This window comes from Streptomyces sp. NPDC085596 (genome assembly GCF_044541565.1).
In the GTDB taxonomy this organism is placed as follows: domain Bacteria; phylum Actinomycetota; class Actinomycetes; order Streptomycetales; family Streptomycetaceae; genus Streptomyces.
This window is the reverse complement of record NZ_JBITTC010000010.1, coordinates 1-55,851: the sequence shown is the minus strand read 5'-3', so window position 1 is coordinate 55,851 and position 55,851 is coordinate 1. Positions and strand designations below refer to the sequence as shown.

The window sequence follows — 55,851 nt, the reverse complement described above, 5'->3', positions numbered from 1 at the left end:
GCCGCTCCGTGAAGAGGTCAGGAAGCCTGGCTCGGCGCCTCGGCCGCGTCCTCCTGGCTGCGGCTGGCTTCCAGGTTGGCCTTCATACGGTCCACCCGGCCGACGACCTGGACGGAGGCCCGCTCACGCTCCTTGCGCAGCACCACCCAGCTGATCGGCGCCGAGAGCACCATGGCGAGCAGTACCACCCAGAAGAAGTTGGAGGCGCCGAAACCGCGCGGGAAGATCCCGGAGTAGACGGCTCCCCAGGCGACCACGAGGCAGCCGGCGAAGACGCCGAGGCGCATCAGCGTGTAGCGGAGCATCTCAATCCACTCTTCCGTGTCGGAGGGGGCGTACGGGGAGTTACGGTCCCGAATCCCATGACGTGCACCGTCCAGTGAAGCACGCGTCCCACCCGATCTTGACGGGGGGTGAGCGGGCTCAGCCGAGGTCCAGCAGCATCGTGATGTCGTCCCGGAACTCGCCCGGTCCGACCCGGATGGCGCCCGGTACCCGGCCCACCTCGCGGTAGCCGCAGGAGGCGTAGAAGCGCTCCAGGCCGAGACCGCCCCGGCAGCCGAGCCGGATCGACTCGATGCCGTCGAAGCCGCGCGCGGCGTCGGCGGCGGCCGCGAGCAGCTCGCGGCCGTACCCCCGGCCCTGGTGCTTGGGGTGGACCATCACCGTGTAGAGCCACAGCCAGTGGGTCATCAGCCGGTGGCTGTTGAAGGTGAGGAACGCGGTCGCCGCGACCCGGCCCTCCTCGTCGTGCCCGACCAGCAGTCTGCCGCTGCCCCGCGCGAACCGGGCCAGCGAGCCGACCAGCTCGGGCCGTACGTCCTCGCGCGTGACGGGCGGCACGAAGCCGACGGCGCCGCCCGCGTTGGTGACGTCCGCCCACAGGTCGAGCAGTCCGTCCCGCAGGTCGGGGGTGACGGCGGGGTCCAGGGTAAAGGTAAGAGCCACGGGGCCAAGGTAATCCTTACCTTGGCCCCGGCTCAACGGTGAATCCGGTCGATCAGACCCGCATCGCCTGCGGGGACTCGCGGCGCAGCGGGTCCGGGCCCTCGTACTCGCGGATGATCTCGTAGCGCGTGTTGCGCTCCATCGGGCGGAAGCCCGCGTCGCGGATCAGGTCGAGCAGGTCCTCGCGGGTCAGCTTGTTCGGCGTGCCGTAGTTGTCCGCGTCGTGCGTGATCTTGTACTCGACGACCGAGCCGTCCATGTCGTCCGCGCCGTGCTGGAGGGCGAGCTGGGCGGTCTGCACGCCGTGCATCACCCAGAACACCTTCACGTGCGGGACGTTGTCGAACAGCAGCCGGGAGACGGCGAACGTCTTCAGCGCCTCGGCGCCGGTCGCCATCTGGGTGCGCGCCTGGAGGCGGTTGCGGACCTTGCCGTCCTTCATGTCCACGAAGTCGTGCTGGTAGCGCAGCGGGATGAAGACCTGGAACCCGCCGGTCTCGTCCTGGAGTTCACGCAGCCGCAGCACGTGGTCCACACGGTGACGGGGCTCCTCGATGTGCCCGTACAGCATGGTGCACGGGGTCTTCAGACCCTTCTCGTGCGCCAGGCGGTGGATACGGGACCAGTCCTCCCAGTGGGTGCGGTGGTCCACGATGTGCTGCCGGACCTCCCAGTCGAAGATCTCGGCACCGCCGCCGGTCAGCGACTCCAGGCCCGCGTCGATGAGTTCGTCGAGGATCTCGCTCGCGCTCAGCCCCGAGATCGTCTCGAAGTGGTGGATCTCGGTGGCCGTGAACGCCTTCAGCGAGACGTTCGGCAGCGCGGCCTTCAGTTCCTTCAGCGAGCGCGGGTAGTAGCGCCACGGCAGGTTCGGGTGCAGGCCGTTGACGATGTGCAGCTCGGTCAGATTCTCCGACTCCATCGCCTTGGCCAGCTTCACGGCCTCCTCGATGCGCATCGTGTACGCGTCCTTCTCGCCCGGCTTGCGCTGGAACGAGCAGTAGGCGCAGGACGCCGTGCACACGTTGGTCATGTTGAGGTGCCGGTTGACGTTGAAGTGCACAACGTCGCCGTTCTTGCGCGTACGCACCTCGTGGGCGAGGCCGCCGAGCCACGCCAGGTCGTCCGACTCGTAGAGCGCGATGCCGTCCTCACGGGTCAGCCGCTCACCGGAGCGGACCTTGTCCTCCAGCTCGCGCTTGAGTCCGACGTCCATACCAACACCTTTCCACGACAACCTGACCAACCGTACTCCCCCGAACCCCCTGACCCGCTGTCACACCTCTTCGGGCAGCTCCCCGACCCTGTTCTCCCACTTCGTGGAGAGCACGATGGTGGTGCGGGTGCGGGAGACGCCCTTGGTGCCGCTCAGCCGGCGGATCGTCTTCTCCAGACCGTCCACGTCGGAGGAGCGGACCTTCAGCATGAAGGAGTCGTCGCCGGCGATGAACCAGCAGTCCTCGATCTCGGTGAGGTCCTTCAGCCGGCGGGCCACGTCCTCGTGGTCGGCGGCGTCGGACAGCGAGATGCCGATCAGCGCGGTGACCCCGAGGCCCAGCGAGGCCGCGTCCACCGTGGCGCGGTAGCCGGTGATGACACCGGCCGCCTCCAGCCGGTTGATGCGGTCGGTGACGCTGGGTCCCGACAGGCCGACGAGGCGCCCCAGCTCCGCGTACGAGGCCCGGCCGTTCTCCCTCAGGGCCTGGATGAGCTGCCTGTCCACCGCGTCCATGCGATCGAAGCCTTCCGGTGTGAAATTTGCCTACGTGAGATGAGAGGTACCGCTACTTGTCCTGCGCGCCTACTTGTCCTGCGCGCCGCCGCCCAGCTCGCCCTTCCAGCGCCGGTACAGGCCGTGCGTCACGCCCGCCGCGTCCAGCACCCGTCCGGCGACGAAGTCCACCAGGTCCTGGATGTGGGTGGCGCCCGCGTAGAAGGCCGGTGAGGCGGGGACCACGCTCGCCCCGGCCTCGTCCAGCGCGACGAGCTGCCTCAGGGTCTGCCCGTTCAGCGGGGTCTCGCGCACCGCCACCACCAGCGGCCTGCGCTCCTTCAGCGTCACGCTCGCCGCCCGCTGGAGCAGGTCCTTGGACAGCCCGAGGGCCACCCCCGCGACGCACGCCGTGGAGGCCGGCACGATCAGCATGCCCTTGACCGGGTACGACCCCGAGGACGGTCCCGCCGCGAGGTCGCCCGCGTTCCAGTACCGCACCCGGCCGAGGTCCGGCTCATAGGTGTCCGGTTTGCCGTCGGCGCCGCGCGCCAGCCAGTCCCGCAGGTCCTCGCGCCAGTGGGCGTCCCGGAACGAGATCCCCGTCTCGTCCAGCAGCGTCAGCCGCGAGGCCCGGCTGACCACCAGGTCGACGTCCTCCCCGGCGTCCAGCAGCGCCCGCAGCACCGCCGCCGCGTACGGCGTCCCGGAAGCTCCCGAAACCCCCACGATCCAAGGCACGCGCTGCGTTTCTCCTGCGTTCACACCTTGAGAGTACCGGCGTGACGCCCCGTGTTCAGGGCGGGTGCGCCTTGGTCAGACCGTCAGCCCCCGGACGAGCAGATCAAGCAGCGCACACACGAACAAGGCGATCCCGATGAAGCCGTTGACACTGAAGAACGCCCGGTTCAGGCGGGACAGGTCGTGAGGTCGCACGATGCGGTGTTCGTAGATGAAGGCCGAACCCACGATCGCCAGGCCCAGCCAGAAGAACGGGCCCGCGTGGGTGAGGAGGGCGTACCAGACGAACAGGGCCATTGTGATGGCGTGGCAGACCCGCGCGCCCCAGATCGCGGCCGGAATGCCGAAGCGGGCCGGGACCGACAGGACACCGGTCTCGCGGTCGGTCTCCACGTCCTGGCAGGCGTAGATCAGGTCGAAGCCGCCGATCCAGATGCCGACCGCGAGGCCGAGGATCACCGCGTCCCAGGACCAGGTGCCGGAGATGGCGAGCCAGCCGCCGACCGGGCCCATCGCCTGGGCCAGGGCGAGGATGGCCTGCGGGAAGTTGGTGAACCGCTTGCCGTACGGATAGACCACCATGGGGATCACCGCGACCGGCGCCAGCGCCAGGCAGAGCGGGTTCAGCAGGGCGGCCGAGCCGAGGAAGACCACGAGCGCGATCAGCGCGCCGGTCCACGCGTGCCGTACCGACATCGCGCCGGTGACCAGCTCGCGGTGGGCGGTGCGCGGGTTCCGGGCGTCGATCTCGCGGTCGATGATCCGGTTGACCGCCATGGCGAAGGTACGCAGGCCGACCATACAGATGGTGACCAGCAGCAGCCGCGCCCAGTGGATGTTCCTGTCCCACTGGTACATGGCGGTGAGCGAGGCGATGTACGCGAAGGGCAGCGCGAAGACCGAGTGCTCGATCATCACCAGGCGCAGGAAAGCCGGAACACCCCCGCGTCTGCGGGGACCATGCTTCGCACTGCCCCCTCCAAGAATGACGTCACCGCTCACAGTCCGTACTCCTTCCAGCGCCGCGTCACCCGTTCGGCCGTATCCGGGTCCGACAGGACCATGTCCGGCCAGCCCCCGTCCCTGGTGTAGCCCTCCTCGGGCAGCTTCTTCGTCGCGTCGATGCCCGCCTTGCCGCCCCAGAACTGCTGGTAGGAGGCGTGGTCGAGATGGTCGACGGGGCCCTCGGCGACCACCAGGTCACGGGCGTAGTCGGTGTTGCCCAGCGCCCGCCAGGCGACCTCGTGCAGATCGTGCACATCGCAGTCGGAGTCGACGACCACGATCAGCTTGGTCAGGGACATCATGTGTGCCCCCCAGATCGCGGACATCACCTTCTGCGCGTGCTTCGGGTACTTCTTGTCGATCGAGACGATCGCGCAGTTGTGGAAGCCGCCCGCCTCGGGGAGGTGGTAGTCCACGATGTCCGGGACGATGATCTTCAGCAGCGGCAGGAAGAACCGTTCCGTGGCGCGGCCGAGCGGCCCGTCCTCGGTCGGCGGGCGGCCGACGACGATCGACTGGAGCAGCGGCCGCTTCCGCATCGTCACGCAGTCGATCTTCAGCGCGGGGAACGGTTCCTGCGGGGTGTAGAAGCCGGTGTGGTCGCCGAAGGGGCCCTCGGGGAGCATCTCACCGGGCTCCAGCCAGCCCTCGATGACGACCTCGGCGTTGGCCGGGACCTGGAGCGGCACGGTCTTGCAGTCGACCATCTCGATCCGCTTGCCGGCGATGAACCCGGCGAACAGGTACTCGTCGATGTCGCCGGGCAGCGGGGCCGTGGAGGCGTACGACACGGCGGGCGGGCAGCCGAAGGCGATGGCGACCGGCAGGCGCTCACCGCGGCGGGCGGCGACCTGGTAGTGGTTGCGGCTGTCCTTGTGGATCTGCCAGTGCATGCCGATGGTGCGCTTGTCGTGCCGCTGGAGCCGGTAGAGGCCGAGGTTGCGGACGCCGGACTCGGGGTCCTTGGTGTGGGTGAGCCCGAGGTTGAAGAAGGAGCCGCCGTCCTTCGGCCAGGTGAACAGGGCCGGGAGCGCGTCCAGGTCCACGTCGTCACCGGTGAGGACGACCTCCTGGACGGGTGCGTTGTCGCCCTTGACCTTCTTCGGCGGTACGTGCGCCATCGCGCCGAGCTTGCCGAACGCCTCGCGGACGCCGACGAAGCCGTGCGGCAGCTCGGGCCGCAGCAGTCCGCCGATCTTGTCGGAGATCTCCGCGTACGACTTCAGCCCGAGCGCCTTGAGCAGGCGGCGGTCGGTGCCGAAGACGTTCATCGCCAGGGGCATCGCGGAGCCCTTGACGTTCTCGAAGAGCAGCGCCGGTCCGCCGGCCTTCTGTACCCGGTCGACGATCTCACCGACCTCCAGGTATGGGTCGACCTCGGCCTTGATGCGCTTGAGGTCTCCCTCGCGCTCCAGCGCCCGCAGGAGGGAGCGAAGATCGTCGTAAGCCATGTGTCCCAGTATCGGCCACCGGATACGCTGGCTCGGTCACCGGGGCCGTCCACACCGTGGGGAGATCGCGCGACCATGCTCAGGTATCTGCCGTTCCTGCTGGTCCTGGCCCTGTGGATCTACGCGTTCGTGGACTGTCTGAACACCCCCGAGGACGAGGTCCGTCATCTGCCGAAGGTGGCCTGGGTGTTCATCGTCCTGCTCTTCGGCGAGGTCCTGATCGGCCCCCTGGCCTGGCTGATCACCGGCAAGAGCCGCCATCCGTCGCCGTCCGCCCCGACCTGGGTGGCCCCGGACGACAACCCGGACTTCCTCCGCTCCCTGAAGAAGGACGAGCCGGACACCGAGTGACGCGTTTGCCCGCCCTCCCCGCCCGGGGACAGTGCCCCCATGGATCTGGAGCAGGCGCGGGGCTGGCTGCGTACCGCTGTCGCGGAGGCGCGGGCCGGCCAGGCGGAGGGGGGCGTCCCGATCGGGGCCGCTCTCTGCGGGCCCGACGGCGAGGTGCTCGGGCGCGGGCGTAATCGGCGGGTGCAGGACGGGGACCCGGCCACGCATGCCGAGACGGCGGCCTTCCGGGACGCGGGGCGGCGGCGGTCGTACCGGGGGACGACCATGGTGACCACGCTCTCGCCGTGCTGGTACTGCTCGGGGCTGGTGCGGCAGTTCGGGATCTCGCGGGTCGTGGTCGGGGAGGCGGGGACCTTCAGCGGCGGGCACGAGTGGCTGGCCGCGCACGGGGTGGAGGTCGTGCTGCTGGACGATCCCGAGTGCGCCGCGCTGATGCGGGACTTCGTCGCGAAGAACCCCGAGCTGTGGAACGAGGACATCGGAGTCATCGGGGACATCGGGGTCTGAGGGGCCCGGGCGCTCCGCGCGGGCGCACGGTCACGCGTTCGGCCCGCCATCCGTTCCGCTGAAAAGCCCCGCGCGGGCATGTCTCCACCGCGTGCGACGGCATTCCCTTGACGGGGGCCCCACCACACCGGGGTCCCCTTCTGCGATCGGAGACGCGTGCGAATCACTGACATCCAGCGCTGCGAGGTCCGCCCGGGGCGGCTCGTGGAGTGGACGCTGAGTCCGGCGACCGTCGCCACGGCGCACGGGCTGCCGGAGGACTCCCGGCCGCCCGCCTACATCCAGGAGTCGCACATCCGGACGGCCCGGCACGTCCGCGAGGACGGCCTGTTCGTGCCGACCTGGCTCGGCACCTCCTTCGACCTGGCGGGACCGGTCGACCTCGATGTGCTGCAGGAGTCCCTGCGGGCCTGGACGGTCCGGCACGAGACGCTGCGCAGCGGCTTCCGCTGGGCGGGCGAGGACGGCGAGGAGCTGCGCCGCTTCACCCTGGACGCCGACGACGTGACCCTGCACCGGGAGACGGCCGGCGACTTCACGGACGCGGCCGCGCTGACCGCGTATCTCCAGTCCCGGTTCGACACGGTCGCGGACGCGCTGCGCTGGCCGAACCTGATCTACGCGGCCGTGGTCCGGGAGGACTCGGCCACCGTCTTCCTCGCCTTCGACCACAGCAATGTGGACGCCTACTCGCTGCACGGCATCCCGGCCGAGATCGAGGAGCTGTACACGGCCGGCCGTCAGGGGCGCGGGCCGGTGGTGCGTACCCCGGCGGCCAGTTACGTGGACTTCTGCGAGATCGAGCGGGCGGACGCCGACCGGCTGGACGGCGGGCACGAGACGGTGGCCCGCTGGCGGGAGTTCATCCGGCGCTGCGACGGCACGCTGCCCTCGTTCCCGGTCGAGCTGGGGGTGGAGCCCGGGGGCCCGCTGCCGCGACAGCGGATGATCTGCGAGCCGCTGGTGGACGCTGAGGCGGCGGCCGCGTTCGAGGCGTACTGCCGGCCGTACGGGGGCAGTCTGGTCGGGCTCCTGGCGGCGACCGCGCTGATCGTGCAGGAGCTGGGCGAGCAGTCGGTGTACCGGACGGTGGTGCCGTTCCACACCCGGGTGAAGTCCCAGTGGAACGACTCGGTGGGGTGGTTCGTCGGTGGCGCCCCCATCGAGGTGCCGCTCGGCCACTCGCCCGACCTGGCCTCGACGCTGCGGGCGGTGCGCGCGGAGCTCCAGGCGAACCGGACGCTGGCCCGGATGCCGCTGGCCCGGGTGCTGAGCCTGCTGGGCGCGGACTTCCGGCCGACGTCGCCGGACCTGTACTCGATCGTCTCGTTCGTCGACACCCGCGGTATCCCCGGCGCGTCCCGCTGGGCGGAACAGAACGCGCACGCCCTGCTGCGGGTGTCGTACGGCGATCAGGTGTGCGTGTGGGTCAACCGGCTGCACGACGGTCTGTGGCTGGCCAGCCGCCACCCGGACACGGACGTGGCGGCGAAGAACATGGGCCTGTACGTGGAGCGGCTACGGGACCTGCTCACGGCCCCGCTCGGCTGAGCCCCAGTAACCGATCAGCCGTTCGAATCGGACGCGCCACTCGGCCTCCGAAGCGCCCTCGCCCTGGTACTCGTGGGTGAAGCGCAGGGTGCTGCCGTCCTCGCCGTCGCGTTCGAGGTGGAACCGCAGCCTGTCGCCGCCCTCGACGGTGTACTCCGCGACCCGGTCCACGTCCCAGGCGGTGACCCGCCCGGCGCCCAGGTCGCGCAGCGCGACCGTGCCGTCGAGGCGGGGTTCGAGCACGTCGACCGGGGTGCACCAGGCGGACAGGCCCTCGGCGGCGGCCACCGCGGGCCAGACCTCCTCCATGGACCTCGGCAGCCGCACCAGGAAGTGCCGTATGTGCGTGTTCCCGTGGGTCTGGCTCATGCTGGGCCCGATGGGTTCGATGGAACCGCTCATGGCTCCAGTGTCGCCGAACGGGCGCTCAGACGCCCGCGTACGAGTGCTTGCCGCTGACGAAGATGTTGACGCCGTAGTAGTTGAACAGCCAGCAGCCGAAGGCGATCAGCGCCAGGTAGGCGGCCTTGCGGCCCTTCCAGCCGGCCGTGGCGCGAGCGTGCAGGTAGCAGGCGTAGGCGACCCAGGTGATGAAGGACCAGGTCTCCTTGGGGTCCCAGTTCCAGTACCGGCCCCAGGCGTCGCCCGCCCAGATCGCGCCCGCGATGATCGTGAACGTCCACAGCGGGAAGACGGCTGCGTTGACCCGGTAGGCGAACTTGTCCAGCGAGGCGGAGGCGGGCAGTCGCTCCAGCACCGAGCGGGCGAAGGTGCCCGGCGTGCCGCCGCTCTCCAGCTTGCTCTCGTAGGAGTCCTTGAAGAGGTACAGGATCGTGGCGACCGCGCCGACGTAGAACACCGCGCCGCAGAAGATGGCGGTGGAGACGTGGATGTACAGCCAGTACGAGTGCAGCGCCGGGACGAGCTGGTCGCTGGCGGTGTAGAGCACGGTGACGGCGAGGCCGAGGTCCAGCAGGACCGTGGTGATCAGGAACAGGCCGAGCCAGCGCACGTTCTTCTTACCTGCGAGCAGGCCCAGGTACACGCCGACCGCGACGGTGGAGAAGGTCAGGTTGAACTCGTACATGTTGCCCCAGGGGGCGCGCTGCACGGAGGCCGCGCGGGCGACCACACCGGCCAGCTCCACCAGGAAGGCGAGCACGGTGAGGGAGACAGCGATCCGGCCGTACATGTCGCCCTGGACGTCGCCGCCGTGGGCGCCGGGTCCGTCCGGCACGTCACGGGCGCCGGCGGCGGAGCGTACGACGACCTGCGGGCGCTCCAGCACGGTGGTGCCGCCCGCCTGCTTCACGGTGACGGCCGGGCCGCCGCTCTTGGCGGTCCTGGTGCCGTCCGTGAGCGCGGCGGCCGTGCGGCCCACCTTGCTGCGGCTGCCGAAGAGCCACTCGGCGATGTAGGCGAAGAAGGCCAGCGTGTACACGGCCATCGAGGAGTAGATCAGCGTGTTGCTGACGCTCGCCAGATGCTCGTTGGTCGCGGCGGCGAGGTCGGTTGCGGCGGCGAGAGTCACTTCACATGCCCTTCGGCGGGTACGGCGTGGGATGCGTCTTCGTGGGTGTCGGTGGCGCCGGGCGCCCGGTCGTAGAGGATTCCGGCGAGGTCGCCCAGTTCCTCGGGGACCTTGGCGGACTCGCTGCGGCCGAGGCCGGCCATCTCGACCACCGTGACCCCGTCGGCGCCGCGCACGGCCCGCACCCAGACCCGGCGGCGCTGGATGAAGAGGGACGCGGCGAGGCCGAAGATGGCGGCGAGGGCGCCGCCCAGCGCCCAGGCGCCGCCCGGCTCCTGGACGATCTGGAAGCCCGCCCACTCCTTGACGTCCTTCTCGAAGGTGACGGTCCCGGCTCCGTCGGGAAGCTTCATGGTCTGCCCCGGCTTGAGGTTGACCCGCAGCTGCTTGCCCTTGGTGTCCTTGAAGCCCTTCATGTGCTTCTTGTCGAGCTGGTACACGCTCTGCGGCATCGCGTCGACGCCGAGGTCGCCGTGGTACGGCTCCAGGTTGAGCACCGGGTTCAGCAGCGCCGGGAACTGGGAGAGGACGGAGGCGCCGCCGCCGTAGGTCGGCAGGAAGAAGGCCCGGATGCCGAGCTGCTCCTTGGTGCCCTTGGCGTCGTGGTAGCCGTCCATGACCTTGACGACGCCCTGCGAGGTGACGTTGCCGTCCAGCGGAAGCAGCGGCACGGCGTCCTGGTAGACCACCTTGCCCTTGCCGTCGCGGACGGTGATGACGGGCGCGTAGCCGTGGCTGACCAGGTAGACCTTGGCGTCGTCGATCTTCAGCGGCTGGTTGACCTGGACGAGCTTGGAGCGCGTCCTGCCGTAAGCGCCCTCGCTGTAGTCGATCTTCGCCTCGAAGGTGCGCGGGGTGCCGCGGCTGGGGCCGGTCAGCTCGTAGGTGCCCTTGAAGTCCAACAGGTCGAAGCTGAAGGGGACCAGGTCGTCGTTGTGGAACAGGCTGCCGGACTTGAAGTCGTCGTACATCGGCAGCGCGTTGGAGAAGCCGTCGCCCTCGACCACCAGCTTGGTGCCGTCGGACTTGAACAGCTGGCCGGAGGCGAAGGCGACCAGCAGCACGATCAGCGAGATGTGGAAGGCCAGGTTGCCCAGCTCGCGCACGTACCCCTTCTCGGCGGCGACCGCGTCACCCGCGGTGTGGGCGCGGAAGCGGCGCTTCTTCAGCAGGGCGAGCGCGTCCTCGCGGACCTGCTCGGGCTCGGCGGTGGTGCGCCAGGTGGTGTACGCGGGCAGCCGGTCCAGGCGGCGCGGGGCACCCGGCGGGCGGCCGCGGAGCTGGCCGATGAACTGCCAGGTGCGCGGGACGATGCAGCCGATGAGGGAGACGAACAGCAGGATGTAGATCGCGGAGAACCACACCGAGCTGTAGACGTGGAACAGCCCGAGCTTGTCGTAGACGGGCGCGAGCGTGGTGTGGGTCGCGCGGAACGCCTCGACCTTGCTCGCGTCGGCGCCGGTCTGCGGGATCAGTGAGCCGGGGATCGCGCCGAGGGAGAGCAGCAGGAGCAGCAGCAGCGCGACCCGCATGGAGGTCAGCTGCCGCCAGAACCAGCGGGTCCAGCCGATGACGCCGAGGCCCGGCAGGGCGGTCGTGTCCTCCTGGGGCGCGGTGGACAGCTGTGAGCCGGCCGCGCCCAGTCCTTCCTGGTCCTGGCTCTTGTCGGTTTCGGTGTCGCTCATCGTTCAGATCCCCACAGAGAAGCCGTCGGACCAGGTCTGCATCTCCTGCACCAGGCTGTCCCAGGCGCCGGTCAGCAGCAGCACGCCGGTCACGATCATCATCGTGCCGCCGGCGCGCATCACCCAGACATAGTGGCGTTTGACCCAGCCGAAGGCGCCCAGGGCCTTGCGGAAGGCGATCGCGGTGAGCACGAAGGGCACGCCGAGCCCGAGGCAGTACGCGACGGTCAGTATCGCGCCCCGGCCCGCGCTCGCCTGCTGGGAGGAGAGGGCGACGACGGAGGCGAGGGTCGGGCCGATGCAGGGCGTCCAGCCGATCCCGAAGAGGGCGCCGAGCACCGGCGCGCCGATCAGTCCGGTCGCGGGGCGCTTGTGGAAGCGGAACTCGCGCTGGGTCAGCCAGGGCATCAGGCCCATGAAGAAGATGCCGAGCAGGATCATCAGGACGCCGAGGACATGCGTGAGCACGTCCTTGTAGCCCTGGAGCGTCTGCCCGAAGTAGCCGAACAGGGCGCCGCCGGAGACGAAGACCACGGTGAAGCCGAGCACGAACAGGATGGCGCCGGTGGCCATCCGGCCGCGCCGGGCGTCGGCGAGGTCGGTGCCGGTGACGCCGGTCACGTAGGAGAGGTAGCCGGGGACCAGCGGGAGCACGCAGGGCGAGAAGAAGGAGACCAGCCCGCCGAGCACCGCGACGGGCAGGGCGAGCAGCAGGGCGCCGTTGAGCACGGTCTCGTTACGGCTCGTCACGGCGGCGAGCGTCAGCAGGGCGCTCACGTCACTTCTCCGCGAGGACCGGCTTGAGCAGCTTCAGCAGGGCCGTGTCGTCGAGCGCCTCCAGCGCCCGTGCGGCGACCTTCCCGTCCCGGTCGAGGATCAGCGTGGAGGGGATCAGCTGCGGGTTGAGCGTCCCCTTCTGGAAGCGGAGCATCAGCTTGCCGGTCGGGTCGTACAGGCTCGGGTACGCGATGTCGTTGGCCTTCTCGAAGGCGAGGGCCGGGGTGGTGCTGGTGTCGCGGGTGTTGATCCCGACGAACTGCACACCCTTGCCGGCGTACGCCTTGGAGACCTTGGAGAAGTACTTGGCCTCCTCCCGGCACGGTCCGCACCAGGAGCCCCAGACGTTGAGGACGACGACCTTGCCCTTGTAGTCGGCGACATCGAGGGTCTTGCCGTCGATCGTCCTGCCGGACAGATCGGGGGCGTTGGCGCGCTCGCCCTTGGCGGCGGTGTCCATGCCGTTGTCGCCGGTGACGAAGTTGGTGTCGCCGCCACCGCCGGAGGTCCCGCCGCTGCCGCACGCGGACAGGGTCAGGGCCGCGGCGGCGGCCACGGCACCGAGCAGGGCGGCGCGGCTACGGGTACTCATGTGAAAAGTTTCGCATGGCGGTTCCGGCGGTTTCGCCCGCCCCCCTGCCGGGCCGAAAAGTACCTTTCAAGGGGCATTTACACGGGACATTACGGACGTATCGTCACGCGGCGTCGGGGTCGGCGCTCTTGCCGCCCGCGCTGCTGCCGCCCTCCGCCAGGAACTCCTTCCAGCCCCCGGCCGGCTTCTGGCCGACCTCCAGGGTGCGCAGCTTCTCCAGCACCTCGGGCCGCTGGACGTCCAGCCAGTCCGTGAACTGCCGGAAGGAGACCAGCCGCACGTCGGCGCCCCTCTCCTTCTCGCGCGCGATGTGCTTGAACGCCTCCTCGACGGAGTCCATGTAGATGCCGCCGTTCCACTCCTCGAAGTGGTTGCCGACGAAGAACGGCGCCCGGTTGGTCTCGTACGCCCGCTGGAAGCCGCTGATGTACGCCTGCGCCGACTGCTTGCGCCAGCCCGGATAGTTGTAGGAGGGGGCCTTGGTCGAGTTGACCGACTGGTTGGCGAGCATGTTGTAGTCCATGGACAGCACCTCGAAGGAGTGTCCGGGGAAAGGTATCTGCTGCAGAGGCAGGTCCCACAGGCCCTGGCGCTTGACCGGCCAGGTCTGGCGGCCGCCGGGCGAGGAGGCGTCGTAGCGCCAGCCCAGCTCGCGGGCGGTGGGCAGCAGGTTGTCCTGGCCGAGCAGACAGGGGGTGCGGCCGCCGGCCAGTTCCTTGTCGTAGTCGAAGGGCAGCGCGGGCAGGTCGGTCCAGCCGGTGTTGGTGCGCCACTCCTTGACGAAGGACTTGGCCTGGTCGATCTCGCTGCGCCACTGGGCGGCCGTCCAGTTGCCGACCGTGCCGGAGCCGCCGCAGAAGTGCCCGTTGAAGTGGGTGCCGATCTCGTGGCCCTCGAGCCAGGCCCGGCGCACGTTGGTCAGCGTGGCCTTGACGTGCTCGTCGGTGAGGTAGCCGATGTCGGAGGCGCCGCGGGGGTTGTTCGGCGGGTTGTAGAGCCGCTTCTTCGACTCGGGCAGCAGATACAGCCCGGAGAGGAAGAAGGTCATGCTCGCGCCGTGCTCCTTGGCCAGGTCCAGGAAGCGCGGGAAGAGACCGTTGCCGACCTCGCCGGCGCCGTCCCAGGAGAAGACCACGAACTGCGGCGGGGTCTGACCCGGCTCCAGCGGCTCGGGGCGGGCGGGCTGGTGGGGCTGCTTGCCGGTGAAGGCGGTGGAGCCGTCGCCGATGGGGCGGGCCTTGGGGCGGGCGCTGCCGCTGGGCGAGGGCTTGCCGTTCTTGCCGGGCTTGCCGGAACCGCCCGGGTGCTTGCCGCCGTCCACGGATGCGGAGGTGCCGCAGCCGACGAGGCCGGCCGCCGCCGCCCCCGCGCCGAGGCCGAGGATTCCCCTCCGGGTGATGGTCTGCATGAAGCTCCCCGATTCGTCACGCCCACTGGTGTCACCCAGTCAGATGATGTGATGAACAGGGAGGTTCCTCGATCTGCCGCTCTTTCGCGGCGGACACGGCAAAGTCACACGAAGCACACCGAATGTGCGGATTCCGGGGCCGCTTCAGGGCGGCCCCGGACCCATGGTTTCAGGCGCCGAACGCCTTCCCCTGCGCTTCGGCGCCCTTCTGCGGCTTGGCACCGGCCCGCAGATGCGCCGGGACCAGGTCGATCGCGGGCTCGCTGTAGCCGACGGAGACGATCTTGTCACCGAGGTAGGTGAAGGACGTCAGCGAGGCCAGCGTGCACTGCCGCTTGCGCGGGTCGTGCCAGAGCCGGCGCCGCTCGACGTACGAGCGCACGATCCAGATCGGCAGCTGATGGCTCACCAGCACCGCCTCGTGCCCACGCGCCGCGTCCTTGGCCGCGTTCAGCGCGCCCATCATCCGCACCACCTGGTCGATGTACGGCTCGCCCCAGGACGGCTTGAACGGGTTGACCAGGTGCTTCCAGTTGTCCGGGTTGCGCAGCGCGCCGTCCCCGACTCCGAAGGTCTTGCCCTGGAAGACGTTGTCGGCCTCGATGAGCCGCGCGTCCGTGGCGAGGTCGAGCCCGTGCGCCTTGGCGATCGGGGTGGCCGTCTCCTGCGCCCGCTCCAGCGGGGAGGCGACGGCGTACGTGATGTCGCGCGGGGCCAGGTGCTCGGCGACCCGCTCGGCCATCTTCCGGCCCAGGTCGGAGAGGTGGTAGCCGGGCAGCCGCCCGTACAGCAGGCCGTCGGGGTTGTGCACCTCGCCGTGGCGCATCAGGTGGACGACGGTGACGTCCTTGGCGCCGGCGGCGTCGGCCTTGTTCTCGCTGGGGGTGGTCACGCGGTCGCCTCCGCGGCGGCTCGGGCCGCCGCCGGGAGGGCGTCGGCGATCTTCTGGATGGCCCGCTCGTCATGGGCCGTGGACACGAACCAGGACTCGAAGGACGACGGCGGGAGGTACACGCCGTTCGCCAGCAGCGAGTGGAAGAACGCGGTGAAGCGGAACGACTCCTGCCGCTTGGCGTCCTCGTAGGTGCGCACCTGACGGTCGGTGAAGAACACCGAGAACATGTTGGAGGCGTTCTGCAGCCGGTGGGCCACGCCCTCCTTGGTCAGCGCCTCGGTGACCAGCGACTGGATCTGCGCGGACACCGCGTCGACCTTGTCGTACGCCGCGTCGTCCAGCAGCCGCAGCTGCGCGAGACCGGCGGCGGTGGCGACCGGGTTACCGGACAGGGTGCCCGCCTGGTAGACCGGCCCGGCGGGGGCGAGGTGCGCCATGACGTCGGCACGACCGCCGAACGCGGCCGCGGGGAAGCCGCCGCCCATCACCTTGCCGAAGGTCATCAGGTCGGGCTTGACCCCGTCGACGCCGTACCAGCCGGCGCGGCTCGTACGGAAGCCCGTCATCACCTCGTCGGAGATGTACAGCGCGCCGTTCTTGGCGCAGGCGTCCTTCAGGCCCTGGTTGAAACCGGGCTCCGGCGGGACGACGCCCATGTTGCCCGGCGACGCCTCGGTGATCACGCAGGCGATCTCGCCGGGGTGCCGGTGGAACGCCTCCTGCACGGCTTCGAGGTCGTTGTACGGCAGCACGATGGTGTCGCCGGCCTGCGCGCCGGTGACACCGGGGGTGTCGGGCAGCGCGAAGGTGGCGAGGCCCGAACCGGCGGCGGCCAGCAGGGAGTCGACGTGGCCGTGGTAGCAGCCCGCGAACTTGATCACCTTGGCGCGGCGGGTGAAGCCGCGGGCCAGCCGGATCGCCGACATGGTGGCCTCGGTGCCGCTGCTGACGAGCCGGACCTGCTCCACGGGCTCGACGCGGGCGACGATCTCCTCGGCGAGCGCGACCTCGCCCTCACCGGGCGTACCGAAGGACGTGCCCCGCGCGACCGCCTCCTGGACGGCGGCGATGACCTCGGGGTGCGAGTGCCCGAGGATCATCGGACCCCAGGAGCACACCAGGTCGACGTACTCCCGCCCGTCGGCGTCGGTCAGGTACGGCCCGCTGCCCGAGACCATGAACCGGGGCGTGCCGCCGACCGCGCGGAAGGCGCGCACCGGGGAGTTCACGCCGCCCGGCGTGACGACGGAGGCTCGGTCGAAGAGCGCCTGCGAGGCGGGCGCGTCGTAGGGGTAGGGCGTTTCGCTCATGGCGTGCGGCTTCTCCGACTTCTCGGACTCCGGTTGGCTGGTGACCCCCTCAGGGTAGGCGGAGCCGCCCGGCGACGGCGCCGTGGCCCGTCCGGGCGGGGCGGCCACCGCGTTCCCCGGGCTCGTGGACCCGATCCGGCCGACCTTCCTGGCCGGTCTTTCACCATCTGCGAGACTGACACCTGATACACACACCTCATACGGCACGTACTGATCAGAGACCGGGAAGATCCCGCGGACTTCGGTTTCACCGCACGTTTCGGCGAGCGGCCGTGGGGGAGGTCACTGACACGATGATCGGGTTGCGCGGCGGGGGCCACGCGTCCTAGAAAAGCACTCGGGTGGAGATATGCATCGCGGTGGCGGACTGGGCGAGGGGACTGATGACCTGGGTCCTCGGCGAGCCCGGCGGGGAAGGCACCGGCGCGAGGCGGAGGAAGCGACCGAAACACGTCAGGCCGACGCACGTCAGGCACCGGGTCCACCGAGTGAGCCCGAGCGGGGCGACCGGCGGCTCGACCGGCAGCTGGACCTCCCGGACCACGGTCCGGACCTGTCGGCCGACCTCTCGTCCGACGGCAAGGCCGCCCGCCTCGGGGCGGGGAGCAGAAATGGTGGTCGGGTGGGGGTGACGTACAAATACTTCGGTGCGCCGGACGGCGCGACCGCGGCCCGCGTCCCCATCTCGATGCGTCCCGAGGAACTCGGCGGCGACGAGCTGGGCATGAACGGCATGTTCACCAAGATCAAGCCGGAGACGATGGCCGCGATGGTGCTGACCGGCATCGAGGGCGTGCCCCTGCACAAGGTGCCGCCGCTCGAACTGGTCGTCCTGCACCCCGACTACGCGGTCGTCAAGCTCCCCATGACCGTGGTGGACCCCCTCCGTGACATCGGCGAGGAAGCGGTGGGCGCGGCAGCCTTCATCTGGTCCACGGTCCCGGACCGCGGCGGCCCCCGCGACGCCTTCAACGTCTACCAACTCCTGCACGAGTGGCAGGACTTCAGCCACCGCCTGCACGAGGCGGGGCACCAGCCCTACTGCCTCGTCTGGCCTTGAGCCGACACCGCCGGCTCGACCAGGGCCCGGCGGCCGGGATCACCCGTGCCCCCACCTCCGCCGCCGCCGCGAGTCCGGGGTAGGTCGCCCCGGCGGACGCCTCCACGTTCAGGCCCTCGGCCGTGGCGACGACGCAGCGGGAGAGGGCCGCGCAGTCCGTGGCCGGGGGGAGGTCGCCGTCGGTGACGGCCTGGGTCAGGCGGTCGTGCAGGGCCTGGCGGGTGCGGGCGCGGCTGGTGGCGAGGAGTTCGACGATCTCGGAGTCCTCCGCACCGCAGGCGAGGCCGCCCTGCACGGTCAGGCAGCCCGCGGGGCGGCCGGGGAGGGTGGCGGCCTCGGCGGTTCCGGTCAGGAACCTCAGCTCCGCCCGCCATCTGGCCGCGCGCGGAGCACAGGTGACCGTCGTCGGCCGGGAGGCCGAGCGCGGCGCCGCCGTCGTACGGCGGATCATCGACGCCGGGGGCACCGCCGTCTGACGGCTCAGCTCGCCCCGTCCGCCCCGAGAAAGTCCACCACCGCCAGCGCGAACAGCAGTGCCAGCGCCAGCCCGAGTACGACCCACCCCGTGGGATGCGGCCACAGGACGTACGCGACGACCGCCCCCGCCACCAGCAGCCAGCCGAGCCAGACGCGGTGGCGGTGGATGAAGGGACCCACCGGGCCGGTGCGCAGGCCGAGGCGGTCGGTCTGGGACCGGGCCGCGGTGATGCCCGCGTGCCAGATCTGGCGGACCGCGCGGGCGTGGCGGCCGGGGCCGGTGAGCCAGGCGGCCAGGGCGAGGACGACACCGAGGGCGATGACCGCCCGTACCGCCGTGCGCAGGAAGCGGGTCAGGGTGTCGTAGACGGCGCCGGCGGCGGGCTGGGACACCCCGGAGGGCAGCGCGTCGAGGTAGAAGGCGCGGAAGACGGTGAGGCCCAGGCCGAGGAGCAGGGCGGTGACGGCGAAGCCGAGCGCGGCCGCGACCAGCGCGCGGCGGCGGCGTACGGCGAGCAGCACCCCGCCCGCCAGGAGCAGCGCGGCGACGACGGGCAGCCAGACCCCGGCCAGTTGCAGCAGCCGGAAGTACGACTGGAGGTCGGCGACCTTCTCGGTGCGCAGGACCGTGAAGTCGGTGTGCACGTCCGGGATCTTCGCGGCGGCCTTCAGCCCGGAGTCCTCCAGCCGGGACTTGACCTGTTCGATGACGGGTGCCAGGTCGACGGTGACCGCGTCGCCCTCGATCCGCACCGCTCCCCCGCCGCTGCCGGTCAGCGCCTTGTCCACGGTGGTGTGGAGCCGCCGGTTGGCGTCGGTCCAGAACCGGGCGAAGGTCTCGGAGGCGACGACCTCGCGCGCCTTGTCCCGTACGAAGCCGGACACCGCGTCGTCGAGCGAGCCCCCGAGCGCGCCGAGGGCCTTCTCCAGCCGGGGGCGGTCGGCGGGGGCTGCTTCCTTCAGCAGGTCGGACAGGTCGAGGTACTGCATCAGGGCGCCGGTGATCCGGTCGGCGGCGGCGTCCTGGACGGCCGGGTCGCCGGCGAGGGGCGCGACGGTGGCGACGTAGCGGTCGGTGTCGTCCGCCAGGTCGGCCGTCCAGGTGGCGACCAGGGCCAGCGGGGCGAGCAGACACCCGAGGACGATCAGCACGAAGGCGCACACCGAGCGCGTCCGGTGCCGTACGGGCGCCGGGCGGTCCTCCAGCGCGTCGACCCGCTCCCGCAGCCGGGCCAGCTCGTCGCCCGGCTCCCGCTCCGCCATGCCGGTCCACCTCCGCCTTCGCCCTGTGTGCCGTAGAAGCAGCAGATCCCGCGCCCGGCGCCCGCGCGAGCGACGGTGGGCCGTTCAGGTGTCCACCCCCCACTCCCGCCCCACCCGGCGTGCGGAGGCGGGTGACCGCGCCTTCACTGGAGGGCAGCGGAGCCGAATTCAGGAGGCTGGCATGGCTGGGTGCGGGACACGGCGGGCGGCGGGTACGGCCCTGGTGATGGCGCTCGGGGTCGCGGTGACCGGCTGCTCGGACGGCTCCAGCCCGTCCGGCCAGGCCAGCAAGGCCGCCTCGGCCGCCTCCTCCCTCGCCTCGCGCGCCTCCGGCACGGTGGCCTCGGCCACGGCGGAGGCCAAGCGGAAGCTGGACAAGGTCAAGGGCGGGGTGAACGCCAAGAAGGACGTTTCGGTGGGAAAGGTCACCACCGGCAAGGACGGCGTACCCGCGACCGAGGTGTCCGCGAAGAACACCACCGGCGACGGGAAGTCCTTCGTCGTCCAGGTCAACTTCCGCGACGCCAAGGGCGACCTGGAGGACACGGTGGTCGTGAACGTCGACGACGTGGCGGCGGGCGCCACCGGCCGGGCCACCGCCCGCAGCCACCGCAAGCTGACCGGCGACATACGGGTGGACGTGGGGACGGCGCTGCGGCACTGACCCGTCGGCCATGATGGAGGGGGCCGCCCGCGCGGCCTCGCTCGCCAGTCCGGACGCCAGAGCCGTCGCCCGGAGCGGCCGGCCGTCGTTGTCCACACCCAGGGAGCAACCGCACGGCAATCACGCCCGCACCGGGCCGACCCTACGTATCGTAGGTTTTCAACCGCCCCCAGCCACAAGCCAGTTCATCGGGGAGACATGCACCAGACACGATCCGAGACCGAACCGGCGGGGACCGCGTCGACGCCGGTCGTCGATGCGCGCGACCTCACTCCTACGCTGACGCTGCTCTTCGTCAGCCTCGCCATCGCGGCCGTCGGGGTCTACGAACTGTGCGGCTTCGGACTGCACAGCCTCGACCAGCGCCCGCATCTGTTCAGCGACGGCCTGACCACCGGCGGGGTGATCGTCGCCGTGGTGGCGGCCGGAGCGGCGGTCGGCAACCTGGCCTGGACCCTCTCGGCGGCCCGCAGAGGCCCCGAGGACGAGCGCTCCTAGGCCGAGTCCCCCACGACTCCCCCGCCCACCGTGAACCCGATCACCGCGCCCCCGCCCTCCCTGCGGTAGGCGAACGGGGCGCCGCCGTGGGACATGGCGATCTCCCGGACGATGGACAGGCCCAGCCCCGAGCCGGGCTGGGAGCGGGCGTCGGCGGCCCGGTAGAAGCGGTCGAAGACGCGCAGCAGGTCGCCCTCGGCGATACCGGGCCCCCGGTCCAGCACCTCCACCCGGACCGTGCCCGCCCGCGCCGCACCGGCGACCCGGACCTCGATGGGCGCGGTGCCCTCCCGGTCGAACTTGGCCGCGTTCTCCACCAGGTTCGACAACGCCCGCTGGAGCAGCCCAGGACGGCCCTCCGCGTACGTGTCCCCGCTCACCGTGAGCACGATCTCCCGGCCGGTACGGCGCCCGGCCAGCCCCACCACGTCCTCCGCGATGTCCGCGAGGTCCACCCGCTGCGGCGGCTCCGAGTCCGACTGCCCGGCGGCCAGGTCCACCAGCTCGTTGACCAGGTCGGTCAGCTCCCGCGCCTCCAGCGTGAGGTCCGCCACCAGGTCCTCCCGCGTCGCCGGCGGCAGCTCGTCGATCCGGCGCAGCAGCGAGATGTTCGTACGCAGCGAGGTCAGCGGAGTACGCAGCTCGTGCCCCGCGTCCTGCACCAGCCGTCGCTGGTCCTCCTCGGACTGGGCGAGCCGGCCCAGCATCCGGTCGAAGGCGCGGCCCAGGCGCCCCACCTCGTCCGGCCCCGTCACCGGCACCTGGATGCCCAGGCGGCGGGTGCGGGCCACGCCCTCGGCGGCGGAGGTCAGCAGCACCAGGCGCCGGGTGATCCGGCGGGCCAGCCACCAGCCGAACAGCCCGGCACCGACCACCACGGCCGCCATCAGGATCAGCGTGCGCTGCTGGAGGGTGCGCAGCAGGTCCTCGGTGTCGCTGAACTCCTGCGCCACCTGCACCGCGCCCGCACCCCGGCCCAGCGAGACGGTGGTGACCCGGAACAGGTCCTCCCCGACCCGTACGTCCTTGTGCTCGGCCAGCTTCCCCGCGCTCCGCGCCCCGGCCACCTCCCGGTCGCGGGCGGTGACGGGCAGGCCGGGGCTGCCGTGGTCCACGACCTCCCCGCGCGCCCCGAGCACCTGCACATCGGTACGGGCGGGCCGCACCAGGTCATGCCCGGGCCGGGCGGAGGAGAAGTCGTCCGGGGTCATCGCGTGCTGCCGCACCTCGGCCCGCACATCCCGCACGACCTGCGTGAACACCGACTGCTGGTCGACCCGGACCAGCCGCGCGGCCGAGCCGTACGACAGGATGCCGACCAGGATCGTGACGGCGGCGGTGACGGCCGCGAACGACACCGCGAACGTGGTGCGCAGCGAGCGCAGCCCGGTCCGGGACCCGCCCGGCACCCGCCAGGTACGGCCCACTACTCCTCCCGCAGCACGTATCCCACACCGCGCACGGTGTGGATGAGCTGCGGGGCGCCGGGCGCGTCCAGCTTGCGGCGCAGATAGCCGACGTAGACGGCCAGGTTCTTCGAGCCGGGGCCGAAGTCGTAGCCCCAGATGCGGTCGTAGATGGTGGCGTGGTCGAGCACGATGCCCGCGTTGCGCACCAGCAGCTCCAGCAGCTCGAACTCGGTGCGGGTCAGCTCCAGTTCGCGGCCGGCGCGCCAGGCACGGCGGGCCTGGAGGTCCATACGGATGCCCGCGCCCTCGATCTGCCGGTCGGAGAGCCGGCCCTCACGGGCCGGGCCGGGCTCGCCCGCGGGCGCCGGGGTGGTGCGGCGCAGCAGGGCCCGCAGCCGGGCGAAGACCTCCTCGACGTCGAAGGGCTTGACCACGTAGTCGTCGGCGCCCGCGTCCAGGCCGGCGATCCGGTCGGCGGTCTCCACCAGCGCGGTGAGCATCAGGATGGGGGTGCGGTCGCCCTCGGCGCGCAGTACCCGGCAGACCTGGAGGCCGTCGATGCCGGGCATCATCACGTCCAGCAGCAGCACGTCCGGCGGGGTGCGGTGGGCCTGCGCCAGCGCCTCGACGCCGTCGGCGACCGCCGTCACCGCGTAGCCCTCCAGGGTCAGGGCCCGCTCCAGGGCATGGCGGATGGCGCGGTCGTCTTCGGCGAGGAGCACAGTGTGGGGCACGCCCCCAGTCTGCCAAGGGCGGCGGCGCTCCGGCCGGGGCCCAGGGGCCCGCGGCGCCCTTTTTACCCGGCTCTCACCGGCACCGACCGCGCGCTCACGCCTCCCCTTCGGCGTCCCGGCCCTCGCGCAGCAGGGCGATCCGCTCGCCGGTGAACGCGACCGTCCGCTCCATGTGCCCGATGATCACGGCGAGTTCGGTGTCGTCCAGCTCGCCGAAGATGCGCGACCAGTCGCCGGACAGCTCCTCCCAGGCATGCCGGAACTCGGCGATCTTCTCCGGCACGGGGACGACCAGCACCCGCCGCCGGTCGCCCGCGTCCCGGCGCCGAACGACGTACCCGGCCCGCTCCAGCCGGTCCACCAGCCGGGTCGCGGAGCCGGTGGTGAGCCCGGTCAGCGCGGCGACATGGCCGGTGGTGACGGGCTCGGGCTCCAGCGTGAGCAGGTTCAGGCACTGGAGGTCGGTGGGGTGCAGTCCGATGCGGTCGGCCACGGCCTGGTTGAACAGGGCGTAGGAGGCGATGTAGCGGCGGGACACCGCGTCCAGCTCCGCCAGCAGCCTGGGCCGCGCGCTGTCGTTCCCGGCCATGCCGTCCTCCTCGCGTCCGGGTGGCGCCGCGATCGTACGCGGATCAGAACGAGTACTCGTCGCCGGTGGGCAGGACGAGCACCCGCAGCCGGTCGTTGGTGCGGTCGGGGTCGGCGACCCCGCCGTTCCAGGCGGTGTCCACCTCCAGGGTCACCTCCGGGGCGGGCACGCGCAGCCGGACGGCCAGCCGGATCTGCGCGCCCGCCTCGCCCGCCGCGAGCGCGCCGGTGCCGCAGACGACCGTCCGCTCACCGGTGCGCGCACAGCCCTGGGGCAGGGTCACCGCCCCGGCGGGCGGCACCGACCAGCGCACCCGCACGCTCGCCTCCGGCACGGCGGCCGGGCCGTGGTCCCGCGGGGTGAGCCGGACCTCCAGCCGGTCGCCCTCGATTACCGCGTAGCCGTGGAAGGCCAGGTCGGCGCGGGGTGCCGGGGCCGCCTGAGCCGGCCCCCCGGCCCCCAGGACCGCGCCCACGCATCCGCCCAGCAGCAGCCACGTCCTCGTCCGCACACCCATGCAGCTCACCACTCCGCCTTCGTCACCGATCCCGAGTGCCGGACCGCCCTCCCGATGTATGCCACGCGAGCCGGACGGCAGGCGCCCTCCAACAGGTGAACGCGGGGCCCGTGCCAGGCTTCCGCCATGCTGATCGTGCGTTCCGCCGCCCTGTTCGTCGTCGCCGCCCTCTTCGAGATCGGCGGCGCCTGGCTGGTGTGGCAGGGCGTGCGCGAGCACCGGGGCTGGCTGTGGATGACCGGCGGGGTGCTGGCGCTGGGCGCGTACGGCTTCGTCGCCACCTTCCAGCCGGACGCCCACTTCGGGCGCATCCTCGCCGCGTACGGCGGCATCTTCGTGGCCGGGTCGATCCTGTGGGGCGTGGTCGCGGACGGCTACCGCCCCGACCGCTTCGACATCACCGGCGCCCTGATCTGCCTGGCCGGCATGGCCGTGATCATGTGGGCCCCGAGGAACGGCGGCTGAGGCTCGCCTAGGCTGGACGCGACTCAGCACCCGCCTTCTTCCTGGAGCAGCCCATGGCCAGCGCCCCCTCCGCCGCGTCCCGTATCGCCGTCGTCACGGGCGCGAGCAGCGGCATCGGCGCGGCCACCGCACGGCAGCTCGCGGCGGCCGGGTACCGGGTGGTGCTCACCGCCCGCCGCGCCGACCGTATCGAGGCGCTGGCGAAGGAGCTGACCGAGGCGGGCCACTCGGCCACCGCCTACCCGCTGGACGTGACGGACCGGGCGGCCGTGGACGAGTTCGCCGGCGCCTTCCGCACCATCGGCGTGCTGGTCAACAACGCGGGCGGCGCGCTCGGCGCGGACCCGGTGGCCACCGCCGACCCGGACCACTGGCGCACGATGTACGAGACGAACGTCCTCGGCACCCTCAACCTCACCCAGGCCCTGCTGCCCAAGCTGGAGGCGAGCGGCGACGGCACGGTGGTCGTCGTCTCCTCCACCGCCGGGCTCTCCACCTACGAGGGCGGCGCGGGCTATGTCGCCGCCAAGCACGCCGAGCACGTCCTCGCCGAGACCCTCCGCCTGGAGATCGTCGGCAAGCCGGTGCGGGTCCTGGAGATCGCCCCCGGCATGGTCAAGACCGAGGAGTTCGCCCTGACCCGCTTCGACGGCGACACGGACAGGGCGGCCAAGGTCTACGAGGGAGTCGCCGCCCCCCTCACCGCCGACGACGTCGCCGAGTCCATCACCTGGGCGGTGACCCGCCCGAGCCACGTCAACATCGACCTCATGGTCCTCCGCCCCCGAGCCCAGGCCAGCAACACCAAGGTCCACCGGGAGCTGTGAGGTCCCTCAGCCCTTCACGCAGACGAACTGCTTGAGCTTGGCGACCACTTCGACCAGGTCGCGCTGCTGCTCCATCACCTGGTCGATGTTCTTGTAGGCGCCGGGGATCTCGTCCACCACACCGGAGTCCTTGCGGCACTCCACGCCCCGGGTCTGCTCCTCCAGGTCCCGTGTGCTGAACCGGCGCTTGGCGGCGCTACGGCTCATGCGCCGGCCGGCGCCATGCGAGGCGGAGTTGAAGGCGGCGCTGTTGCCGAGCCCCTTCACGATGTACGAACTCGTCCCCATCGAACCGGGGATGATGCCGTACTCACCGGCGCCCGCGCGGATCGCGCCCTTACGGGTCACCAGCAGGTCCATGCCGTCGTACCGCTCCTCCGCCACGTAGTTGTGGTGGCAGGAGATCTCCGGCTCGAAGACCGGCTTGGCCTTCTTGAACTCCTTGCGGACGACGTCCTTCAGGAGCGCCATCATCAGGGTGCGGTTGTACTTGGCGTACTCCTGCGCCCAGAACAGATCGTTGCGGTAGGCCGCCATCTGCGGGGTGTCCGCGACGAAGACGGCGAGGTCGCGGTCGACCAGGCCCTGGTTGTGCGGGAGTTTCTGCGCGACGCCGATGTGGTGCTCGGCCAGTTCCTTGCCGATGTTCCGGGAGCCGGAGTGCAGGGTGAGCCAGACCGCACCCTCAGAATCGAGCAAGAGCTCGATGTAATGGTTGCCGCCCCCCAGCGTCCCCATCTGCAGAGCCGCCCGGTCCCGCCGGAAACGCACCGGCTGGGCGACCGAGTCGAAGCGGGCCCAGAAGGTGTCCCAGCCGGACGTCGGGAGGGCGTGGAAGCGGGCGGGGTCGAGGGCGTCGGTGTGCATGCCGCGGCCGACCGGGATCGCCTCCTCGATGCGGGAGCGCAGGCGGGTCAGGTCACCCGGGAGGTCGTTCGCCGTCAGGGACGTCTTCACCGCGGACATCCCGCAGCCGATGTCGACCCCCACCGCGGCCGGGCAGACCGCGTCGCGCATGGCGATGACGGAGCCGACCGTGGCGCCCTTGCCGTAGTGCACGTCCGGCATCACGGCCAGGCCCTTGATCCAGGGCAGGGTGGCCACGTTCTGGAGCTGGCGCAGCGCGCCCTCCTCGACCGTGGCGGGGTCGGTCCACATCCGCACCGGGACGCGGGCGCCCGGTATCTCCACATACGACATCGCTGACTCAATCCCCCAGAAACGACAGAACAATTGATACGCCGGAAAAGGTTCATTGTTCACGGAAGTCACCCGAACCGGCAGAACGCAAAAGCGGCGCCAGGGCCGGTGAAATGGGACAGGGGACCGGCGACCACGGCGGTGCGTGCGATACACATTGTGTCCAGCAGGCGCCCCGCCGCGGCAAGCGATTAACCAGCGGGGACACTGGAGCATCGACCGGGCACCGCCGTCGGGTCGCACACCGTCCTAAGGAGCCCGACCGTGCAGCGGAAGGCGTACATCACCGGCACCGCCGCCCTCCTCGCGGCCCTGCTGGCAGGGTGCAGTTCGGGCTCCGGCGGCGGCACCCCGACCGATGACGCCAACCCCGGCGACGCGGCCTCCACCCCGCTCGCCGCCCAGCCCGGCCGGTACCGCACCCTGCCCGAGCCCTGCGGCGCCGTCGGCCACGACACCCTCGGCACCATGCTCCCGGGCATCCAGCAGCTCACCGACCCCGACCAGCGCGACAAGGCGTACCGGGGCGTGCCCGCGCTGACCTACGACACCGACCGCAAGGTGGGCTGCCGTTGGAAGGTCGAGTCCACCCTCGCCACCGACCGCCTCTCGGTCGACTTCGAGCGCGTGGTGTCGTACGACAACGCGGTCAGCGACGACGCGCAGGCGCAGAAGCTGTTCCAGGGCATGGCCAAGGCCGCCGACCTCCCCGCGCCCTCGCTCTCCGCGCCCGCCTCCCCCAGCACCAGCACCAGCACCAGCCCGAGCGGCAGCCCCTCCCCGTCCGCCGACCCCTCGGGCAGCCCCTCCGCCGACGCCTCCACGGACCCGGCGACGGGCGGCTCCGGCAGTGCCGCGCCCACCGACCTCCAGCCCCGCGTGCTGCCCGACCTCGGTGACGAGGCGTACCTGGACGACCAGCTCGGCTCCTCCGGTTCGACCGCCGAACCCCGGACGGTGACTGTGGTGTTCCGCACGTCCAACGTCGTCGTCACCATCGACTACGAGGAGCAGCCGATGGCTGTCGGCGCGGTCCCGGACAGCAAGGAATTGCAGGACAGGGCCCGCGATCTGGCCTCTCAACTGGCCGACAAGCTGGATGGCTGACGCCCCCTCGCCCGCCTCCGGACCCCGCCGGCCGGGCGCTCGAACGGCGACCGCGTGCCGCGCGTACCGCGTACGGTGGCCCCGCAGGAACCCGCATGAACACCGAGCGTCACGAGTGAAGGAACCATGCAGCGAGCAGCCCAGCGAGACGACCGTGCCCAGCGTGGACCGCGTGCCACGCGTCTGAGCCGTGCCCTGGTGTGCGCGGCAGCCGTTCCCGCGGTACTGATCACCGCGGCCTGTTCCTCGGACTCCGGCGACGCCCCGGGCAAGGCGGGCGCCTCCGCGAAGCCGTCCGCCGGCGGCGACTCCAAGCAGCCTTCGGCGAGCGCCTCCCCGACCGTGCAGGCGGCCGCGTTCCGCGAGCTGCCCCAGCCGTGCGGGGTGCTGTCGAAGAAGACGCTGGGTGATCTGGTGCCCGAGGCGGGCAAGTCGGGCAAGAAGGGCTCCAGCGACGACGCCACGAGCCGTTCCTCCTGCTCCTGGACCAGCCTGGACAACAACGGCGTCAAGGGCTCGCAGTTCCGCTGGCTGAACGTCTCCCTGCTGCGCTTCGACTCCGACACCTCCCGCGGCAGCGGCAACGACCAGGCGCACGCGTACTACACGCGCCAGGTCGGCGACGCCAAGGGCGCCTCGGGCGCGAAGAACGTCAAGACGGAGGCCCTCGGCGGCACCGGCGACGAGGCCACCGCGGTGCGCTACGACCTGAAGAAGAAGGAAGGCGCCTTCAAGCAGCAGACGGTGGTCGCACGCGTCGAGAACGTCGTGGTCACCCTCGACTACAACGGTGCCGGTCTCGCGGGCGAGAAGACCCCGGACGCGGACGACCTCGGCACGGACGCGAAGAAGGCCGCCAAGGAGGTGGTCACGGCCGTGGCCAGTGCCAACGGCCGTAAGACGGAGGGCACTTCACCGGCTTCCCCGTCCACCGCCCCCTCCAGGAGCGCGTCCAAGGGCGCCTCCAAGTCCCCTGCCCCCAAGGGCTCGACGTCGAGTTCCGCCCCCAAGAAGGACTGACCGACACCACGTTCGGCGCACACCTGTGCCACTCTGTTGCGCGCAACAACACGCAAGGGAGGGGAGTACGAGTGGCCGCGCCAATGCAGCTGACTCGGATGCACCGCGTTCTGATCGGTGTGGTCGTCGCCGGCGCGCTGGTCATCGCCGGTATCGGCTTCGCCGGTTCGTACGCGGCCGTCCGGGAACTGGCCATCCAGAAGGGCTTCGGGAACTTCTCGTACGTGTTCCCGGTCGGCATCGACGCGGGCATCTGCGTACTGCTCGCGCTCGACCTGCTGCTGACCTGGATGCGCATCCCCTTCCCGATGCTGCGTCAGACGGCGTGGCTGCTCACGGCCGCGACGATCGCCTTCAACGGCGCCGCCGCCTGGCCGGACCCGCTGGGCACGGGCATGCACGCGGTGATCCCGATCCTGTTCGTCGTCTCCGTCGAGGCGGCCCGGCACGCGGTCGGCCGGATCGCGGACATCACCGCCGACAAGCACATGGAGGGCGTCCGCCTCACCCGCTGGGTGCTCTCCCCGCTGCCCACGTTCCTGCTGTGGCGGCGGATGAAGCTGTGGGAGCTGCGCTCCTACGAGCAGGTCATCAAACTGGAGCAGGAACGTCTCGTCTACCAGGCCCGCCTGCGCTCCCGCTTCGGCCGCGCCTGGCGCCGCAAGGCCCCGGTGGAGTCCCTGATGCCGCTGCGCCTGGCCCGCTACGGCGTCCCGCTCGCGGAGACCGCCCCGGCGGGCCTCGCGGCGGCGGGCATCGAGCCGATACTGCTGCCCCCGGTGCCCGAACTCCCCCAGCCGGCCACCGCCGCGCTCCAGGCCGCGCCCGCTCCGGCTCCGGCCCAGGCCGCTCCGGCGCGGCCGGCCCACGCCGAACAGCCGCCGCCGGAGGCCGAGGACGAGAACAGCCCGTGGTTCCAGACGCCCCCGCGTGACGTCGACTACCACGGCGGCTACGACCCGGCCTTCGACCCCGGCCCGGACCCCCAGTACTTCCCCGAGGAGCAGTACGGGGACTGGTACGAGGAGCAGCCCCCGGAGCAGTTCCAGCAGCCCTCCCCGGAGGAGACCGGCAGCTTCCCGATCCCCGTCGGCCCGCACCGCACCCGCGAACTGGGCGAGGGCGGCGGACCCGCCGAGCCGGACGAGGAGGACCTGTACCAGGTCTTCCGGCAGTCGATAGACGGCAGTTACCCGACGCCCCTGGTGCTCGGCGACAACATCGAGGCCACCTACGGCAGGACGCCGGACCCCGGCATGCTCAAGGTTCTGGTGGAGCGCTTCCAGCAGCGCCACATGGCGGAAATGGAAGAGGACCACATCGCCTGACCCCGCGCACACGCGAAGAGGGGGCGCCCGGTGCAACACCGGGCGCCCCCTCTTCACATGTCCGGGCCTACTCCCCGAGCAGGGTCCGCACCCGCTCCTGACCGACCGCCAGCAGCAGCGTGGGCAGGCGCGGGCCGGTGTCCCGGCCGACCAGCAGGTGGTACAGCAGGGCGAAGAAGGTCCGCTGGGCCGTCTTGATCTCCGGCGGCAGCTCCTTGGGCGTGGCGTCGGCGGAGAAGCCGGCCCGCACCTTCGGCACGCCGTACACGAGGTGGGTCAGGCCGTCGAGCGACCAGTTGTCCGCGAGCCCGTCGGCCAGCAGGCGCAGGGATGCGCGGGCCTCGTCGTCCAGCGACTTCAGCAGCTCGGCGTCCGGCTCCTCGCGCACGATGGTGCGCTGGTCGGCGGGGACGTAGGTGTTGATCCACGCCTCGGCCTTGTCGTACCGGGGGCGCGCGTCGGCGAGGTCGGTGATCGGGTTCGCCGGGTCCAGCTCGGACAGGATGCGCAGCGCCTGGTCCTGGTGGCCGGCGGTGATGTCCGCGACCGAGGCCAGCGTGCGGTACGGCAGCGGGTGCGCGGTCTTCGGCAGCTCACCGGCGGCCGTGCCGACCGCGCGGGTGTACGCGGCCACGTCACCGGGGAGCGCGGAGCCCTCCTCGACCTTGCCGGCGAGCTTGTCCCACTCGTCGTAGAGCCGCTGGATCTCCTGGTCGAAGGCGATCTTGAAGGACTGGTTGGGGCGGCGGCGGGCGTACAGCCAGCGCAGCAGCTGCGGCTCCATGATCTTCAGCGCGTCGGCCGGGGTGGGCACCCCACCGCGCGAGGACGACATCTTGGCCATGCCGGAGATGCCGACGAAGGCGTACATCGGGCCGATGGGCTGCTCGCCCTCGAAGATCCCGACGATCTGGCCGCCGACCTGGAAGGAGGAGCCCGGCGAGGAGTGGTCGACGCCGGAGGGCTCGAAGATCACGCCCTCGTAGGCCCAGCGCATCGGCCAGTCGACCTTCCAGACCAGCTTGCCCCGGTTGAACTCGCTCAGCTTGACCGTCTCGCCGAAGCCACAGGCGGTGCAGGTGTAGGCCAGCTCGGTGGAGTCGTCGTCGTAGGAGGTGACGGTGGTCAGGTCCTTCCCGCACTCGCCGCAGTACGGCTTGTACGGGAAGTACCCGGCGGAGCCGGAGCTGCCGTCGTCCTCGGCGGCCGCGCCGGAACCCTCCTCGGCCTCCAGCTCGGCCTCGTCGACCGCCTTCTGCTGCGGCTTCTTGCCGGGGGCCTTCTTGGTGCGGTACTGGCCGAGGATCGCGTCGATGTCACCGCGGTGCCTCATCGCGTGCAGGATCTGCTCGCGGTAGACGCCCGAGGTGTACTGGGCGGTCTGGCTGATCCCGTCGAACTCCACACCCAGCTCGGCGAGCGCCTCGACCATGGCGGCCTTGAAGTGCTCGGCCCAGTTCGGGTACGCGGAGCCCGCCGGGGCCGGGACCGAGGTCAGCGGCTTGCCGATGTGCTCGGCCCAGGACTCGTCGACGCCCGCGATCCCGGCCGGGACCTTGCGGTAGCGGTCGTAGTCGTCCCAGGAGATCAGGTGCCGGACCTGGTGTCCGCGCCGCCGGATCTCGTCGGCGACGAGGTGCGGGGTCATGACCTCGCGCAGATTGCCGAGGTGGATCGGGCCGGACGGGGAGAGCCCCGAGGCGACGACGACCGGTTTGCCCGGAGCCCGACGCTCCGACTCCTGGATGACGTCATCCGCGAAACGGGAGACCCAGTCGGTGGTCTCGGGGCTCTGAGCCACGATCGGCACGTCCTTCGGTTCGGAGTGTTGTTGGTCCGGCGGTCGCTCGTCCGCCAGCCTCCTCTCATAATCCCAGACGGCCACGCGCGCGAAAAACGGCTTTACCCCCCATGGGATACTGGCCGGGCCCATCCATTCCCACGAGGAGAACGGCACCCTTACCTATGGCCTCGGTCACGTCCCTCAGCGACTCCGTCCAGCAGCACCTCGCCTCCGCCCTCTCGGCCGCCCTGCCGGAGGCCGCCGGTGCGGACCCGCTGCTGCGACGAAGTGACCGGGCCGACTACCAGGCCAACGGCATCCTCGCGCTCGCCAAGAAGGCCAAGGCCAACCCGCGCGAGCTGGCCACGCAGGTCGTCTCCGGGATCGTCACCGGCGAGGTGATCGCGGACGTCGAGGTCTCCGGCCCCGGCTTCCTCAACATCACCGTCGCGGACAAGGCGATCACCGAGAACCTGGCCGCCCGGTACGCGGACGACACCGGCCGCCTGGGCGTGCCGTACGCCGCGCACCCCGGCACCACGGTGATCGACTACGCGCAGCCGAACGTGGCCAAGGAGATGCACGTCGGCCATCTGCGGTCGGCGGTCATCGGCGACGCCATGGTGCGGCTGCTGGAGTTCACCGGCGAGAACGTGGTCCGGCGTCACCACATCGGCGACTGGGGCACCCAGTTCGGCATGCTCATCCAGTACCTGGACGAGCACCCGCACGAGCTGGACCACAAGGAGTCCGAGGTGTCCGGCGAGGAGGCGATGTCCAACCTGGACCGCCTCTACAAGACCGCGCGCAAGCTGTTCGACTCCGACGAGGAGTTCAAGACCCGCGCCCGGCGCCGGGTGGTCGACCTCCAGGCGGGCGACCCCGCGACCCTCGCCACCTGGCAGAAGTTCGTGGACGAGTCGAAGATCTACTTCTTCTCCGTCTTCGACAAGCTGGACATGGAGGTCCGCGACCCCGACATCGTCGGCGAGTCCGGGTACAACGACATGCTCGCGGAGACCTGCCGCCTGCTGGAGGAGTCCGGCGTCGCGGTGCGCTCCGAGGGCGCGCTGTGCGTGTTCTTCGACGACATCAAGGGCCCGGAGGGCAACCCGGTCCCGCTGATCGTCCAGAAGTCCGACGGCGGCTACGGCTACGCGGCCACCGACCTCTCCGCGATCCGCGACCGCGTCTTCAACCTCAAGGCGTCCACCCTGCTGTACGTGGTGGACGCCCGGCAGGCCCTGCACTTCCGGATGGTCTTCGAGACCGCGCGCCGGGCGGGCTGGCTGAACGACGACGTGCACGCGGTCCAGCTGGCCTTCGGCACGATCCTCGGCAAGGACGGCAAGCCGTTCAAGACGCGGGCCGGCGAGACGGTCAAGCTGGAGGGCCTGCTGGACGAGGCCGTCGAGCGGGCCACCGCCGTGGTCCGGGAGAAGGCCGAGAAGGTGGGCCTGACCGAGGAGGAGATCGTCGAGAACGGCCGGTACGTCGGCGTCGGCGCCGTGAAGTACGCGGACCTCTCCACCTCGGCCGTGCGGGACTACAAGTTCGACCTGGACCAGATGGTCTCGCTCAACGGCGACACCTCGGTGTACCTCCAGTACGCGTACGCCCGTATCCGCTCCATCCTCCGCAAGGCCGGCGAGGCCCGCCCCGCCGCCCACCCGGAGCTGGCGCTGGCCCCGGCCGAGCGCGCGCTGGGCCTGCACCTGGACCAGTTCGCGGAGACGGTCCTGGAGGTCGCCGCGGCCCGCGAGCCCCACAAGATGGCCGCCTACCTCTACCAGCTGGCCTCGCTCCTGACGTCGTTCTACGACCAGTGCCCGGTCCTGAAGGCCGACTCCCCCGCCCAGGTGGAGAACCGCCTCTTCCTGGTGGACCTCACGGCCCGCACCCTGCACCAGGGCATGTCCCTGCTGGGCATCAGGACGCCCGAGAAGCTCTGACGGACAACAGCGAAAACGGCCCGGCCCGCGTATCCGCGGACCGGGCCGTTTCGCGTCCCCGGCCGTCCCTCGGCCCCCTTCAAAAGGCAGAGAAAACCTTGGTGTACGCCCGCCATCAGCGGGTCTAAGGTCGGACCGGAGGACCAGAACGACGGGAGGCAGCCGGGCGATGGCACAGGACGAAGCCGTGATCGGCTGCACGGGGGAACTGCTCATCGGCACGCGCGGCTCCGCCGGTCCCGGCGAGATCCTGGTGCGGGTCAGAGGCGGCTCCGAGACCTTCCTCGCCTGGTCGCAGGAGCCGCTGCCGCGCGGGGCGACCGTACTCGTGATCGAGTCACGGGGGTTCCGTGAGGTCGATGTCATCGCGTGGGGCGATCCATTGGACACGTTGGGCGGGATGTCCGCCGGCGTCGACTGAGGAGACGAGCAGTATGTTCGGTTACCGCGTTCCCGCCCCCGACGAGGCGATGCTGATCTCGGGAGGCCGGCGGGGACTGGGGGGCGCGCCGTTCCGGGTGGTGACGGGGCACGGCAAGTTCGTGCTCCCCGTCTTCCGCAAGGTCCGCTTCCTCACGCTGTCGATGTGCGAGGCCGAGGTCACCGAGACCTGTGTGACCAGGCAGGGCATCGCACTGCACGTCCGCGCCGTGATCGCGTTCAAGGTCGGCAACGACTCCGAGAGCATCATCAACGCCGGACAGCGCTTCCTCTCCGACCAGGAGCAGATGTCGGTGCTGACCGGCCGGATCTTCGCGGGCCATCTGCGCGCCATCATCGGCTCCATGACGGTCGAGGAGATCGTCACGGAGCGGCAGAAGCTCGCGGCCGAGGTGCTGGACACCTCGAAGACGGAGATGGCGAAGATCGGCCTGATCGTGGACTCGCTCCAGATCCAGTCGATCGACGACGGCGACACCGGCTACATCGACGCGATGTCCGCCCCGCACAAGGCGGCCATCCAGCGGCAGGCCCAGATCGCCCAGGCCCAGGCCAACCAGGCCGCCGCCGAGGCCGAGCAGGACGCGGCCCGCAAGCAGGCCGAGTACGCCCGGCAGACCGCGGTGGTCAAGGCGGAGTACTCGGCGCAGGTGGACCGCGCCCAGGCCGAGGCCGCCCAGGCCGGACCGCTGGCGCAGGCGCACGCGCAGCAGGAGGTGCTGGCCGCCCAGACGGAGCTGGCCCAGCGTCAGGCGAAGCTGCGCCAGCAGCAGTTGGTCGCGGAGATCGTGAAGCCCGCGGAGGCGGAGGCGGAGCGGGTGAGGATCATCGCCATCGCCGACGCGGAGCGAATGAAGATCCAGGCCGCCGCGGCCGCCTCGCACGACCGGGTCGCCCTCGACCGGATGCTGATCGACCAGCTCCCGCAGATCGTGAAGGAGGCCGCGGGCGGCCTCGCCGGGGCCAACGTCAACGTCCTGAACGGCGCGGACGGCCTCGGCGAGATAGCGGCCGGCCTGGTGGCCCAGGGCCTGACGATCCTGGACTCGGTCCGCAACAACCTCAACGGTGGAAGCGGCCTCAAGCCGGCCGACAGCCCCGAGCAGGCCAACGGCCGGCTGGAGCTCCAGGGTCCGGCCGCACCGGAGCGGAGGACCGGCGAGCAGAAGTAGCCGTCTTCCGGCCCGGCACGCAAACGACCCCGCACACGAACGGCACCGTCCGCGCCGGACAGCGGACGGCCAGCGGAGTGACTGTACGACGAGCCGCACAGGGCAACCACTGAGCGCAGTCATAACGTGCCGACATGAACACACAGCGTTACCGCAGTGCCGCGGTGAGCGGGAGTGGTCCCGCGGCCCGGACACGAGCGGGCAGGCGCACGACACTGGGCGTCCTGGCCCTGGCCGTGGCCCTGCTCACCCTGGCGGCGGCCGGAGCGTCGGCCGCCGCCCAGCGCGCCGGCACGCTGCTGACGGTGAGGTTCACCAACAACAGCGACCGCGACCTGACCCTTGGGCCCAACAGCTACAACGGATGCCCCGCGGCGCTGCCGGAGCGCATCAACGCGGGCGCCACCGCCAGCTGGACCCTCGACGCCTGCGGCGACCCCCGCGGCAACTTCGGGACCGTCAGCTTCAACATCTACCGGGAGACCGCCCGGACCCAGATCGGCTGGACCGCGCCCGTCGTCGGCGAGAACACCTACACCCAGTCGGCCCCGTCCGGCTATGTGATCAACCGCAGCGGCGGCGAGGGATTCAACGCGACCGTCGACTTCACCTTCGACTGCAACTCCACGACCTGCGACGGCATCCCCGACAGCTGGAAGCAGAACGGCATCTACATCAACCCGGCCGACGGCAGCGCCCACACCGCGCCCGGACCGGGTCTGCAGTTCATCAACCTGCCCGCGATGGGCGCCACCGTCAACAAGCCGGACGTCTTCGTCCAGCTCGACTGGATGGCGAACGACAACCACAGCCACGCGCTCGACCCCGCGGCCATCAAGCAGGTGGTCGATGCCTTCGCGAACTCGCCCTACTCACGGCACTCGCCGACCACCGGCATCAATCTGCATGTGGACGCCGGGCCGAACAGCATCATGAACTTCGCGACCAACGCGACGTGGGGCACCCTGGGCAAGGGCCGGCCGCTCACGGAGCAGACCAACCTGGGCACGGCGGTGGGCGGCCTGTACCAGTGGAACGCCTTCAACACGATCAAGACGCAGACCGGCGGCTTCACCAGCACCGGCCGGGCGCCGATCTTCCACTACGCCATCTCGGCCCACAATCTCCAGGCCGGCACCCCCTCCAGCGGCATCGCCCCCACCCCGGGCAGTGACCTCATCGTCAGCCTGGGCAGCTTCACGGGCCAGGTGGGCACGGTCGCCGAGCAGGCCGGCACGTTCATGCACGAGCTGGGCCACAACCTCAACCTGGAGCACGGCGGCGACCAGAACGTCAACAACAAGCCGCAGTACTTCAGCGTGATGAACTACCTGTACCAGTTCGGTCTGACGACCGGGACCAGCACCGGGAACACGGACCTCTCCCGCCAGAACACCTCGCTGAACGAGAACAGCCTGAACGAGCAGACGTACCCCGCCAGCAGCGGGAACTACGACGTCCGGCACTGGTGCCCGGGCAGCAACGGCGGCTCCTTCGTCAACGTGGCCGCCTCACAGGGCCAGGTCGACTGGAACTGCAACGGCGTGATCGATGCGATGCCGGTCGCCTTCGACGTCAACAACGACGGACAGCGCACGGTGCTCACCGGCTTCGACGACTGGAGCAACCTCCTGCTGCGCGTCGGCTCCGTCGGCCGCACCGAGGCTTCGGGCAACGTGCCGCCCCCGACCCGGGAGGACGAGCTGACCCCGAGCGAGGCCGCGCTGAACCTCCCGCTGGACACCAAGCCGCCGGTCACCAAGGCCCGTGTCGCCCCGCGCCCCGACAAGCACGGCGACCACCACTCGGACGTGTGCGTCACCCTGACCGCCAAGGACCGCGTGTCCGGCGTGGCCAGGACCGAGTACAAGCTCGACGGCGCCGGGTGGAAGAAGTACAAGTCGGAGATCACGGTGCACGGCAAGGGCAAGCACCGGCTGCAGTTCCGTTCGGTCGACTACGCCCAGAACCACGAGCGGACGAAGACCACCGTCATCAACATCAAGCGCCCCTGAGCCAAGGGCACACGGAACGGGGCCGGTACCGCGGTGATCACCGCGGTACCGGCCCCGACGTCATGTGGCGCCGACGCCCCTCAGCGCAGCTTCTGCGCGACCTCGGTCGCCCAGTAGGTGAGGATGTTGCGCGCCCCGGCCCGCTTGATCCCCGTCAGGGTCTCGAAGATGGCCCGGTCGCGGTCGATCCAGCCCTTCTCGGCGGCGGCCTCGATCATCGAGTACTCACCGGAGATCTGGTACGCGGCCACCGGCAGGTCCACCGCGTCGGCGACGCGCGCCAGGATGTCCAGGTACGGGCCAGCCGGCTTGACCATGACCATGTCCGCGCCCTCGGCCAGGTCCAGTTCCAGCTCCCGCAGGGACTCGCGGAGGTTGGCGGGGTCCTGCTGGTAGGTCTTGCGGTCGCCCTGGAGCGAGGAGCCGACGGCCTCGCGGAAGGGGCCGTAGAACGCCGAGGAGTACTTGACGGTGTAGGCGAGGATCGCCACGTCCTCCCGGCCGATCTGGTCCAGCGCGTCCCGGACGACACCGATCTGGCCGTCCATCATGCCGCTCGGGCCGACCACGTGGGCGCCCGCGTCCGCCTGGACCTGCGCCATCTCGGCGTACCGCTCCAGCGTGGCGTCGTTGTCGACGCGGCCCTCGGCGTCCAGCACACCGCAGTGCCCGTGATCGGTGAACTCGTCCAGGCACAGGTCGGACATGATGAGCAGCTCGTCACCGACCTCGGCGCGCACATCGCGCAGGGCGACCTGGAGGATGCCGTCCGGGTCGGTGCCCGGCGTGCCGAGTCCGTCCTTCTTCGACTCCTCCGGCACCCCGAACAGCATGATCCCGGAGACCCCGGCCTCCACGGCCTCCAGCGCAGCCTTCTTCAGACTGTCGCGGCTGTGCTGCACGACACCGGGCATCGCGGCGATCGGCACCGGCTCGCTCACGCCCTCCCGGACGAACGCCGGAAGAATGAAGTCGGCCGGATGCAGCCGCGTCTCGGCGACCATCCGCCGCATGACGGGCGACGTCCGCAGCCGCCGGGGACGGGTACCGGGAAAAGATCCGTACTTCGACATGCCTTCTACGCTACGCCCGCTCTTCACATGCCTTTACCGACGCGCAGTCGGACCCTCGACCGGCCGAGCGGCTTCGGGGATCGGTACGGACAGACAGGTGCTCATGCCGCGCACGTCGTCGCGAGGGCGGATCGGCAGTCCCGGCAACGCCCGGGTTCCGGTCCGCGAAATGCGCGTTCGCAGCCGTCGCAGCGATCACCACCGAGGGCATCGGCTGCGCCGGGCCGGCACCTCGGTCGTCCTCCTGCGACGTGCCCTGGCCGTCCCGCGAGAGGCGGGGCACCGGTCGGCGGACTCGGGGCGCCGCGACACGGCCGGGAACGGCGGGCACATGAAAGGGGAGGTGGTGTGCGTAGGTACGGGTGACGATGCGCCCGGTCTCCGTACGCTCCCGCACCCGCCGGAGGTACCCGTGCGCCTCCAGCTCCCGCAGGGCGAAGGCGATCCGGTCACGCCCCTCGGGGAACCGCTCGGCGAGGGGGAGTTTCCCGGGTTCTTTGGTCTTTTACGTCCCGTCGCCCCGGCCCCCGCCACACCGTCATACGTGTTCTCGGGCGCCGGTGGCCCGCTGAAAGATGCCCGGAAAAACACGAGCGGGGTGCCCCTGGAAGGGACACCCCGCTCATGTCTTCAAGAGCCTCAGGTCGTCGTCCGCCGGCGACGCGCCCCGGGCCGCCGCTCGCTCGGCCGGGTCACCGGATCGCCCGCCTCCACCGCGGACGCGCGCCGCTTCATGCCGAAGGCGGCCAGGGCCTCCGCCAGCTTGTGGACGGACGGCTCCGGAGCCATCACGTCGACCCGGAGGCCGTGCTCCTCGGCCGTCTTGGCCGTGGCGGGGCCGATGCAGGCGATCACCGTCACGTTGTGCGGCTTGCCCGCGATGCCGACCAGGTTGCGGACCGTGGAGGACGAGGTGAAGAGCACGGCGTCGAAGCCGCCGCCCTTGATCGCCTCACGGGTGTCCGCCGGCGGCGGCGAGGCGCGGACCGTGCGGTACGCGGTGACGTCGTCCACCTCCCAGCCCAGCTCGATCAGCCCGGCCACCAGCGTCTCGGTGGCGATGTCGGCGCGCGGCAGGAAGACACGGTCGATCGGGTCGAAGACCGGGTCGTACGGCGGCCAGTCCTCCAGCAGACCCGCGGCCGACTGCTCACCGCTCGGCACCAGGTCCGGCTTCACACCGAAGGCGATCAGCGCGTTCGCCGTCTGCTCGCCCACCGCGGCCACCTTGATGCCCGCGAAGGCACGCGCGTCGAGCCCGTACTCCTCGAACTTCTCCCGGACCGCCTTGACCGCGTTGACCGAGGTGAACGCGATCCACTCGTAGCGGCCGGTGACCAGGCCCTTGACCGCGCGCTCCATCTGCTGCGGGGTGCGCGGCGGCTCGACGGCGATCGTCGGGACCTCGTGCGGCACCGCGCCGTAGGAGCGGAGCTGGTCGGAGAGCGAGGCCGCCTGCTCCTTCGTGCGCGGCACGAGCACCTTCCAGCCGAACAGCGGCTTGGACTCGAACCACGAGAGCTGGTCGCGGCGGGCGGCGGCGGACCGCTCACCGACCACGGCTATGACCGGGCGGCCGCCGTCCGGGGACGGCAGCACCTTGGCCTGCTTCAGCGTCTGCGCGATCGTGCCGAGCGTCGCCGCCCAGGTGCGCTGGCGGGTCGTCGTACCGGCGATGGTGACCGTCAGCGGGGTGTCCGGCTTGCGGCCCGCCGAGACCAGCTCGGCGGCGGCGGCCGCGACGGAGTCCAGCGAGGCGGAGACGACCACCGTGCCGTCCGAGGCGCCCACCTCCGTCCAGCAGCGGCCGGAGGCGGTACGCGCGTCCACGAAACGCACGTCCGCGCCCCGCGCGTCCCTGAGCGGCACACCGGCGTACGCGGGCACACCGGTCGCGGCCGCGACACCGGGGACGACCTCGAAGGGCACCCCGGCGGCGGCGCAGGCGAGCATCTCCTCGGCCGCGTCCGTGTCCAGTCCCGGATCACCGGCGACCGCACGGACCACCCGCCTGCCGCCCCGTGCGGCCTCCATGACAAGATGAGCCGCATCCTGGGCAGCAGCCGGGGCCACAGCGGGAGTTGACGAACCGTCAACGACTGTCAGCTGGGGTGCGCCAGGAAGTGCGTCCGGGGAGGAGACCGCCTCCGTCGGCACGACGGAGACGCCCTGCCGGGCGTGCGTCCGGATCACGTCGAGCACCTCGTGCTCGGCGACCAGGACGTCCGCGTGGGACAGCGCCTCCACGGCGCGCAGAGTCAGCAGTCCCGGATCTCCGGGTCCGGCACCCAGGAAGGTGACGTGCCCGTGTTCGGGACCGGCGGGAAAGGCGGTGGGGCTCAATGTTCTCGCTCCCCCATCAGACCGGCCGCGCCCTGGGCGAGCATCTCGGCAGCGAGTTCGCGCCCGAGTGCCATCGCCCCGTCGTGCGTCAGGGGCACGGAACCGGTGGTGGACAGCTGCACCATGCTCGAGCCGTCGGTCGTGCCGACGACGCCGCGCAGGCGCATTTCCTTGACAACAGGCCCGTCGGCCAGCAGGTCGGCCAGCGCACCCACAGGGGCGCTGCAGCCGGCCTCCAGCGCGGCGAGCAGTGACCGCTCGGCGGTGACGGCGGCCCGCGTGTGCGGGTCGTCGAGTTCGCCGAGCGCGGCGACGAGGTCCGCGTCCGACGCGGCGCACTCGATCGCCAGGGCCCCCTGGCCGGGGGCCGGCAGAACCGTGTCGACCGACAGGAAGTCGGTCACCTCGTCGCTCCGGCCGATCCGGTTGAGTCCGGCGGCCGCGAGCACGACGGCGTCGAGCCGCCCCTCGTGGACGTACCCGATCCGGGTGTCCACGTTGCCGCGGATCGCCACCGTCTCGATGTCCAGCCCATGGCTGCGCGCATACGCGTTCAGCTGCGCCATGCGGCGCGGCGAGCCGGTGCCGATGCGCGCGCCGCGCGGCAGGTCGGTGAACTTCAGCGCGTCACGGGCGACGATCACGTCCCGCGGGTCCTCGCGCACCGGCACGGCGGCCAGCGCGAGTTCCTCGGGCTGCGTGGTCGGCAGGTCCTTGAGCGAATGAACCGCGAAGTCCACCTCGCCGCGCACCAGCGCGTCCCGCAGCGCCGTGACGAACACCCCGGTGCCGCCGATCTGCGCCAGCGCCTCACGGGAGACGTCGCCGTACGTGGTGATCTCGACCAGCTCGACGGGCCGGCCGGTCACCCGGCTCACGGCGTCCGCCACCTGCCCGGACTGGGCCATGGCGAGCTTGCTCCGCCTGGTTCCCAGTCGCAGTGCCTTCTCAGTCATGCCGGTCGGTCCTTCTCGTCTGTGTTGTCCACGGCCCGCGAGACGGCGGCGACCGTCTCCGGGTCGAGGTCGAACAGGGTCCGCAGCGCGTCCGCGTACCCGGTGCCACCGGGCTCGGCCGCGAGCTGCTTGACCCGTACGGTCGGCGCGTGCAGCAGCTTGTCCACGACACGGTGCACGGTCTGCCGGATCTCGCCGCGCTGGCGTTCGTCCAGGCCGGTCAGGCGCCCGTCGAGCCGCGCGATCTCGGCGGCGACGACATCGGCGGCCATGGTGCGCAGCGCGACGACGGTGGGCGTGATGTGCGCCGCCCGCTGTGCCGCGCCGAACGCCGCGACCTCGTCGGAGACGATACGCCGAACCTGGTCCACGTCGGACGCCATCGGGGCGTCGGCGGACGCCTCGGCCAGCGACTCGATGTCCACCAGACGCACCCCGGCCAGCCGGTGCACGGCCGCGTCGATGTCGCGGGGCATGGCGAGGTCGAGGAGGAAGACGGCCGGGGCCGGGCGGGGGATCTCCGCGACCGGCTCGGGCCTGCGGTACTCGGGGACGCGGCCGGCGGTGGCGACGGCCTGCGCGAGCGCGGCGATCAGCTCGGCGTCGGCCTCGGGGCCGGGCCGGCCGCCCGCGTCGTGCTCGCGGCCCTGCTCCCGCAGGGAGGTGCCCTCGCCGACCCAGGCGGCGTGCTGCTCCAGGGTCGCCGCGTCCATACCCGCGACGGCGGCCTCACCGTGCACGGAGAAGCCGGGCGTGCCCTGTACGGAGGCCAGGTCCAGCGGGCAGTTCTCGTCGGTTCCGACGCTGGTCGGGGGCAGCGCGGCCGGAGCCGCGGCCGCGCTGTCGGCCAGGTCGGCCGCCACCTCGCCGGTACGGCCCGCGACGGCCTCGGCGACGGCGTCGGCCGTCAGCACAAGACCGGTCGCGCCGGTGCAGGAGACGACGACGTCGGCACGTGTCAGTTCGGCCGGCACGGCGGCCATCCGGACCGCGCGGGCGGTGGTCGTACCGCCCTCGGTCTCGGCGAGGATGCTCGCGAGCCGCTCGGCGCGCTCGAAGGTGCGGTTGGCGACGACGATCTCGGTGACCCCGGCCCGCGCCAGCGTGGCGGCGGCCAGCGAGGACATCGACCCGGCGCCGATGACCAGCGCGGTACGGCCCGCGGCCCAGCCCGGCACGTCCGCGCCGGAGGCCAGCTGCTCCAGGCCGAAGGTGACCAGGGACTGCCCGGCTCGGTCGATGCCGGTCTCGGAGTGGGCGCGCTTGCCGACCCGCAGGGCCTGCTGGAAGAGGTCGTTGAGCAGCCGTCCGGCGCTGTGCAGCTCCTGGGCGCGGGCGAGGGCGTCCTTGATCTGGCCGAGGATCTGACCCTCGCCGACGACCATGGAGTCCAGCCCGCAGGCCACCGAGAACAGATGGTGGACGGCCCGGTCCTCGTAGTGGACGTAGAGGAACGGCGTCAGTTCCTCCAGGCCCACCCCGCTGTGCTGGGCGAGCAGCGTGGACAGCTCGGCGACACCGGCGTGGAACTTGTCCACGTCCGCGTACAGCTCGATGCGGTTGCAGGTGGCCAGCACCGCGGCCTCGGTGGCCGGGTCGGCGGCGACGGTGTCCTGGAGCAGCTTGACCTGGGCGTCCGCGCTCAGCGCGGCCCGTTCCAGCACGCTCACGGGGGCACTGCGGTGGCTCAGCCCTACGACGAGGAGGCTCATGCCGGCATCACGGCGGGCACGTCCCCGTCGGGTCCCTGGCCGGCGGCGCTCGCGCGCTTGGCGGCCGCGGGTACGGCGCCGTCGCCGGAGGCGGTCTCCTCGCCGGCCTTGCGCTGCTCGTGGAAGGCGAGGATCTGGAGCTCGATGGAGAGGTCGACCTTGCGCACGTCGACGCCGTCCGGGACGGTCAGCACGGTCGGCGCGAAGTTCAGGATGGAGGTCACCCCGGCGGCCACGAGCCGGTCGCAGACCTGCTGGGCGGCGCCGGCGGGGGTGGCGATGACGCCGATGGAGACCCCGTTGTCCTCGATGATCTTCTCGAGCTCGTCGGTGTGCTGGACCGGGATGCCCGCGACCGGCTTGCCGGCCATCGCGGGATCGGCGTCTATCAGCGCCGCGACCCGGAAGCCGCGCGAGGCGAAGCCGCCGTAGTTGGCGAGGGCCGCGCCGAGGTTTCCGATACCGACGATGACGACGGGCCAGTCCTGGGTGAGGCCCAGCTCGCGGGAGATCTGGTAGACGAGGTACTCCACGTCGTACCCGACACCGCGGGTGCCGTAGGAGCCCAGGTAGGAGAAGTCCTTGCGCAGCTTGGCGGAGTTGACTCCCGCCGCCGCGGCCAGTTCCTCGGAGGAGACCGTGGGGACCGAGCGCTCCGACAGGGCCGTCAGCGCGCGGAGGTACAGCGGAAGCCGGGCGACGGTGGCCTCGGGAATCCCTCGGCTGCGGGTCGCCGGTCGGTGAGTTCGGCCAGTTGCCACGGTGCTCCTGCGGGTAGAGCGGGGCTGTGAGCGGTCATGCTTCCCCGGACCGCCCCGTCGACAAGAAGGCTATGCCTTTGTGAACGTGTGCACAAAGATGGTGTCCGATTTGCCCGGCCAACGTGACCGGGGTCACGCATGCCCGTTGCGGGGCCCTACCTGGGGGCGAAACCTACACACTCCTCGCGAATCCCGCCCCCGAGGCCCCTTTCGTACCCCTCATCCGCCGGTCAGCGCCCGCCGCAGCCGCCCCTCGTCCACCCGCCAGAAGGTGTGCTGCTCGCCGTCGACCAGGACGACCGGGATCTGCTCCCAGTAGCGGTCGTACAGTTCGCGGTCCCCGGTGATGTCCTTGCCCTCCCAGGGCACGCCGAGTTCCCCGCAGACCTTCTCGACCACGGCCTGCGCGTCGTCGCACAGATGGCAGCCGGGCTTGCGGATCAGGGTGACCAGCCGCTCCTGGGGGGCGGCCTTGCGCCGGAAGAGGGGACTCATACGGGCCATTCTCCCGCCTCCCCGCACCCTCCCTCCCCGTACCCGCGCGCGTACGGTCGCCGAGAGTTCACATCCTCCGAACCTCTCGGCTCCGGAACCACCTGATGGACTGGCTATGCTCACGCCATGGCCGCTCTTGGATGGCTCACCCCCCGTAGGCGCTCCGCCACGGCGCGGAGCGTGTTGGCAGGCGAGGCTTCCGCGGAGGCCGCCCGCAAGTCCTCACAGGAACAGACGGAGCCCGAGGGCGCCGAACGGGAACCGGAGTTCCCCGTGCTCGGCGACGAGAGGGCCGCCGCCTTCTTCGATCTCGACAACACCGTGATGCAGGGCGCCGCGCTGTTCCACTTCGGGCGCGGTCTGTACAAGCGGAAGTTCTTCGAGACCCGCGACCTCGCCAAGTTCGCCTGGCAGCAGGCGTGGTTCCGGCTGGCCGGCGTCGAGGACCCCGAGCACATGCAGGACGCCCGCGACTCGGCGCTCTCCATCGTCAAGGGCCACCGCGTGGCCGAGCTGGAGACGATCGGCGAGGAGATCTACGACGAGTACATGGCCGACCGGATCTGGCCCGGTACCCGCGCCCTCGCCCAGGCCCACCTGGACGCGGGACAGAAGGTGTGGCTGGTGACGGCGGCCCCGGTGGAGATCGCCCAGGTCATCGCCCGCCGCCTCGGCCTCACCGGCGCGCTGGGCACGGTCGCGGAGTCGGTCGACGGCGTCTACACCGGCCGCCTGGTGGGCGAGCCGCTGCACGGCCCGGCCAAGGCGGAGGCGGTACGGGCGCTGGCCGCCGCCGAGGGGCTGGACCTGTCGCGCTGCGCCGCGTACAGCGACAGTCACAACGACATCCCGATGCTCTCGCTGGTCGGCCACCCCTACGCCATCAACCCGGACGCCAAGCTGCGCCGGCACGCCCGCGACAAGGACTGGCGGCTGCGGGACTACCGCACCGGCCGCAAGGCGGCGAAGGTCGGCATCCCGGCGGCCGCCGGCGTCGGCGCGGTGGCGGGCGGCACGGCCGCGGCGATCGCTCTGAGCCGCCGCCGCCGCTGAGCCGGGGACGGTCCCGTACGGGTCCCGCGCGCCCGAATTATGCATCTCGACTTCGAACACGCCTCAGCTTTCACAGAAATCAGCCCAGTTTCGATCAACAACCGATCAGTTTCGGCAAGTTGAACAGTCGTCAATCGCTAACACAGGCGACCTAATCGACGATTTGAGCAACTGGGTGTAGCAGGGTCTACACGAAGCGTTATTCTCCTCAGACGCAAACCGGTACCCCTCCGTCGCTACGACGGGTGAAAGGGCCCGCACTGCACGTGATGGAAGCTCTGCCTCTGGGAGTCCCGTGTACCCACACGTCGGGGTTGACGCCTCGGGCCTGGCTACGCTGCGCGCAACTGTCGCAACGGTCAAAGACGCGCTGCGCGGCCTCGTCCCCACCGCGCACACCGTCCCCGCCTTCGCCGGCGCCGCGCCCCTCGGTCCGTGCTACGCACTGGCCGAACGCAGCGCCGCGGTCGGCAGACGAGCCCGCTCCACGGGCGCGCCCGCCGCCCGCCGCCCGGCGGCGGACAGTGACAGCGCCCGCATGATGGACCTGGTCGAACGCGCCCAGGCAGGAGAGGCGGACGCCTTCGGACGCCTCTACGACCAGTACAGCGACACCGTGTACCGGTACATCTACTACCGCGTGGGCGGCAAGGCCACCGCCGAGGACCTGACGAGCGAGACCTTTCTGCGCGCCCTGCGCCGGATCGGCACCTTCACCTGGCAGGGCCGCGACTTCGGCGCCTGGCTGGTGACGATCGCCCGCAACCTGGTCGCCGACCACTTCAAGTCCAGCCGCTTCCGGCTGGAGGTCACCACCGGCGAGATGCTCGACGCCAACGAGGTCGCGCGCTCCCCCGAGGACTCCGTACTGGAGTCGCTCTCCAACGCCGCGCTGCTGGACGCGGTGCGCCGGCTCAACCCCCAGCAGCAGGAGTGCGTGACACTCCGCTTCCTCCAGGGCCTGTCGGTCGCCGAGACCGCGCGGGTGATGGGCAAGAACGAGGGCGCCATCAAGACCCTCCAGTACCGGGCCGTGCGCACCCTCGCCCGGCTCCTGCCGGAAGACGCCCGCTGACCCCGGCCACCCCGCGACGCAGAGCGACGCCCAACTCACGCTTGGTGAAAGTGAGTTGGTTTTGCGATCCGGCGCCCCGTCGTCCGTAACCCAAGTGCCGAGCCGCTCGTTGTGCGGGATACAGGCTCCCTGTGGTCACGTCCTGACCCACCTGATCGCTCGATCGGGTGGATGTGGCCATGGGCGTGCCACCCTCAGGAGACCCCCTGGGGAGTCGACCGTCATGACGAGAGGAGGTGCCGCCAGTGATTGCGAACGTATCGGCGCACCGGCGGGCGAACGCCTTCGCCCAGGCCCTGGAGGAACAGTCCGCCCGGGACACGGCGGCCGAGCACGCGCACCGGGCGGGATCACCGCCCACCGAGGGCAGATCCGGGCAGGGTGAGCTGCTGGCCCTGGCCGACGGCCTCGGTGAGCTGCCCAAGCCGCAGCTCGACCCGGAGGTCAAGGTCGTCCAGCGGGCCCAGCTGGTGGCCGCGATGGAGGCCATGCTCCAGGAGGGCACCCTGGGCGGAGCCGCTCCGGCGTCGGTGCCCGGGCAGCGTTCCCCCGGCCGGGGCGCACACCGGGCGAGCCCGCTGAGCAAGCTGCGCCCGAGGTCCCGGCTGGCCAAGGGGCTCACTGCGGGCGGCCTCAGCGTGGGCGTGGCCGCCGGCGCCTTCGGCGGAGTGGCCGCCGCCAGCTCCGAGGCCCTGCCCGGCGATTCGCTGTACGGACTCAAGCGCGGCATCGAGGACTTCCAGCTGAACTACCTCAGCGAGGGCGACGGCGAGCGCGGCCAGGCGTATCTGGACCACGCCTCCACCCGGCTCAACGAGGCCCGCAGGCTGATGGAGCGCGACCGGAGCGGGCAGCTGGACCACGAGTCCATCGGAGAGATCCGCCGCACCCTCTCCGGCATGCGCAACGACGTCACCGAGGGCCACCGTCTGCTCCACGCGGCCTATGAGGCGGACCCCGACTCCCTCGGCCCGATCCAGGCGCTCTCCGCCTTCTCCCGCTCGCACCGCGAGGTGTGGAGCACGCTGAGCGACCGGCTCCCGTTCCAGCTCGGTGATGTGAAGGACGAGGTCTCCTCGGTCTTCGACGCCATAGACCAGGAGGTCGCCCCGCTGGAGTCGCTGCTGCCGAAGCCGCCCGCCACCAAGGGCGACGACGGCCAGAGCGGCGAACGTCCCGGCGTGGCCCCGACCGGCTCCGCCGGCAGCCACCGGTCCGGCTCCCCGAGCACCGGTGGCACCCCGTCGACGGGCAAGGACCGGGACAGCAGCCCCGGCACCCCCAGCGGCTCCGCCACCGGCGACAGCGGCGACGGACTGCTCGGCGGCAGCACGGGCGGTCTGCTGGACCCGCCGAAGACCGGCTCCGAGGGCGATTCGCCGTCCGCGGGCAAGTCGTCCACCCCGCCGGGCAAGCCGGACGTCACCCTGCCGCCGCTCCTGCCGGGCCTGCTGCCCGGCCTGGGCATCGACAGCAAGGACGCCGAGTAGCCCGAAGCGCGTACGACAACGGGGCGCCCCTTTTCCGAGCAGGGGCGCCCCGTTGTCGTGTGCGCGGCCTCGAAAGGAGCCGGAAGAAACTCAGAAGAACACCGAACGGCGCTGCACCAGCAGCTTGTACAGCGTGTGCTGGATCTGTTCGCGGACCTGGTCGGTGAGGTTGAACATCAGCATCGGGTCCTCGGCCGCCTCCGGCGGATAGCCGTCCGTGGGGATCGGCTCGCCGAACTGGATGGTCCACTTCGTCGGCAGCGGGATCGCGCCGAGCGGCCCGAACCAGGGGAAGGTCGGGGTCAGCGGGAAGTACGGGAAACCCAGCAGCCGCGCCAGCGTCTTGGAGTTGCCGATCATCGGGTAGATCTCCTCGGCGCCGACGATCGAGCACGGGATGATCGGCGCCCCCTGCCTGAGCGCGGTGGAGACGAACCCGCCCCGGCCGAACCGCTGGAGCTTGTACCGCTCCCCGAACGGCTTGCCGATCCCCTTGAACCCCTCCGGCATCACCCCGACCAGCTCGCCCTGGCCGAGCAGCCGTTCGGCGTCCTCGGTGCAGGCGAGGGTGTGACCGAGCTTGCGGGCCAGCTCGTTGACCACCGGCAGCACGAACACCAGGTCGGCCGCGAGCAGCCGCAGATGCCGGCCGGCCGGATGCCGGTCGTGCACGGCGACCTGCATCATCAGCCCGTCCAGCGGCAGTGTCCCGGAGTGGTTGGCGACGATCAGCGCGCCGCCCTCGGCCGGGATGTTCTCGATGCCCTTCACCTCGACCCGGAAGTACTTCTCGTACACCGGGCGCAGCAGGGACATCAGGACCTGGTCGGTCAGCTCCTCGTCGTACCCGAAGTCGTCGACGTCGTAGTCCCCGGTGAGCCGGCGGCGCAGGAAGGCGAGGCCGCGTGCGACGCGCTGTTCGAGGGCGTCGGACTCCTCGCGGGCGCGCGGCTGTTCCTCGTCGGTCACGGGCTCCTCGTCGCGGGCGCCGCCTCTGGTGGGCAGCGGCTGGACCGCGCCGGGCCGGCCGCCCGTGTTCCGGCGGCGCTGCGACCGCTGCCCCGCGCCCCCGCGGGACCGGTCGTCGTCGAACGGAATGACCTTGGCGTCCGCCATCGTTGCTGCGCTCCTCAGTTGGCGCCGGGCTGCGGAATACGGGCGCCGCTCCCAGCGGTCAGCGCGGCGACCCGGTCGACGGCCTCCGCGAGGGTCTCGGGCGGCAGCAGCCCCGGACCCTGTCCGCGCGCGAAGTCCGCGAACGTCTCCGCCGTCGTGTACGTGGGCGCGAACCCGAGGGTCTCGCGCATCTGGCCGGTCTCGACCACCCGGCCGTGGGTGAGCAGCCGGATCTGCTCGGGTGAGAAGTCCGTCATACCGAGCGTACGCACCAGCGACCCGGCCCAGGTGACCGCGGGCAGCGGCAGCGGCACGGTGGGCCGGCCGAGCCGGCGCGAGGCTTGCGAGAGGAGCAGCACACCGTCCCCGGCGATGTTGAAGGTGCCGCTGTTGAGGGTGCCCCGGCGCGGTTCGTGCGAGGCGATCCGCAGCACCTCGATCACATCGTCCTCGTGCACGAACTGCAGCCGGGGGTCGTAGCCGAACACGGTCGGCAGGACGGGCAGCGCGAAGTAGGAGGCGAGCGGGGTGTCCGCGGTGGGGCCGAGGATGTTGGCGAACCGCAGCACGCACACCGCGACATCGGGGCGGCGCCGGGCGAACCCGCGCACATATCCCTCGACCTCGACGGCGTCCTTGGCGAAGCCGCCGCTGGGCAGCGACTTGGCGGGGGTGGTCTCGGTGAACACGGCCGGATCGCGCGGGGCGGAGCCGTAGACGTTGGTGCTGGACTTCACCACCAGCCGCTTGACCGCGGGTGACTTCTGGCAGGCACCGAGCAGCTGCATGGTGCCGATGACATTGGTCTCCTTGACCGTGGCCCGGCTGCCGCCACCGAGCGCGGTGCCGGTCACGTCCATGTGGACGACCGTGTCGGCGCCGGTCTCGGCGAGCACGCGGGCGACGGTCGGCTGGCGGATGTCGGCCTGGATGAACTCCGCGCCGCCCAGGTCGTGCGCGGGCGGTACGGCGTCCACGGCGATCACCCGGTCCACCTCCGGGTCCCGCTGGACGCGCCGCACGAACCGGCCGCCGAGCTGCCGGGCGGCTCCGGTGACGAGCACGACCTTTCCCAAGACCAGCGCCTCTCTTTCGACCTGGCGCGAGCGCGCACCAGGACCGCGTCCACGTCCGCGTTCCCCGTGTGCGGCCAACCTATCGGGTCGGTGTCACAGAGAGGTGACCCGGACATGCCGGTGGCCCCCCGCCCTTGTCGGACGGGGGGCCACACGGGGACGCGTCTTCGCGCGGTGCCGCTTACTTCTTGTTGCGGCGCTGAACGCGCGTGCGCTTCAGCAGCTTGCGGTGCTTCTTCTTGGCCATCCGCTTGCGCCGCTTCTTGATAACAGAGCCCACGACTACCCTCGCTCACTTCTCATGACTCGGTTGCTGGGCGCCATGGGCCCATACGACCTACGAGGGGTCAGCCTACCCGCCCGAGCGCCGTGGTCGTAATCGAGGGGTTGTTCCGGGATCTTCCGGACCGCCGTCAGGCCGTTTCCACCCCCACGTAGCTCTCACGGAGGTACTCGTGAACCGCTTGCTCGGGGACGCGGAAGGACCGCCCCACCCGGATCGCGGGCAGATGACCACTGTGCACCAGCCGGTACACGGTCATCTTCGACACTCGCATCACCGAGGCGACTTCCGCCACGGTGAGGAACTGGACCTCGTTCAACGGCCTCTCGCCTGCTGCAGCCATGACACACCTGAACCTTCCGCACTCGACGGCCACCGGCTTCCCCTTCCGGTGACTCTTCGTCGTTGCGTGCTCACTCCCCAGACTAGGGGCGGGTGATGCGAATGGGGAAGAGGTGTCCCCATCGGCGGCCTACTGTGACAGACACGCTCGTTTGAGTACGTAGCGGGTGAGCGGGCGGTAGTGACCAGACCGTACGGCGTCATCAAGCGGAACGACGACGGACACCGTCCCCTCGGCCTCGCCGACGAACGGCGCGGGGTCGTCGGAGTCGGCCAGCCCGATCGCCTCGAACCCCAGCTGACCTGCGCCGCAGACCCATCCATGATCTCCGACCACCAGCCCCGGCAAGGGCCCGCCGGACTCCGCCGCGGCGGCCAGCGCGAGCCGAACCGGGAGCGGGGAATGGCTGTGCGCACCCGGCTCACCACCGGGGCGCCCGCTCGCCGGTTCCCGCACCAGGGCAACCCCTCGTACGTAGTCGAGGTGGTGCGTGCGTAGACCGAACCGGGTCAATATGTCGACACAACGACCCTGCGCCGGGGTGAGCACCTCACATCCCGCCGCCGACACCGCGTCCGCGAGCGCGGCGTAGAACCCCAGGAGCTGCCGCGGGTGCCCGGTGCCGAACAGCACAGGCACCCCCCGCCGGCCCGCGCCGGCGATCGCCCCCGCGAAGGCGTCCAGCGCGACGAGGGTCCGCTCCGGGTCGATCACGTCCCGGCCCGAAGTATGCAGCGGATCGGGCGAGACCCCGCACCGGTCCGCCATCAGATCGAGCAGTTCACGCTGCCCCCAGGACCGTTCGGGATCGATCCCGATCAGCGCGCGGGGGTCCCGCGCGGCGAACAGCCGGTAGTTGCGGAGGCTGTCCTCCCGCGTGGTGGCGACCTCCCCGGCGAGGTGGGCAGCCAGCAGGTGCGCGCGCAGGGCACCGGTCTCCAACACGGGTGCGATCGTGGCCCATCGGGCGGGCGCCCGGAGGCGGAACGGGCAAAGACCGCACGGTTGGCGTAACGATTACTCGCCGCGCTCGGCGGTACCGTTCACGCCAGACGGTGCCGTTCACGCCAGCAGGCCGCGCAGCGGGAACGCCGAGCGCCGGGTGGCCAGCACCGCCTGGTCGAGCCGGTCGGCCGGGTCGTACCCGGACTCCCAGGCCGCGTACCCCACCGGCCACCGCCCGTCCGTCATCCGCTGCGGCCCCAACTGCCGTGTCCGCGCGTACACTTCCTGCCGCCAGCCCTCCGGGATCACCGTCTCCGGCGCGATCTCCCGCCCGGCCGCGATCGCCACGAGATGCGTCCAGGACCTCGGCACCACGTCCACCACCGCGTACCCGCCGCCGCCCAGCGCCAGCCACTTGCCGTCCGCGTAGGTGTGCGCCAGCTCATGGCAGGCCACCTGCACCGCCCGCTGCGCGTCCAGCGAGACCGCGAGATGCGCGAGCGGGTCCTCGAAGTGCGTGTCCGCACCGTGCTGCGACACCAGCACCTGCGGCCGGAACTCCGCCAGCAGCTCCGGCACCACCGCGTGGAACGCCCGCAGCCACCCGGCGTCCCCGGTCCCGGCGGGCAGCGCCACGTTCACCGCCGCGCCCTCGCCCGCCCCGGCACCCGTCTCCTGCGGCCACCCGGTCGCCGGGAACAGCGTCCGGGGATGCTCGTGCAGCGAGACCGTCAGCACCCGGGGGTCCTCCCAGAACGCCGCCTGCACCCCGTCCCCGTGATGCACATCGACATCCACATAGGCGACCCGCTCGACACCCAGCTCCAGCAGCCGGGCGATGGCCAGCGCCGCGTCGTTGTACACACAGAACCCGGACGCCCCGCCCGGCATCGCGTGGTGCAGCCCGCCCGCGAAGTTCACCGCGTGATCGGCGTCCCCCCGCCACACCGCCTCGGCCGCCGCCACCGACTGCCCCGCGATCAGCGCGGACACCTCGTGCATCCCGGCGAACGCCGGATCGTCGACCGTCCCCAGCCCGTACGAACCGTCCGCCGCGCGCGGGTCCGCCGACGCGGTCCGCACCGCGTCGATGTAGTCCTCCCGGTGCACCAGCCGCAGCGTCGACTCCCCGGCCGGCTTGGCCGCGACGATCTCCAGCTCCCGGTCGAGGCCGAGGGCCGCCACCAGCTTCCGGGTCAGCTCCAGACGCACCGGAGCCATCGGATGGTCCGGGCCGAAGTCATAGCCCGTTACTGCCTCGTCCCACATCAGCTGTGCGCGGCCGCTCATGCCCGCCACCGTATCGGTCGGCTCCGGAGGCGAACGACCGGGCGTACACCGTCGTCACCAGCACGAGTGCCATCGGTACGAGCATCGCGCCGCGGTAGCTCCAGGCGTCCCCCAGCGCCCCCACGAGCGGCGAACCGATCAGGAAACCGACGTAGTTGAAGATGTTGAGCCGCGCGATCGCCGCGTCCGAGCCACCCGGGCCGTGTCCTTCGGGTCCTTCGGAAGCGAGCCTGCCCGCCGCCGCGAAGGTCTGCGGCACCAGCACGCACAGCCCGACCCCCAGCAGGGTGAACCCGAGCATCCCCGTCCACGCCCCCGGCGCGACCGCGACCACCGCGAACCCGCACGCCGCCACCAACGCCCCCAGCCGCACCACCGCCACGGCCCCGAACCGCCGCACCCCGAGATCCCCCACGGCCCGCCCGAGCAGCGTGGTCACCATGTACACGTTGTAGGGAACCGTCGCCAGCTGCTCCGAGCCGCCCAGCACGTCCTTCACGTACTTCGCGCTCCAGTTGGAGACAGTCGAGTCCCCGATGTACGCGAACGTCATCACCAGACACAGCGGCAACAGCACCCGGAACGCGACACCGTTGCTCTCCCCCGCCCCTTCCGGCTCCGCTTCCCCGTCGACATACCACCGGCTCCCCACCAGCACCGCCGGCAACAGCACGACCACGACCGGCAGATACGACACCCACAACGCCAACTCCCCGTGCGCACCCACCCAGGCGAGCGATGCCCCGAGGATTCCGCCCAGGCTGTACGCCGCGTGGAAGCTCAGCATGATGCTGCGCCCATAGGCCCGCTGGAGGCTCACCCCGAGCATGTTCATGGAGGCGTCCAGCATCCCCACGGACAGCCCGAACACCCCCAAAGCCACCGCCAGCCCGGCCACTTGATCCCCGGCCCCGACGCCGAGCAGCGCCAGCAGCACCACCGGCTGGGACCAGCGCAGCAGCAGGCTGGGCCGCACCCGGCGCACCAGCCGCTCGGTCGTCACACTCCCGACCCCGGCCAGGATCGGCACAGCGGCCAGGAAGACGGGCAGCAGCGCGTCGGACACCCCGTACCGCTCCTGCACGGCCGGGATACGCGTCACCAGCAGGGCGAAGGCGACGCCCTGCGTGAAGAAACCGAACGCCAGCGAGGCCCTGCCACGCCGCAGCACTTCAGTCATGGCGGCGAGCGTAGGGCCCCGGCGGTGCGCTGAACAGATCCGGCCAAAGATGAGTTGTGCTCATCTTCGGCCGGTCGGGGTGGGGTCAGGCCGCGGCCGCGAGCTTCTTACCGCTGGGTCCGGCGGGCTCGGCCGGCTTCGCGGCGGCCTCCTCGCCCAGCATCCGTTCCATCGGCCCGGCCGCGACCGCGCCACTGAAGACGAAGGTCACCGCCATCACCACGGCCATCAACACCCCACCGAGCCACACCATGGTGTCGACAGGAATGGTGTACGCGCCCACCACACGCGCCACGCACTCGATGAGCAGCGCCACACCCCACACGAGGGAGAACGCCCGCTCCTTGCGCCGGAAGTCGGCGGACCCGGCAGCGGTTCCGGAGGTGAGCCGCTGCCAGGCCCCCTCCCTGGCGGCATCACCCTTCACCAGGAAGGGCTTCATCCCCTCGGTCATCATCGGACGCCCGAGCGCCACGGACACCAGGATGCCGATGGCGACCGTGCTGCTGACCGCCCCGTCCTTGGCCAGCATCAGCCTCGGGTCCCCGGAGACGAAGCTGAGCGCCAGCCCGACCACGTTCACGGTCAGGATGAGCAGCGCGAGCCCATTGGCCGACCGCTCCCGCACCAGACTCCACACGGTCCGCAGCGCGGGCCCGACACTGCTCCAGGCGAGCGCGGCGAAGGTGCCCATCCCGAAAGCTTCCTTGAAGACGTAGTACGAGCCGAGCGGCAGCGCGACATCGATGAGCAGCGGCTTGAAGTTGTCCAGCATGCTCGGCCGGCGCCGCTGGTCCTGGCCCTGGTTCCCCGCGTTCTTCGTCATGCCCTCAGCTTCGCGGCCGAGGGGCCCCCTTCGACAGAAACGAACGTCCGGAGGTCGGCATGACATCCGTCAGGTCCGCCCGATGGCGGGGGTCACACCAGCAGGTCAGCCAACTCGCCCATGCTGGAGAACAGTTGGGTGGCACCGGCGAGCCTCTCCGGCGGGGTCATCGCGGTGAACCCGTACACGTCCATCCCGGCCGCCACAGCCGCCCGCACGCCCAGCGGGGAGTCCTCCACCACGAGACACCGCTCGGGGGCGACGCCCATCCGCTCCGCCGCGTACAGGAACAGGTCGGGGGCGGGCTTGCCCCGGCCGACGTCCTGCGAGCTGAAGACGCGGTCGTCCTCGAACCATCGGTCGAGCCCGGTCACCCGGTGCCCGACCCGAATCCGCTCATGACTTCCGGAGGAGGCCACGCAGTACGGCATCCCGTCGGCGACCAGTTTCTCCAGCACCCCTTCGACGCCGGCCACGGGCCGCAGCTCCCGCTCGAAGGCCGCGAACACCCGCGCGTGGAAGACCTCGTCGAAGTCCGCGGGCAGCCGCTCTCCCGTCCGCTCCAGCACCAGGTCGTGAACGCGGTGCATGGCGGAACCCATGTAGTCCCGGATGGATTCCTCGTACGTCGTCGGGTGTCCCCACTCGGTCAGACAGGCGGCGAGATGCCGGTTGGAGATCGGCTCACTATCCACCAGGACACCGTCATTGTCGAAGAGAATGAGGTCATAGCGCATGGCTCCGACCTTAAATGACCCTGAACGCAGAAAACCCCCGCACCAAAAGGTGCGGGGGTTTCCCATAAAATTTGTTCGGCGGCGTCCTACTCTCCCACAGGGTCCCCCCTGCA

The 55,851-nt window shown here is 71.1% G+C and carries 56 protein-coding genes; 18 read left to right on the top strand and 38 right to left on the bottom strand.

Going from position 1 to position 55,851, the window contains the following annotated elements:
- Positions 1-17: 17 nt before the first annotated feature.
- The 7 genes from ACIGA3_RS25815 to ACIGA3_RS25785 form a co-directional block, all read right to left on the bottom strand.
- Positions 18-305, bottom strand: coding sequence for a DUF4229 domain-containing protein (locus tag ACIGA3_RS25815; protein WP_399720041.1), 288 nt, complete (start codon positions 303-305; stop codon positions 18-20).
- A gap of 118 nt (positions 306-423) precedes the next feature.
- Complete coding sequence (locus tag ACIGA3_RS25810; protein ID WP_399720039.1) at positions 424-948, bottom strand: GNAT family N-acetyltransferase; 525 nt, start codon at positions 946-948, stop codon at positions 424-426.
- A gap of 52 nt (positions 949-1,000) precedes the next feature.
- Positions 1,001-2,164, bottom strand: coding sequence for an aminofutalosine synthase MqnE (gene mqnE, locus ACIGA3_RS25805; protein ID WP_399720036.1), 1,164 nt, complete (start codon positions 2,162-2,164; stop codon positions 1,001-1,003).
- Between the two features lie 60 nt (positions 2,165-2,224).
- Positions 2,225-2,680: an Lrp/AsnC family transcriptional regulator gene (locus ACIGA3_RS25800; RefSeq protein ID WP_018543802.1), complete on the bottom strand. Its 456-nt coding sequence runs from the start codon at positions 2,678-2,680 to the stop codon at positions 2,225-2,227.
- Between the two features lie 69 nt (positions 2,681-2,749).
- A complete protein-coding gene (locus ACIGA3_RS25795; protein ID WP_399720034.1) occupies positions 2,750-3,400 on the bottom strand; it encodes a UbiX family flavin prenyltransferase in 651 nt (216 codons plus the stop codon).
- 75 nt (positions 3,401-3,475) lie between these two features.
- Entirely contained in the window at positions 3,476-4,387 is a 912-nt protein-coding gene (gene mqnP, locus ACIGA3_RS25790; protein ID WP_399720499.1) for a menaquinone biosynthesis prenyltransferase MqnP, read from the bottom strand.
- A gap of 11 nt (positions 4,388-4,398) precedes the next feature.
- The gene (locus ACIGA3_RS25785; RefSeq protein ID WP_399720032.1) at positions 4,399-5,856 is read right to left on the bottom strand and encodes a menaquinone biosynthesis decarboxylase; all 1,458 of its coding nucleotides are present in this window, start codon (positions 5,854-5,856) and stop codon (positions 4,399-4,401) included.
- A gap of 75 nt (positions 5,857-5,931) precedes the next feature.
- On the opposite strand from ACIGA3_RS25785, the gene ACIGA3_RS25780 reads away from it, so the two are divergent.
- The 3 genes from ACIGA3_RS25780 to ACIGA3_RS25770 all read left to right on the top strand — a co-directional run bounded on the left by ACIGA3_RS25780 (position 5,932) and on the right by ACIGA3_RS25770 (position 8,265).
- Positions 5,932-6,207, top strand: a complete 276-nt coding sequence (locus tag ACIGA3_RS25780) for a PLD nuclease N-terminal domain-containing protein (RefSeq protein WP_399720030.1) — start codon at positions 5,932-5,934, stop codon at positions 6,205-6,207.
- Positions 6,208-6,246: 39 nt separating this feature from the next.
- Positions 6,247-6,714, top strand: coding sequence for a nucleoside deaminase (locus tag ACIGA3_RS25775; RefSeq protein WP_399720028.1), 468 nt, complete (start codon positions 6,247-6,249; stop codon positions 6,712-6,714).
- A 156-nt stretch (positions 6,715-6,870) separates the two neighbouring features.
- Positions 6,871-8,265: a condensation domain-containing protein gene (locus ACIGA3_RS25770; RefSeq protein WP_399720026.1), complete on the top strand. Its 1,395-nt coding sequence runs from the start codon at positions 6,871-6,873 to the stop codon at positions 8,263-8,265.
- Here the strand turns inward: ACIGA3_RS25770 and ACIGA3_RS25765 are convergent.
- The 8 genes from ACIGA3_RS25765 to hemL form a co-directional block, all read right to left on the bottom strand.
- Positions 8,233-8,667 carry a hypothetical protein gene (locus ACIGA3_RS25765; RefSeq protein ID WP_399720023.1) on the bottom strand — a complete coding sequence of 145 codons (435 nt, stop codon included), beginning with the start codon at positions 8,665-8,667 and terminating at the stop codon, positions 8,233-8,235. The genes ACIGA3_RS25770 and ACIGA3_RS25765 overlap by 33 nt on opposite strands.
- Before the next feature lie 25 nt (positions 8,668-8,692).
- Positions 8,693-9,796, bottom strand: a complete 1,104-nt coding sequence (gene ccsB, locus ACIGA3_RS25760) for a c-type cytochrome biogenesis protein CcsB (protein WP_399720020.1) — start codon at positions 9,794-9,796, stop codon at positions 8,693-8,695.
- The gene (locus ACIGA3_RS25755) at positions 9,793-11,481 is read right to left on the bottom strand and encodes a cytochrome c biogenesis protein ResB (RefSeq protein WP_399720018.1); all 1,689 of its coding nucleotides are present in this window, start codon (positions 11,479-11,481) and stop codon (positions 9,793-9,795) included. The genes ccsB and ACIGA3_RS25755 overlap by 4 nt, the downstream gene beginning before the upstream one ends.
- Positions 11,482-11,484: 3 nt before the next feature.
- Entirely contained in the window at positions 11,485-12,258 is a 774-nt protein-coding gene (locus ACIGA3_RS25750; RefSeq protein WP_399720016.1) for a cytochrome c biogenesis CcdA family protein, read from the bottom strand.
- A gap of 1 nt (position 12,259) precedes the next feature.
- Positions 12,260-12,850 carry a TlpA family protein disulfide reductase gene (locus tag ACIGA3_RS25745; protein WP_399720014.1) on the bottom strand — a complete coding sequence of 197 codons (591 nt, stop codon included), beginning with the start codon at positions 12,848-12,850 and terminating at the stop codon, positions 12,260-12,262.
- Between the two features lie 103 nt (positions 12,851-12,953).
- Positions 12,954-14,258, bottom strand: a complete 1,305-nt coding sequence (locus tag ACIGA3_RS25740) for a hypothetical protein (protein ID WP_399720012.1) — start codon at positions 14,256-14,258, stop codon at positions 12,954-12,956.
- 169 nt (positions 14,259-14,427) lie between these two features.
- Positions 14,428-15,084 (bottom strand): histidine phosphatase family protein, encoded by a 657-nt coding sequence (locus ACIGA3_RS25735; protein ID WP_399720496.1) that lies wholly within the window; start codon positions 15,082-15,084, stop codon positions 14,428-14,430.
- Between the two features lie 62 nt (positions 15,085-15,146).
- A complete protein-coding gene (gene hemL / locus ACIGA3_RS25730; RefSeq protein WP_399720009.1) occupies positions 15,147-16,463 on the bottom strand; it encodes a glutamate-1-semialdehyde 2,1-aminomutase in 1,317 nt (438 codons plus the stop codon).
- A 622-nt stretch (positions 16,464-17,085) separates the two neighbouring features.
- On the opposite strand from hemL, the gene ACIGA3_RS25725 reads away from it, so the two are divergent.
- A complete protein-coding gene (locus ACIGA3_RS25725) occupies positions 17,086-17,523 on the top strand; it encodes a hypothetical protein (protein ID WP_010353923.1) in 438 nt (145 codons plus the stop codon).
- On the opposite strand, the gene ACIGA3_RS25720 is transcribed toward ACIGA3_RS25725, so the two are convergent.
- Both ACIGA3_RS25720 and ACIGA3_RS25715 read right to left on the bottom strand, forming a co-directional pair.
- Positions 17,468-17,974 (bottom strand): TetR family transcriptional regulator C-terminal domain-containing protein, encoded by a 507-nt coding sequence (locus ACIGA3_RS25720; protein WP_399720006.1) that lies wholly within the window; start codon positions 17,972-17,974, stop codon positions 17,468-17,470. The genes ACIGA3_RS25725 and ACIGA3_RS25720 overlap by 56 nt on opposite strands.
- Positions 17,975-18,003: 29 nt before the next feature.
- A complete protein-coding gene (locus ACIGA3_RS25715; protein ID WP_399720004.1) occupies positions 18,004-19,263 on the bottom strand; it encodes a hypothetical protein in 1,260 nt (419 codons plus the stop codon).
- A gap of 181 nt (positions 19,264-19,444) precedes the next feature.
- Between ACIGA3_RS25715 and ACIGA3_RS25710 the strand changes: the two genes are divergently transcribed.
- Together ACIGA3_RS25710 and ACIGA3_RS25705 are read left to right on the top strand one after the other, a co-directional pair.
- Entirely contained in the window at positions 19,445-19,927 is a 483-nt protein-coding gene (locus ACIGA3_RS25710; protein ID WP_399720001.1) for a hypothetical protein, read from the top strand.
- Positions 19,928-20,125: 198 nt separating this feature from the next.
- The gene (locus ACIGA3_RS25705; protein ID WP_399719999.1) at positions 20,126-20,425 is read left to right on the top strand and encodes a hypothetical protein; all 300 of its coding nucleotides are present in this window, start codon (positions 20,126-20,128) and stop codon (positions 20,423-20,425) included.
- On the opposite strand, the gene ACIGA3_RS25700 is transcribed toward ACIGA3_RS25705, so the two are convergent.
- From ACIGA3_RS25700 to ACIGA3_RS25685, 4 genes are all read right to left on the bottom strand, one after another.
- A complete protein-coding gene (locus tag ACIGA3_RS25700; protein ID WP_399719997.1) occupies positions 20,422-21,852 on the bottom strand; it encodes an ATP-binding protein in 1,431 nt (476 codons plus the stop codon). The two genes, ACIGA3_RS25705 and ACIGA3_RS25700, sit on opposite strands and share 4 nt — an antisense overlap.
- Entirely contained in the window at positions 21,852-22,568 is a 717-nt protein-coding gene (locus tag ACIGA3_RS25695; protein WP_399719994.1) for a response regulator transcription factor, read from the bottom strand. The genes ACIGA3_RS25700 and ACIGA3_RS25695 overlap by 1 nt, the downstream gene beginning before the upstream one ends.
- A 94-nt stretch (positions 22,569-22,662) precedes the next feature.
- A complete protein-coding gene (locus tag ACIGA3_RS25690; RefSeq protein ID WP_399719992.1) occupies positions 22,663-23,157 on the bottom strand; it encodes a MarR family winged helix-turn-helix transcriptional regulator in 495 nt (164 codons plus the stop codon).
- A 43-nt stretch (positions 23,158-23,200) separates the two neighbouring features.
- A complete protein-coding gene (locus tag ACIGA3_RS25685; protein WP_399719990.1) occupies positions 23,201-23,674 on the bottom strand; it encodes a hypothetical protein in 474 nt (157 codons plus the stop codon).
- Between the two features lie 126 nt (positions 23,675-23,800).
- On the opposite strand from ACIGA3_RS25685, the gene ACIGA3_RS25680 reads away from it, so the two are divergent.
- Both ACIGA3_RS25680 and ACIGA3_RS25675 read left to right on the top strand, forming a co-directional pair.
- Complete coding sequence (locus ACIGA3_RS25680) at positions 23,801-24,139, top strand: YnfA family protein (protein ID WP_135783581.1); 339 nt, start codon at positions 23,801-23,803, stop codon at positions 24,137-24,139.
- Between the two features lie 53 nt (positions 24,140-24,192).
- The gene (locus ACIGA3_RS25675) at positions 24,193-24,966 is read left to right on the top strand and encodes an SDR family NAD(P)-dependent oxidoreductase (protein WP_399719986.1); all 774 of its coding nucleotides are present in this window, start codon (positions 24,193-24,195) and stop codon (positions 24,964-24,966) included.
- 6 nt (positions 24,967-24,972) lie between these two features.
- Here ACIGA3_RS25675 and ACIGA3_RS25670 read toward each other — a convergent pair whose 3' ends face one another.
- Positions 24,973-26,166 (bottom strand): RtcB family protein, encoded by a 1,194-nt coding sequence (locus ACIGA3_RS25670; protein ID WP_399719984.1) that lies wholly within the window; start codon positions 26,164-26,166, stop codon positions 24,973-24,975.
- Between the two features lie 264 nt (positions 26,167-26,430).
- Here ACIGA3_RS25670 and ACIGA3_RS25665 point away from each other — a divergent pair, with 264 nt between their 5' ends.
- The 3 genes from ACIGA3_RS25665 to ACIGA3_RS25655 all read left to right on the top strand — a co-directional run bounded on the left by ACIGA3_RS25665 (position 26,431) and on the right by ACIGA3_RS25655 (position 29,621).
- The gene (locus ACIGA3_RS25665) at positions 26,431-27,273 is read left to right on the top strand and encodes a DUF3558 domain-containing protein (protein ID WP_399719982.1); all 843 of its coding nucleotides are present in this window, start codon (positions 26,431-26,433) and stop codon (positions 27,271-27,273) included.
- A gap of 126 nt (positions 27,274-27,399) precedes the next feature.
- On the top strand, positions 27,400-28,293 hold the full coding sequence (locus tag ACIGA3_RS25660; protein ID WP_399719979.1) for a DUF3558 domain-containing protein: 894 nt from the start codon (positions 27,400-27,402) through the stop codon (positions 28,291-28,293).
- Between the two features lie 98 nt (positions 28,294-28,391).
- The gene (locus tag ACIGA3_RS25655) at positions 28,392-29,621 is read left to right on the top strand and encodes a DUF2637 domain-containing protein (RefSeq protein WP_399719977.1); all 1,230 of its coding nucleotides are present in this window, start codon (positions 28,392-28,394) and stop codon (positions 29,619-29,621) included.
- Positions 29,622-29,688: 67 nt separating this feature from the next.
- Here ACIGA3_RS25655 and lysS read toward each other — a convergent pair whose 3' ends face one another.
- Entirely contained in the window at positions 29,689-31,431 is a 1,743-nt protein-coding gene (gene lysS, locus ACIGA3_RS25650) for a lysine--tRNA ligase (RefSeq protein WP_399719974.1), read from the bottom strand.
- A gap of 155 nt (positions 31,432-31,586) precedes the next feature.
- Between lysS and argS the strand changes: the two genes are divergently transcribed.
- The 4 genes from argS (at position 31,587) to ACIGA3_RS25630 (ending at position 36,984) form a co-directional block, all read left to right on the top strand.
- Positions 31,587-33,356: an arginine--tRNA ligase gene (gene argS, locus ACIGA3_RS25645; RefSeq protein ID WP_399719971.1), complete on the top strand. Its 1,770-nt coding sequence runs from the start codon at positions 31,587-31,589 to the stop codon at positions 33,354-33,356.
- A 169-nt stretch (positions 33,357-33,525) separates the two neighbouring features.
- Entirely contained in the window at positions 33,526-33,777 is a 252-nt protein-coding gene (locus ACIGA3_RS25640; RefSeq protein WP_355190363.1) for a hypothetical protein, read from the top strand.
- Positions 33,778-33,790: 13 nt separating this feature from the next.
- Positions 33,791-34,969, top strand: coding sequence for an SPFH domain-containing protein (locus ACIGA3_RS25635; protein ID WP_399719969.1), 1,179 nt, complete (start codon positions 33,791-33,793; stop codon positions 34,967-34,969).
- A gap of 134 nt (positions 34,970-35,103) precedes the next feature.
- Entirely contained in the window at positions 35,104-36,984 is a 1,881-nt protein-coding gene (locus ACIGA3_RS25630) for an OmpL47-type beta-barrel domain-containing protein (protein WP_399719967.1), read from the top strand.
- Positions 36,985-37,064: 80 nt separating this feature from the next.
- On the opposite strand, the gene hemB is transcribed toward ACIGA3_RS25630, so the two are convergent.
- The 6 genes from hemB to ACIGA3_RS25600 all read right to left on the bottom strand — a co-directional run bounded on the left by hemB (position 37,065) and on the right by ACIGA3_RS25600 (position 44,333).
- Positions 37,065-38,057, bottom strand: coding sequence for a porphobilinogen synthase (gene hemB / locus ACIGA3_RS25625; RefSeq protein WP_399719965.1), 993 nt, complete (start codon positions 38,055-38,057; stop codon positions 37,065-37,067).
- A gap of 639 nt (positions 38,058-38,696) precedes the next feature.
- Positions 38,697-40,400, bottom strand: a complete 1,704-nt coding sequence (locus ACIGA3_RS25620) for a uroporphyrinogen-III synthase (RefSeq protein ID WP_399719962.1) — start codon at positions 40,398-40,400, stop codon at positions 38,697-38,699.
- The gene (gene hemC, locus ACIGA3_RS25615) at positions 40,397-41,356 is read right to left on the bottom strand and encodes a hydroxymethylbilane synthase (RefSeq protein WP_399719959.1); all 960 of its coding nucleotides are present in this window, start codon (positions 41,354-41,356) and stop codon (positions 40,397-40,399) included. Before hemC ends, ACIGA3_RS25620 begins: the two co-directional genes overlap by 4 nt.
- A complete protein-coding gene (locus ACIGA3_RS25610) occupies positions 41,353-43,068 on the bottom strand; it encodes a glutamyl-tRNA reductase (RefSeq protein ID WP_399719957.1) in 1,716 nt (571 codons plus the stop codon). The genes hemC and ACIGA3_RS25610 overlap by 4 nt, the downstream gene beginning before the upstream one ends.
- Positions 43,065-43,829 (bottom strand): redox-sensing transcriptional repressor Rex, encoded by a 765-nt coding sequence (locus tag ACIGA3_RS25605; RefSeq protein WP_399719954.1) that lies wholly within the window; start codon positions 43,827-43,829, stop codon positions 43,065-43,067. The genes ACIGA3_RS25610 and ACIGA3_RS25605 overlap by 4 nt, the downstream gene beginning before the upstream one ends.
- Positions 43,830-44,048: 219 nt before the next feature.
- Positions 44,049-44,333 (bottom strand): glutaredoxin family protein, encoded by a 285-nt coding sequence (locus ACIGA3_RS25600; protein ID WP_399719951.1) that lies wholly within the window; start codon positions 44,331-44,333, stop codon positions 44,049-44,051.
- Positions 44,334-44,450: 117 nt separating this feature from the next.
- On the opposite strand from ACIGA3_RS25600, the gene ACIGA3_RS25595 reads away from it, so the two are divergent.
- The 3 genes from ACIGA3_RS25595 to ACIGA3_RS25585 all read left to right on the top strand — a co-directional run bounded on the left by ACIGA3_RS25595 (position 44,451) and on the right by ACIGA3_RS25585 (position 47,942).
- Positions 44,451-45,377 carry an HAD family hydrolase gene (locus ACIGA3_RS25595; protein ID WP_399719948.1) on the top strand — a complete coding sequence of 309 codons (927 nt, stop codon included), beginning with the start codon at positions 44,451-44,453 and terminating at the stop codon, positions 45,375-45,377.
- A 295-nt stretch (positions 45,378-45,672) separates the two neighbouring features.
- Positions 45,673-46,452, top strand: a complete 780-nt coding sequence (locus tag ACIGA3_RS25590) for an ECF subfamily RNA polymerase sigma factor, BldN family (RefSeq protein ID WP_399719945.1) — start codon at positions 45,673-45,675, stop codon at positions 46,450-46,452.
- 245 nt (positions 46,453-46,697) lie between these two features.
- On the top strand, positions 46,698-47,942 hold the full coding sequence (locus ACIGA3_RS25585) for a DUF5667 domain-containing protein (protein ID WP_399719944.1): 1,245 nt from the start codon (positions 46,698-46,700) through the stop codon (positions 47,940-47,942).
- Positions 47,943-48,032: 90 nt separating this feature from the next.
- Here the strand turns inward: ACIGA3_RS25585 and ACIGA3_RS25580 are convergent, their stop codons facing one another.
- The 9 genes from ACIGA3_RS25580 to ACIGA3_RS25540 form a co-directional block, all read right to left on the bottom strand.
- Positions 48,033-49,058: a lysophospholipid acyltransferase family protein gene (locus ACIGA3_RS25580; protein ID WP_399719941.1), complete on the bottom strand. Its 1,026-nt coding sequence runs from the start codon at positions 49,056-49,058 to the stop codon at positions 48,033-48,035.
- Between the two features lie 14 nt (positions 49,059-49,072).
- Positions 49,073-50,134 carry an NAD-dependent epimerase/dehydratase family protein gene (locus ACIGA3_RS25575; RefSeq protein WP_399719938.1) on the bottom strand — a complete coding sequence of 354 codons (1,062 nt, stop codon included), beginning with the start codon at positions 50,132-50,134 and terminating at the stop codon, positions 49,073-49,075.
- 181 nt (positions 50,135-50,315) lie between these two features.
- On the bottom strand, positions 50,316-50,414 hold the full coding sequence (locus tag ACIGA3_RS25570; protein ID WP_003948845.1) for a 30S ribosomal protein bS22: 99 nt from the start codon (positions 50,412-50,414) through the stop codon (positions 50,316-50,318).
- Between the two features lie 133 nt (positions 50,415-50,547).
- Complete coding sequence (locus tag ACIGA3_RS25565) at positions 50,548-50,760, bottom strand: helix-turn-helix domain-containing protein (RefSeq protein WP_004984898.1); 213 nt, start codon at positions 50,758-50,760, stop codon at positions 50,548-50,550.
- Positions 50,761-50,889: 129 nt separating this feature from the next.
- The gene (locus ACIGA3_RS25560; RefSeq protein ID WP_399719935.1) at positions 50,890-51,705 is read right to left on the bottom strand and encodes a phosphatase; all 816 of its coding nucleotides are present in this window, start codon (positions 51,703-51,705) and stop codon (positions 50,890-50,892) included.
- 117 nt (positions 51,706-51,822) lie between these two features.
- Positions 51,823-52,995 (bottom strand): acetoin utilization protein AcuC, encoded by a 1,173-nt coding sequence (locus ACIGA3_RS25555; RefSeq protein WP_399719932.1) that lies wholly within the window; start codon positions 52,993-52,995, stop codon positions 51,823-51,825.
- Positions 52,946-54,175 (bottom strand): MFS transporter, encoded by a 1,230-nt coding sequence (locus ACIGA3_RS25550; protein ID WP_399719929.1) that lies wholly within the window; start codon positions 54,173-54,175, stop codon positions 52,946-52,948. The genes ACIGA3_RS25555 and ACIGA3_RS25550 overlap by 50 nt, the downstream gene beginning before the upstream one ends.
- A gap of 85 nt (positions 54,176-54,260) precedes the next feature.
- Entirely contained in the window at positions 54,261-55,001 is a 741-nt protein-coding gene (locus tag ACIGA3_RS25545; protein ID WP_399719927.1) for a VC0807 family protein, read from the bottom strand.
- A 92-nt stretch (positions 55,002-55,093) separates the two neighbouring features.
- Positions 55,094-55,738 (bottom strand): HAD family hydrolase, encoded by a 645-nt coding sequence (locus tag ACIGA3_RS25540; protein WP_399719924.1) that lies wholly within the window; start codon positions 55,736-55,738, stop codon positions 55,094-55,096.
- Between the last annotated feature and the right edge of the window lie 113 nt (positions 55,739-55,851).

Bases quoted from the DNA above. Each gene is read 5' to 3' on its own strand.
- ACIGA3_RS25815 (WP_399720041.1), bottom strand. From the start codon at position 305: ATGCTCCGCTACACGCTGATGCGCCTCGGCGTCTTCGCCGGCTGCCTC.
- mqnE (WP_399720036.1), bottom strand. From the start codon at position 2,164: ATGGACGTCGGACTCAAGCGCGAGCTGGAGGACAAGGTCCGCTCCGGT.
- ACIGA3_RS25800 (WP_018543802.1), bottom strand. From the start codon at position 2,680: ATGGACGCGGTGGACAGGCAGCTCATCCAGGCCCTGAGGGAGAACGGC.
- ACIGA3_RS25785 (WP_399720032.1), bottom strand. From the start codon at position 5,856: ATGGCTTACGACGATCTTCGCTCCCTCCTGCGGGCGCTGGAGCGCGAG.
- ACIGA3_RS25780 (WP_399720030.1), top strand. From the start codon at position 5,932: ATGCTCAGGTATCTGCCGTTCCTGCTGGTCCTGGCCCTGTGGATCTAC.
- ACIGA3_RS25775 (WP_399720028.1), top strand. From the start codon at position 6,247: ATGGATCTGGAGCAGGCGCGGGGCTGGCTGCGTACCGCTGTCGCGGAG.
- ACIGA3_RS25765 (WP_399720023.1), bottom strand. From the start codon at position 8,667: ATGAGCGGTTCCATCGAACCCATCGGGCCCAGCATGAGCCAGACCCAC.
- ACIGA3_RS25755 (WP_399720018.1), bottom strand. From the start codon at position 11,481: ATGAGCGACACCGAAACCGACAAGAGCCAGGACCAGGAAGGACTGGGC.
- ACIGA3_RS25745 (WP_399720014.1), bottom strand. From the start codon at position 12,850: ATGAGTACCCGTAGCCGCGCCGCCCTGCTCGGTGCCGTGGCCGCCGCC.
- ACIGA3_RS25740 (WP_399720012.1), bottom strand. From the start codon at position 14,258: ATGCAGACCATCACCCGGAGGGGAATCCTCGGCCTCGGCGCGGGGGCG.
- ACIGA3_RS25735 (WP_399720496.1), bottom strand. From the start codon at position 15,084: ATGCGCCACGGCGAGGTGCACAACCCCGACGGCCTGCTGTACGGGCGG.
- hemL (WP_399720009.1), bottom strand. From the start codon at position 16,463: ATGAGCGAAACGCCCTACCCCTACGACGCGCCCGCCTCGCAGGCGCTC.
- ACIGA3_RS25720 (WP_399720006.1), bottom strand. From the start codon at position 17,974: ATGATCCGCCGTACGACGGCGGCGCCGCGCTCGGCCTCCCGGCCGACG.
- ACIGA3_RS25715 (WP_399720004.1), bottom strand. From the start codon at position 19,263: ATGGCGGAGCGGGAGCCGGGCGACGAGCTGGCCCGGCTGCGGGAGCGG.
- ACIGA3_RS25710 (WP_399720001.1), top strand. From the start codon at position 19,445: ATGGCTGGGTGCGGGACACGGCGGGCGGCGGGTACGGCCCTGGTGATG.
- ACIGA3_RS25705 (WP_399719999.1), top strand. From the start codon at position 20,126: ATGCACCAGACACGATCCGAGACCGAACCGGCGGGGACCGCGTCGACG.
- ACIGA3_RS25690 (WP_399719992.1), bottom strand. From the start codon at position 23,157: ATGGCCGGGAACGACAGCGCGCGGCCCAGGCTGCTGGCGGAGCTGGAC.
- ACIGA3_RS25685 (WP_399719990.1), bottom strand. From the start codon at position 23,674: ATGGGTGTGCGGACGAGGACGTGGCTGCTGCTGGGCGGATGCGTGGGC.
- ACIGA3_RS25680 (WP_135783581.1), top strand. From the start codon at position 23,801: ATGCTGATCGTGCGTTCCGCCGCCCTGTTCGTCGTCGCCGCCCTCTTC.
- ACIGA3_RS25675 (WP_399719986.1), top strand. From the start codon at position 24,193: ATGGCCAGCGCCCCCTCCGCCGCGTCCCGTATCGCCGTCGTCACGGGC.
- ACIGA3_RS25670 (WP_399719984.1), bottom strand. From the start codon at position 26,166: ATGTCGTATGTGGAGATACCGGGCGCCCGCGTCCCGGTGCGGATGTGG.
- ACIGA3_RS25660 (WP_399719979.1), top strand. From the start codon at position 27,400: ATGCAGCGAGCAGCCCAGCGAGACGACCGTGCCCAGCGTGGACCGCGT.
- ACIGA3_RS25655 (WP_399719977.1), top strand. From the start codon at position 28,392: ATGCACCGCGTTCTGATCGGTGTGGTCGTCGCCGGCGCGCTGGTCATC.
- argS (WP_399719971.1), top strand. From the start codon at position 31,587: ATGGCCTCGGTCACGTCCCTCAGCGACTCCGTCCAGCAGCACCTCGCC.
- ACIGA3_RS25640 (WP_355190363.1), top strand. From the start codon at position 33,526: ATGGCACAGGACGAAGCCGTGATCGGCTGCACGGGGGAACTGCTCATC.
- ACIGA3_RS25635 (WP_399719969.1), top strand. From the start codon at position 33,791: ATGTTCGGTTACCGCGTTCCCGCCCCCGACGAGGCGATGCTGATCTCG.
- ACIGA3_RS25630 (WP_399719967.1), top strand. From the start codon at position 35,104: ATGAACACACAGCGTTACCGCAGTGCCGCGGTGAGCGGGAGTGGTCCC.
- hemB (WP_399719965.1), bottom strand. From the start codon at position 38,057: ATGTCGAAGTACGGATCTTTTCCCGGTACCCGTCCCCGGCGGCTGCGG.
- hemC (WP_399719959.1), bottom strand. From the start codon at position 41,356: ATGACTGAGAAGGCACTGCGACTGGGAACCAGGCGGAGCAAGCTCGCC.
- ACIGA3_RS25610 (WP_399719957.1), bottom strand. From the start codon at position 43,068: ATGAGCCTCCTCGTCGTAGGGCTGAGCCACCGCAGTGCCCCCGTGAGC.
- ACIGA3_RS25600 (WP_399719951.1), bottom strand. From the start codon at position 44,333: ATGGCCCGTATGAGTCCCCTCTTCCGGCGCAAGGCCGCCCCCCAGGAG.
- ACIGA3_RS25595 (WP_399719948.1), top strand. From the start codon at position 44,451: ATGGCCGCTCTTGGATGGCTCACCCCCCGTAGGCGCTCCGCCACGGCG.
- ACIGA3_RS25580 (WP_399719941.1), bottom strand. From the start codon at position 49,058: ATGGCGGACGCCAAGGTCATTCCGTTCGACGACGACCGGTCCCGCGGG.
- ACIGA3_RS25565 (WP_004984898.1), bottom strand. From the start codon at position 50,760: ATGGCTGCAGCAGGCGAGAGGCCGTTGAACGAGGTCCAGTTCCTCACC.
- ACIGA3_RS25555 (WP_399719932.1), bottom strand. From the start codon at position 52,995: ATGAGCGGCCGCGCACAGCTGATGTGGGACGAGGCAGTAACGGGCTAT.
- ACIGA3_RS25550 (WP_399719929.1), bottom strand. From the start codon at position 54,175: ATGACTGAAGTGCTGCGGCGTGGCAGGGCCTCGCTGGCGTTCGGTTTC.
- ACIGA3_RS25545 (WP_399719927.1), bottom strand. From the start codon at position 55,001: ATGACGAAGAACGCGGGGAACCAGGGCCAGGACCAGCGGCGCCGGCCG.
- ACIGA3_RS25540 (WP_399719924.1), bottom strand. From the start codon at position 55,738: ATGCGCTATGACCTCATTCTCTTCGACAATGACGGTGTCCTGGTGGAT.